Below are 57,671 nucleotides of genomic sequence, written 5' to 3'. Positions count from 1 at the left end.
GGGATCGAGGTCGAAGACGATCCGGCTGGCATGATCGGGGTCGCCGGCGGGCGATCCCCACGGATGGAACTCCAGCACGTTCATCTGCACCAGGTCGAGCAAGCCGGCCGCGTCGTCGACGCTCAGGTAGTCGTCGCTGCCGTCCTTCTCGCGGATCCGGATCGTATGGACGTGCGCGCCCCAGCCGCGACCGGCGTGCTTCTGGAAGAAGCAGGCCTTGGCGATGCCGTCCGGGCAGCGCACCACCGACAAGGGCCGGCCGGCCAGTTCCGGCAGCAGCCACGGCGCGATCGCGGCGTAGTAGTCGGCGACCTCGCGCTTGGTCAGTCCGGCTTCGGGGAACACGATGCGCTCCGGGCTGGTCAGGGTCGCTGCCTCGGCGCCGGCCGGCTTGCGCGACGGGCGCGCGGCGCGGGTGCCGCCGGTCCGCCGTGCCGGCGACCGCGCCTGGTCGATCAGATCGTTCACTGTCTTGTCCTCCCGGAATGTCTTGAAGGCCGCCTGGCGCAGCAGGCCGTGGCCGCCGTAACCCTGGAACTCGACTTCCGCGATCAGGCGCGGCGCGACCCAGTGCGCCAGCGCGCGATCTGCGTGTGCCAGCCGCTCGATGCCGGCCGGCGGCCGATCGACCTGCCAGTGCGCCAGGCGCCGGCGCAGGTCGCGCAACTGGCCGGCATCGAAGCCGGTGCCGGCGCGGCCGACGTAGTGAAGCCGGCCTCGCTCATCGGGCGCGGCCAGCAGCAGGGCCCCGATGCCGGGACGGCTGCCTTTCGGCTCGGTATAGCCGACCACGGCGAACTCGTCGGAGGGGCGCGCCTTCACCTTGACCCAGGCGCCGCTGCGCGTGCCGCTGTAGCCGCTGTCGACACGCTTGCTGACGATGCCCTCCAGGCCGGCGGCGAGTGCCTGTGAGAACACGGCCGCGCCGGCGCCGACCTGGTGCTCGGAATAGCGCAGCAACGGGTGCGGGCGGGCGGCGAGGCGTTCGGCCAGGTGCCGCTTGCGCTCGACCAGGGGCACGCCCGCCAGCGAGCGCCCGTCGGCATGGACCAGGTCGAACAGCATGTAGCAGGCCGGCTCGCGCGACGCGGCGGCCAGCCGTCGTTGCAGCGCATTGAAGCTCGCACGCGCGCCCTGCAGGACGATCATCTCGCCGTCGAGGCGTGCGCTGCGGAAGCCCAGGTGGCGAACCGCGTCGGCGAGCTCGGGGATCTTGCCGGTCCACTCCAGGCCGTTGCGCGACCACAGGCGCACCGTGCCGCGGACGACGGTCGCCAGGATGCGGTAGCCGTCCCATTTGGCCTCGTGCAGCCAGCCATCGCCGGTGGGCGCGCTGGTACGGGACCGGCACAGTTCCGGTGCGAACGGGGCGTGGGTGATCGTCTCGGCCGTGCCGAGGCGGTCGAGGGGCACGGTCGCCGCCGACGCCGCGGTGGTCGCCGTCGCGTGTGCGCGCCAGATCACGCGCCGGCGCGCCGGCGGCCATGGCCGGTCGGTGGTCGGATCGACGAAGTCGTCGGCTTCGCGCGGGCCCGCGTAGGCGTCGTCGTGCTTGATCAGCAGCCAGTGCTGCCGCTTGCCCTGCCGGCGCGTGCGCACCAGTACCCAGGAGCCGCGCAGGACGTCGCCGTGCAGGGTGAATTTCAGCTCGCCGCGCGCCAGGCCGGCGCGTGCGCTGCCCGAAGGCATCCAGGTTCCCGTGTCGAAGACCTCGACATGGCCGGCACCGTAGTGGCCCTCGGGAATGTCGCCTGCGAAGCCGGCATAGGCGATCGGGTGGTCTTCCACTTCCACCGCCAGTCGCTTGGACGCCGGGTCCAGGCTCGGCCCTTTCGGCACCGCCCAGCTCTTGAGCACGCCGTCCAGTTCGAGGCGGAAGTCGTAGTGGCGGTGGGACGCGTGATGCAGCTGGACCACGAAGCGGCGTGCCCCGGACCGGGTGCCGCCCGCCCCGGCCGGCTCGGGCGTGGCGGCGAAATCGCGCTTGCGGCGGTAGGCGGCCAGCCCCATGGCTTAGAGCGCGTTATGGACGTTGAGGTGAGCTGCGTTGAGCCGCCGCGTCGTCCCGGCAAGGCGGGCAACGCGGTCGGGGCGGCGCGGCGGCTCAATCCTTCGGGAAGGCCCCTGGCGCGGCGCCCAGCGGCGTTGCAGCCCTTGGCCAGACGGCCAGTCTGACCGGTGGGCTGCGCCTTGCTGGATCACCGCGCCAGGGGCCTTCGCGCTCAACTCAACGTCCATGGCACGCTCTAGCCCACGCGGTGGCGCGGGTCCTCGCCGTAGCTGTGCCGCGTCTCGATCGAGCCGTCCAGCCGGTGCACCACCAGCTGCGCCAGGCCGCCGTCGTGCTGGATCGTGCTGCCGAGCTGGCGGCCCTGCTGCAGGGCCTGTTCGCGGGACGGAAACGCGCCGATCGAGTAGCCCGAGGTCTCCTGCAGGTGCCAGCGGTCGTCGGCGTCGAGGTGGACCAGATGTATCACCCTGCGGGGCATGGCCACGTCCTGGAAATGATCGGAGTGCCTTGGTACCAGTGCGCGCCTGAACCCTGCCGTTCCGGCCGGCCCGCCAGGGTTCGCGCGGTGTCCGGCGCGGCCTCAGCCGGCGCGCTTGGCTCGCTTGCGCGCCGCCGCCGGCTTCGCGGCGGAAGCGGTCTTGCGAGGCGCCGTCCGCCGTCCGGTCTTCCTGGCCGGCGGCGACTTGGCCGGCGTGCGCTTGTTGGTGCCGATGCTCTTCTTCAGCAAGGCCATGAAGTCGACCACGTTGGTGGCGGCATCCTCGGGTGCTTCCGGTTCGTCGTCGATGGCCTTGATCACGCCCTTGCTCTTGATCCGCTTCTGGATGACCTTGCCGAGGCGCTCGCGGAACTCGTCCTTGTAGTGCTCCGGCTTCCACGGGCCGCTCATCGACTCGATCAGCTGTTCGGCCATCGCCATCTCGGCCTTGTTGATGCGGAATGCGGCGAGGCTGCCGCCCGGAAACGCGTACTCGTCGATCGGGACCAGCTCCTGCGGATAGCGCAGCAGATTCATCACGATCGCGTCGCCCTGCGGGATGACGGCGCACAGGTACTCGCGCGTGCGGATGACCACGCGCCCGATACCGATGCGCCCGGTCTTCTTCAACGTCTCGCGCAGCAGCACGTAGCCCTTCTCGGCCTTCTTGCCGGGGACGAGGTAGTAGGGCTTCTCGAAGAACTGCGGTGCCAGCGCGTCGTGCGCGACGAACGACTCGATGTCGATCGATTCGTGGCTCTCCGGGGCGGCCGACCTGATGTCCTCCGGTTCGAGCACGACGTAGCTGCCCTTGTCGTACTCGAAGGCCTTCACGACGTCCTTCCACGGGACCTCGGCGCCGGTCTCCGCATTGACGCGCTCGTAGCGGATCGGCTTCTTGTTGCGCGCATCGAGCATGCGGAAGTGCAGGTCGACGCGGCGTTCGCCGGTCATCAGCGAGACGGGGACGTTCAAGAGGCCGAACGACAGGGTTCCGGTCCAGATCGGGCGTGCCATGGGACTTCCTCGTTCGATGGCCCGGTGCCGAGGGGCCGAAGGCGCCGGCGATCGTCGCTCGCAGGTGCGCGGACCGCGTGTCCTGGACGGGGCGGCGGCGCGACGCGCCCCGTGCCGGAACACGCTGTAGCAGGCGGGGGCTGAATCGGCCGCAACCGCCGCAGGGGTCAGCCCGCGTCGCGGTCCGGCGGCAGCGCCGCCGCATCGGCGCGCCGGCTTCGCGCCATGGCGCGCTCGATCAACGGTGCGAATGGACTGGCCTGGAAGTAGTCGAGCACGTCGCGCCAGGACATGAAGCTCACGGCCATGCGGCTGTGATAGTCGGCCGCCTCGATGTCCTCGTCGGCCTTGCCGGCCGCCGCTGGCGCCAGCGCGCCGGCCCAGACGACGATCCCGAGCGGACCGCGGTTGATCAGCGTGACGGCGCGATAGCTGCCGTCCGGCGATGGTGCCGGCTCGCGTTCGTGCGCGCGGCGGGTGTGCATCATGGTCCGGACCTCCGGCTTCGGCAGGGCGCCGCGCAGCCCCGGGACGGCGCGATGCGGCGCGGCCGGCAGACGTACCGGACGCCGCCGCGGGTGTCAACCTCGGCCGGGCATCGGCCGCCGCCGGCGGGCACGCCGGCCCATGGAACCGCGGTCGCGGCGCCACCGCAGCGGGTGTGCCGCGCAGTGCGTTTCGCTTCGGCGCGGTATGATCGTTCGGGTTCCGGTCGCGGCCGCCGGCGGTCTTCGCCGGGCCGGGCCGCGCCGCCACCTCCGGTGAATCTGGTTCCCTACACGCAATGCCCGGTACCGAAAGCGTCAGCAAGCAAGCCGTCCTCGGCGGTGTCGCCGGCATCGCCCTGCTGGCCTTCGCGCTGACCTATCGCTTCTTCCCCGGCGTCTTCCACCCGGCACCGCAGGTGCAGCAGCAGCCGACCGCCTCGCAACCGGCCAGCCCGGCGATCGCGCCGTGGATCGCCGAGCAGCGCCCGCCGACCGAGGCCGAACCGGCCGCGCCGTCGGCCGACGGGGCCGCGCAGACCCTCCTCGCCGAGGCGGTCGCGATGGGGCCGCCGGCACCGGTCACCGAGGCGGTCGCCGCCTTGCTCAAGCGTGCCCGCAGCGCCGAGGCCCAGGGCCGCCTGATCGAGCCGGCCGACGGCAGTGCCGTCGCGCTGTATCGCGAGGTGCTCGCCCAGGACGCCGGCAATGCCGAAGCCGAGCTGGCGCTCAAACGCATCGGCGGCGCGATCCGCGACTGGGCCATCGCGGCGATGGAACGCGGCGAGAACGCCGAGGCGCGCCGCTTCGTCGCCGCGTTCGCCGATCTCCCGCATGCCGATTCGGAATTGTCCCAGCTCGAGGCGCGGCTGCGCGTGCTCAACCAGGTGATGCCGTTGCTGGCGCGCGCGGCCGACCTGCTCAAGGCCGGCAAGGCGGTCGGCGAGGGCGAGGACACCGCGCTGGCGGTCTACCGCCAGGCGCTGGCGCTCGACCCGGACAATGCGCTGGTCGACCAGGGACTGGCGCAGATCGAGCGCGGCTTCCTCGACCAGGCGCTGGCGGCCGCCGCGCAGGACGACTTCGCCGGCGCCGACCGGATCCTGGCCGACGCGGTCGCGGTGCGGCCCGGCTCGCAGGAGCAGCAGGACACGCGCGCCCGCATCGAGGGCCTGCGCCACCAGCAGGCCGAGAGCGTGCTGGCCCAGGCCGGCTCCGCGCTGGATGCGGGCAATGCGGACCTGGCCGAGGACCTGCTCGAGCGCGCGCTGGCGATCAGTCCCGACCTGCCCGGCGTGGACGACTTCAACCAGCGCCTGCGCAATGCCCGCCTGTATGCCTCGTTCCGCCCGGGCGAGGTGATCCGCGATACGTTCCTGGCCACCGCTGGGCAGGGCCCGCCGCTGGTCGTCATCCCGACCGGCAGCTTCGTGATGGGGTCGGCGGCCGACGAGGAAGGCCATCGCGACAACGAGGAGCCGCAGCGCCGGGTCGAGGTCGGCGCCGGCGTCGCCTTCGGCCAGAGCGAGGTCACCGTCGGCCAGTTCCGCGACTTCGTCAATGCCGCCGGCTACGTGACGGACGCCGAGCGGGCCGGCACCGGCAGCTACTACGACGAGGGTACCGGCCGCCTGGCCGATCGCCGCGGCATGACCTGGAAGAACGACTACAGCGGCGGCCGCGCCGACGACAACCTGCCGGTGATCAACGTGTCGTGGAACGACGCCACCACCTACCTGGCCTGGCTGTCGCAGCAGACCGGCAAGCGCTACCGGCTGCCGAGCGAGGCGGAGTTCGAGTACGCGCTGCGCGCGGGTTCCACCACGCCCTATCCGTGGGGCGAGGGCGATCCGCGCCGGCCGGTCGGCAACTTCACCGGCGACGGCGACCGCTCGCCGAAGAAGCGCAGCTGGGCCCGCGCGTTCGCCGAGTACAGCGACGGCTACTGGGGGCCGGCGCCGGTACGCAGCTATCCGGCCAACGCGTTCGGCCTGCACGACATGGTCGGCAACGTGTCCGAGTGGGTCGAGGACTGCTGGCACGACAACTACACGCGCGCGCCGCGCGACCAGCAGGCCTGGGTCAATCCCGGCTGCAGCAACCGCGTGATCCGCGGCGGCTCCTGGGGCAGCGCGCCCGACCAGGTGCGGTCGGCCTGGCGGGCCGGCCTGGCCGCCGGTTCACGCAGCGCCCAGATCGGCTTTCGCCCGGTCCGCGACCTGTAGCGGCGGCAGCCGCCGGCCGCGGCCGGCTGAAAACAACGGTCAACCGGCCGCCGGACCCCGCTGCGCTGCGCCCGATGCCGCAGTATGCTGCGCGCAACGTCGAGCGGGGAGCATCAGCCATGGGTCCATTCGGTGATCGTGCGGCAGGCGGCGTGCAGCGCCGGCGCGGCCTCAAGTTCTGGCCGATCCTGTTGTTCCTGGGCTACCTCGGCTACTACTACTTCAGCCACCAGCAGAGCGCCTCCTACACCGGCCGCAAGCAGCTGATCGACACCACCGCCGAGCAGGAGGCCGCGCTGGGCCTGCAGTCCTATCGCGAGATCCTGTCGCAGTCGCGCGTGGTCACCAGCGGCGACCTGCCGCAACAAGTGCGCGGGATCGCCCAGCGGCTGATCGAGGCGGCGCCGAAGGTCGAGCAGTACCTGGCGCAGACCGCGAACATCCCGGCCTCGACCGACTGGAGCGCGTTCAACTGGGACGTCAGCCTGATCGAGTCCGACCAGGTCAACGCGTTCTGCCTTCCCGGCGGCAAGATCGCGGTCTATACCGGCATCATCCCGGTGGCCAAGAACAGCGACGGCCTGGCGGCGATCATGGGGCACGAGATCGCCCACGCGCTGCTGCGCCACGGCGGCGAGCGCATGGCGCAGCAGAAGCTGGTGCAGATCGGCACGATGGCGGCGAGCATGTCGGTCGGCGAGATGGACCCGCAGCAGCAGCGCATGGTGATGGCGGCGATCGGCGCCGGCGCGCAGTACGGCGTGCTGCTGCCGTTCTCGCGCGATCACGAGTCGGAGGCCGACAAGGTCGGCCTGCTGCTGGCGGCGGCGGCCTGCTTCAATCCGCAGGAAGCGCCCAAGCTGTGGGAGCGCATGGCCGCGCTCGGAAACCAGAAGCCGCCGGAGTTCATGTCCACGCATCCGGCCGAAGCCACGCGCATCCAGCAGCTCAACGCCTGGATGCCCGAGGCCGAGCAGGTGCGCCAGCACTTCTGCAGTACGCCGGCACGCTGAGGTACCGCGGAGGTGGCGCGCCGGCGCTGCCTCCGTCGACGATGGAGGGCGACACGATGACCACCCTGGCCGATTTCAGCGCCGTCACGATCGACGGCGAGACCGTTTCGCTGGCCGGCTACGCCGGCAAGCTGGTGCTGATCGTCAACGTCGCCTCGCGCTGCGGGTTCACGCCGCAGTACGAGGGGCTCGAGGCGCTCTGGCGGACCTACCGCGAACGGGGCCTGGTCGTGCTCGGGTTTCCCTGCGACCAGTTCGGCCACCAGGAACCCGGCGACGAGGCGCAGATACGCAGCTTCTGCACCTTGAACTACGAGGTGAGCTTTCCGCTGTTCGCGAAGATCGAGGTCAACGGCGCCGGCACGCACCCGCTCTACCGCTGGCTCAAGGCCGAGCAGCCGGGCGTGCTGGGCACCGAGGCGATCAAGTGGAACTTCACCAAGTTCCTGGTCGGCCGCGAAGGCGGCGTGCTCAAGCGCTATGCGCCGACCGACACGCCCCAGGCGATCGGCGAGGACATCGCGACGCTGCTGGCCTGAGGCCGGTCTCCCGCGCCGGGCTCAGGCTGGGTCCGGCCGGCGGCGCACCGGCAGCGGCACGTTGCACAGCTCGATCTTGCCGGCGGGGGCCAGGTACCAGTCGTCGCGGCGGTTGCGGCGCGCCTCGACCAGGGTCGTGAACGTCGCGGTATCCGTGCGCAGCGCTTCCAGCGGCAGGCGCTGGTCCTCCGGCAGGTCGGCCGCGAGCCGCACGCTGCGGATCGCCAGGCGCTGCTCGGGCTTCTCGTAGAAGCCCAGCGGCCCGGTGCCGCGCGGCAGCGCCGCCAGCAGTTCCATGCCCTGCACCACGCGGCCGACCAGCGCGATATTGCGGTCCAGCTGGCGCGGCGCATGGCCGATGACGACGTACAGTTCCGCGCCGCTTCCCGAGTCGGGCGCGTTGTCGCGGCCGGCGCCGACCATGCCGTAGCAATGCGCCAGCCAGGCCTGGCCCGAGGCCGGATCGCGGCCCGCCGGGAAGCCGGCGGAGAAGCCTGCTTCCGGTGCGTAGACGTCGCCGTCCGGCAGGCGCGTGAACGGCAGGCCCGCGGCGGCGCGCGTGAACTCGGGGGCCACGCGGCGCAGCGCCTTGCCGTGGCTGCGCGCCTTGGCGGCGTCTTCCGCATCGGGATCGCCCCACTGGGTGACGAAGTTGTCCTGGACGCGCAGGATCGCCAGCCCGTCGAAGTAGCGCTGCCGTACCAGGGTGCGGATGTTGCCGGCATGCAGCGGCGCGAACGCCGGTGCCAGCTCGATCACCACGCGCCCGCCGGGCAGGTCCAGGTAGAGCGTGTCCTCCGGCGCCAGCGCGCGCCAGTCGCCCGGCTTGGCGTCGGCGATCACCTGCTGCATCGTGCGCGGCGGCGGGGTCTCGGCGGCCGTTGCCGGCGCAGCCAGCAGGAGGGCGGTCAGCAGCGGAAGCATGCGCATGGCGGGGGCTCGGCAGGAGGTCCGCGCGATTGTGCGGCAGCGGGAGCCGCGCCTCCAGCCTCAGGCTGCAGCGCGGCCGGCCTTCGGCTCCGGTACCAGCAGCACGTCGGTCACCGCGCTTTCCAGCACGCGCCGGGCCACGCTGCCGATCAGGATGTCGTACAGGGCGCTGCGGCCGTGCGAACCGAGCACCGCCAGCGGGCTGTCGCTGTCGAGCGCGTAGTCGTTGAGCAGGTCCTCCGGCGCGCCGAACTCGACGAAGCTCGCCAGCCGCGCCTGTAGCGCGGGATCGAGGCTGGCGACGAAGCGCTCGCAGTCCTCGACCGCGTCGGCGCGGAAATCCTCGCGCATCGCGGCGCGGTCCATGAGGTGGGCGAACGGCGGCTGGTGGGCGTGCAGCAGGGCCAGCAGGGACTGATCGAACCAGGCGGCCGTCGTGCGCAATGCGTGGCGCGCGCTGCCGGAGAAGTCGGTGGCGGCAACGATCCGGTGGTAGGCGCCGTGCACGCGCCTGCGCACGACCAGCAGCGGCACCGGCGCGCGGCGCGCGAGCCGCTCCACGGTCGTGCCGATCGCGTTGCGTCCGAGCGTCTCGTCGCGGGCCAGGCCGGTGACGATCAGCCCGCTGCCGGTCTCGGCGGCGACCCGCAGGATCGCCGCGGCGGGCTCGCCCTGCTCGACGCGGGCGCTGGCGCGCACGCCCGCGCCGGCAACGTCCGCCCGCAGCTGGCGCTGCGCCAGTTCCAGCGGCGTCGCGCGCCGGCGCCAAGACGGCACCGCCGCGCCGCCGGGGTCGGGTGCCGCCGGCGGCGGCTCGACGACGGTCAGCGCGACGAGGTCGGCATCCCAGTGCCGCGCCAGTTGGACCGCGCGGTCGAACGCACGGTCGCAGCGGCTGCCGAGATCGGTGGCGAGCAGGATCGCGCGCGGCGGCGCAATACGGTCGTTGGCGTCCATCGGTCGCTCCGGGTCGGGAAGTGCAGGACCGCATCTTCCCAACACGGCGGCTCGCCGCCGTTGATCCTGGTCAATGGCGCGGCAGCGCGCGCCCGGCGGCGGTCAGGCGCTGGCCTGGTCGAGGCGGGCGATGTCCTCGGCGCAGAGCACCAGGCGCACTGCGCCGGCCAGTTCGTCGAGCTGGGCGACGCTGGTGGCGCTGGCGATCGGCGCGCGGACGCCCGGGCGCGCGATCAGCCAGGCCAGCGCGACCTGGGCCGGCGTCGCCCGCTGCGCGGCGGCGACGGTGTCGAGCGCCGCGAGGATGCGCAGCCCGCGTGCGTCGAGGTAGCGGCGCACCCGCTCGCCGCGGGCCCGGCTCAGGCCGAGATCGGCTTCGCTGCGGTACTTGCCGCTCAGGAATCCGCTGGCCAGCGCGTAGTAGCCGATCACGCCGAGGCCGTGGTCGCGCGCGAGCGGTTCGAGCCCGGCCTCGTAGCCGGCGCGGTCGTAGAGGTTGTACTCCGGCTGCACGGTCTCGTAGCGCGGCAGGCCGTAGCGGGCGCTGGTCGCCAGCGCCTCGGCCAGCCGCGGCGCACTGTAGTTGGACGCGCCGATCGCGCGCACCTTGCCTTGCTCGATCAGCCGCGAGAACGCGCCGAGGGTCTCCTCCAGCGGCACGTTCGGATCGTCCTCGTGGGCCTGGTAGAGGTCGATGTGGTCGGTCCGCAGGCGCTGCAGCGATTCGTCGGCGGCGGCGCGGATCGTGGCCGGCGCCAGGCCGCGATGGCGGCTCCACTTGGCGACCTTGGTCGCGATGACGACGCGGTCGCGCACGCGGCGCCGGGCGAGCCACTCGCCGATGATCGTCTCGGACTCGCCGCCGCGGTTGCCCGGAACCCAGGCCGGGTAGGCGTCGGCGGTGTCGATCAGGTTGAAGCCGTGGGCGACGAACGCATCGAGGATCGGCAGGGCCCGTGCCGCGTCCACGCTCCAGCCGAACACGTTGGCGCCGAACGCCAGCGGCGCGACCGTGATTCCGGAGCGGCCGAGCGGCCGCACGGGCAACGGATCCGCGGACACGGACGGCGCGCGCTCAGCCTTCGGATCGGTCGTAGGTGCGGATGAAGTCGCGCACCTCGGGGTAGACCTTCTCGCGCCAGCGCCGCCCGCTGAAGATGCCGTAGTGGCCGGCGCCCTTGATCTCCATGTGGCGGTGGGCCGCCTTCGGGATACCGGTGCACAGCGCGTGCGCGGCGGCGGTCTGGCCCAGGCCGGAAATGTCGTCGAGCTCGCCTTCGATCGTCATCAGCGCGGTCGTGCGGATCGCCGCCGGGCGCACCGGCTCGCCGGCGACCTTCCAGGTGCCGAGCGGCAGCGCGTGCTCCTTGAACACGACGCGGATCGTGTCGAGGTAGTACTCGGCCGGCATGTCGAGCACGGCGTTGTACTCGTCGTAGAAGCGCCGGTGCGATTCGGCGTCGTCGAGGTCGCCGCGCAGCAGGTTCTTGTAGAAGTCCCAGTGCGACATCAGGTGCCGGCTCGGGTTCATCGCGACGAAGCCGGCGTGCTGCAGGAAGCCCGGGTAGACGCGGCGCCCGGCGCCCGGGTAGTTGTCCGGCACGGCGTGGATCACGTTGTTCTCGAACCACGACAGCGGTTGCGTGGTGGCCAGGTCGTTGACCTTGGTCGGGCTTTCGCGCGTGTCGATCGGGCCGCCCATCATCGTCATCGTCAGCGGCGTCTGCTCGCCGGCGGCCGCCATCAGCGCGATCGCCGCCAGGACCGGCACGGTCGGCTGGCAGACCGAGATCACGTGCAGCTTCTCGGCACCGATGTGGCGGATGAAGTCCTGGATGTAGGCCACGTAGTCGTCGAGCCGGAATTCGCCCTGCTCCAGCGGCACCATGCGCGCGTCGATCCAGTCGGTGATGTACACCTTGTGGTCCTGCAGCAAGGTGCGTACGGTGTCGCGCAGCAAGGTCGCATGGTGGCCCGACAGCGGCGCGACGACCAGGACGCTGGGGTCCTTCTTCATCGCCGCCAGGTGTTCCGGGTCGTCGCTGAAGCGCTTGAACCGGACCAGGTTGCAGAACGGCTTGGCCAGCGCGACCTGTTCGGAGATCGGCGTCTCGTGCCCGTGCGTGGTCACCGCCGGGATCCGGAACTGGGGTTTCTCGTACTCCTTGCCCAGCCGGTACAGCAGCTCCCAGCCGGCGGCGAGGCGTTGCGCGCCGGGCAGGCTCGACAGCCAGCTGTCCTGGCCCGAGAGCATCCGCGCGTTGGCGTCGGACATCGCGACCAGGGGGCGCAGGAGCGAGCGCTGCAGCTCGTGGATCTGGTACAGCATGGGTAGCGGTCTCCGCGAAGGATGGGCGATGTTATCGCATTGCAGCACGATCGCCCGGCCGGGCGGCCGCGACCATGGTCGGGGCCGGATTTAACGATTCGATGACGAGGAACGAATGACCGGCAAACACTACGACCGGACCTACTTCGACCGCTGGTACCGCGACCCGGCCCGCCGCGTGCGTTCGCCGGCGGCCACCGCGCGCACGGTCGCGCTGGCGGTGGCGATGGCCGAGTACTACCTCGGCCGGCCGTTGCGCTCGGTGCTGGACGTCGGCTGCGGCGAGGGCGCGTGGCGGGCGCTGCTGCGCCGGCTGCGGCCGGGTATCGACTACCTGGGCCTGGACGCGAGCGAGTACGCGGTCGCCCGCTACGGCCGCGCGCGCAACCTGCGCCTGGCCCGCTTCGGCCAGCTCGGCGAGCTGCGCTTCGAGACGCGTTTCGACCTGATCGTGTGCTCGGACGTGCTGCACTACGTGCCGTCGGCGGAGCTGCAGCGCGGCCTGTCCGGCTTCGCCGAGCTGCTCGAGGGCCTGGCCTTCATCGAGGTGTTCACGGCGGCGGACGACCCGGAGGGCGACATCGAGGGCTTCATCCGGCGCAGTCCGGACTGGTATCGCCGCGCGTTCGCCGGTGCCGGGCTGATGGCCTGCGGCTCGCACGGCTACCTCAGTCCGCGCCTGCTGCGGACCGCCGCGGCGCTGGAGCTGGCGCCGCGTTGAACGGTCACGGGCGTCGCCAGCACCAGTGCCAGGGCTCGTAGGCGATGCCGTGCCGGTTGCCGCGCGGATAGGACATCGTGAATCCGTACCGGCCGGCATGGCCGCGCAGCCAGGCGAAGGCCGGTGAGGCCTCGAAGGCCTCCTCCAGCGCCGGATAGCCGGGCGTCGTCAGGTCCAGCACGCGGCCGGAGTGGTGTTCGCTGTAGCCGGGCGCCGCGCTGACGCGCAGGATCTCCTCGATGCCCAGGCCGCGTTCGAGCTTGCGCCGCAGGATCCCGAGCTGGTAATCGGCCGAGCGGAACGCCGAGACCACCTGCAACACGACGCCGTCGGCGACCGCCGCGGCCGCCATGCGCCGCCAGGCGCGCGCGGCGGCCGGCGCCAGCCACTGCGGGCGGCCGTGGACGTCGATGCCGATGAAGCTCAGGTGGCGTGGCTCGCGGACGATCGACAGCCCGCGCCGGCGCCCGTAGTCGGCCGGCACGCCGAGCCGCCGGGCCTCCTGCACGACGGCGCGCCGCGCCTGCGTGTCGCAGCGGACAGGAGGATCGGGTGCGGCGACGGACATCGGGCCGGTCGTCTCGGCGGCAGGGACGAAGGCGCCAAGCTTACGGCATCAGCCGGCGTCGCCCGCCGCCAGCCGCGCAGCGACCGTCGTGTCGCCGCCGAGCGACTGGTAGATCAGCACCTGGTTGTTGAGGCGCGCCAGCCGGTTCTCGGCCAGCGCGATCTCGGCGGCGCGCCGCCGCTCCTGCGCGTCCAGCCACGACCGCAGCGCGATCGCGCCGGCCTTGTAGCGGACCTCGTAGAGGCGCTCGGACGTGAGTGCGGCGACCAGGGACGCCTCCAGCAGCCGGCCGCGCTCGGCCTGCGCCAGGCGTGCCGCCAGCGCGTTGTCGACATCGGCGTAGGCCTGGTAGAGCGTCTGGCGGAAGCCGATGACGGCCTCCTCGTACTGCGCCTCGGACACCTGCGTGTCGAGGCGCATCTGGTTGAACTGCAGGAACGGCAGCGCCAGCCCGGCGCCGAGCGTTCCGACCGGGTTCTTCAGCACGTCGACCAGGGACGTGCTGGAGCTGCCGGCGCTGCCGGTGAGGCTCAGCCGCGGGTAGTAGCTCGCGCGGACGGCGTCGGTGCCGGCCAGGCTCGCGCGCAGGCGCAGCTCCGCGGCGCGCAGGTCGGGCCGGCGCGCCAGCAGTTCCGACGGCAGGCCGGCGTCGATCGCGGGCAGCTCGCCGTCCGGCAGCTCCCTCGGATCGACCTCGATGTCGCCGGGCGGCCGGTCGAACAGGATCGCGAACGCGTTGCGCGTCTCCACGCGCTGCTGCAGCAGGCTGGCGTGGCTGGCCTCCTGGCTGGCCAGGTTCTGCTCGGCGTCGCTGACCTCGAGCGCGGACACCGCGCCGGCGCGGTACTGCACGCGCACGAAGTCCAGCGTCTGCCGCGCCACCGCGATGCTCATCTCGCTGGTGGCCAGACGCTGGCTGAGATACGCCAGCTGCCAGTAGAGCCCGGCGGTGGTGCCGACCAGCGCGATCGCGGTGGCCTCGCGGTCCTGTGCCGTCGCTTCCGCTTCCCAGGCCGCGGCGTCGCGCTGGCTGCCCAGGCGGCCCCACAGGTCCACCTCGTAGCTGGCCGACAGCGACGCGGAGTTCGAGCGCGAGGACGGTCCGCCGTGTCGCAGGTCCTGGCTGAGGTTGGAGCCGACGCTGGCGCTGACCGACGGGACCAGGGCGTTGCGCGCCAGGTCCGCCTGCAGCCGCGCGCGCCGCAGGCGGACCGTCGCCGTGGCCAGGTCGTTGTTGCGCGCGAGCACCGCGTCGATCACGCGGTCGAGCTCGGCGTCGCCGAAGCCGCGCCACCAGGCGTCGACAGCGGATGCCGTCGCATCCGGCACGCTCGTCCACGCGGCGGGCGTCGCGACCTCGGGGCGCACGTACGGCGTGCGCACGATCGCGCCGCAGGCGGTCAGGGCCAGGGCGGCCAGTACCGGGACGGCGATCCGGCCGGTACGGCGATGGAGGGGCAGGTGCATGCAGGCGTCTCCGTTAGAGCGTGTCATGGACGGTGAGGTGAGCTGCGTCGTGTCGCCGCGTCGTTCCGGCAAGGCGCCCGTCGCCGCCTCGGGTGGCGCCCAGGGCAAGGCGGGTAACGCGGCCGGGGCTGCGCGGCGGCGCAACCCGTCGGGAAGGCCCCTGGCGCGGCGTCCGGTGGCGTTGCAGCCCTGGGTCAGACGGCCAGTCTGCCCGGCGGGCCGCGCCTTGCCGGATCACCGCACCAGGGGCCTTCGCACTCCGCTCAACGTCCATGACACGCTCTAATCACGCGCCAGCGCGTCGACCGGGTCCAGGCGGGCGGCGTTGCGCGCCGGTAGGAAGCCGAATACCACGCCGATCAGGGTCGAGCAGGCGAACGCGACGATCATCGAGCCGGCCGAGTAGACCATCGTGAAGCTGCCGCCGAGCCGTGCGAACAGCAGGCCGACCGCGATCGCCAGCAGCACGCCGAGCAGGCCGCCGAGCAGGCACACCAGCACCGCCTCGATCAGGAACTGCTGCAGGATGTCGCCCTGGCGCGCGCCGACGGCCATGCGTACGCCGATCTCGCGGGTGCGCTCGGTGACCGAGACCAGCATGATGTTCATCACGCCGATGCCGCCGACGATCAGGGAGATCAGCGCGATCGACGAGACCAGCAGGGTCATCGTCCGCGTGGTCTGCTCGATCGTCTGGCGGACCGAGTCGATGTTGGACACGTAGAAGTCCTGGCTGCCGTGGCGCTGCGTCAGCAGCGCGGTGATGCCGGCCTCGGCCGCATCCATCGCGACGCTGTCCTCGACGCGCACGGTGATGCTGCGCAGGTAGTTCTGGCCGAGCAGGCGGTACATCGCCGTGGTGTACGGCACGAACACGTTGAGGTTCTCGTTGCTGCCGAAGGCCGAGTCCTTCTTCGCGGTGACGCCGATGATCCGGCTCGGCATGTTGTTGAGCAGGATCACCTGGCCGATCGGGTCGGTGCCGGCCGCCTCGGCGCCTTCGCCGAACAGCTTCCGGTAGGTGTTGTCGTCGATGACGACGTCCTGCGACTGGCGGCGCACGCTGTCGCCGTCGAAGGCCACGCCCTGGGCGATCTCGAAGCCGCGGACGCGGAAGTACTGGTCGCCGACGCCGTTGATCGAGGCGTTGACCGAGATGTTGCGGTAGCGCAGCGTCGCGCTGCTCGACACCGTCGGCGTGACGCTGTCCACGTACTCCTGCTGCGCCAGCGCGTCGGCGTCGGCGGGTACCAGGGTGCGCACGCGCGCCGAGCGCATGTCGCCGAAGCCGCTGCCCGGGTAGATGTCGATGACGTTGGTGCCGATCGTGCTGATGTTGTCGAGGATCTGCTTCTGCGAGCCGGCACCGAGCGCGACCACCGACACCACCGAGGCGATGCCGATGATGATGCCGAGCATCGTCAGGAAGGTGCGCAGCCGGTGCGCGTTCATCGCCAGCAGTGCCATCCGGAACGCCTCGCCGAAGCGGTCGTAGACGGCGCGCCACGATTCGCGCGCGCTGCGCGCGCGGACGCCGGCCGCGCTGCGTGCGGCGCCGTCGCGGCGGCGGTCGGCGACGATGCGGCCGTCGCTGATCTCGATGATGCGCGAGGCGTGCTCGGCGACGTGCATGTCGTGCGTGACCAGCACGATGGTGTGGCCTTCGGCGTGCAGCTCCTGCAGCAGGGTGAGCATCTCCTCGCCGCTGCGGCTGTCGAGTGCGCCGGTCGGCTCGTCGGCGAGGATCACCTCGCCGCCGTTCATCAGCGCGCGCGCGATCGACACGCGCTGCTGCTGGCCGCCGGAGAGCTGGCCGGGCTTGTGGTCCAGGCGGTCGGACAGGCCGAGCCGGCCGAGCAGGGCGGTCGCGCGTGTCCGGCGCTCGGCCGCGTCCTTGCCGGCGTAGATCGCCGGTGTCTCGACGTTGCCGAGCGCGGTCAGGTCGGCCAGCAGGTGGTAGCGCTGGAACACGAAGCCGAAATGCTCGCGCCGCAGCTCGGCCAGTTCGTCGGGCGTCAGGCGGCCGGTCTCGCGGCCGGCGACGCGGTAGCTGCCCGCGGTCGGCCGGTCCAGGCAGCCGAGGATGTTCATCAGCGTCGACTTGCCGGAGCCGGACGCGCCGACGATCGCGACGAACTCGCCGGCCTCGATCGCCAGGTCCACGTCCTTCAGGACGACCAGCGTCTGGTCGCCCGCCGGGTACTCGCGCCGGACCTGGCGCAGTTCGAGCAGTGCCGCCGTCATCGTCAGAAGCCCGGCGGCGGGCGGATGCCCATCGCGCGGCGGCCGGTACCGACCGCTGCCGCGCTGCCGGACTGGCCGAGGACGACCTCGTCACCCTCGGCGAGCCCTTCGAGGATCTCGGCCTGGATGTTGTTGTTGAGCCCGACCCGGACCGGCTTCTCGACGACCGCACCCTCGGCATCGAGTACGCGCACGAAACGCGGCGGTGCCGGCTGCTCGCCATCGGCCGCCTCCCGCCGCCGGCGGGGGCGCTCGCCGTCGCCGGCGCCTTGCGCCGACGGCCGCTGCGCCGGCGCCGCTGCCGTCGCCGTCGTCGCCGCGGGTCCGGAAGCCGGCGGCGTGGTCGTCGGCGCTGCAGCCGCTGCGGCGGTGCCGGCCGTCGGCGCCGCGCTGCGCCGCTGCGACCCGCCGGACCGCGAGCCTGCGCCGGTCACGATCGCCGAGGCGGGCACCAGCAGTGCATCGCGCGCCTCGCCCAGCACGATGTTGACGGTCGCGGTCATCGAGATGCGCAGCTTGCCGTCGGGATTGGGCACGTCGAACAGGCCGTTGTAGTAGATCGCCGTCGAGGACGAACTGCTGCTCGAGGAGCTGCTGCCCGATTCGTTCGCGATCGATTCCGGCGCCGGTTCGATCGCGCGCAGCTCGGCGTAGTAGCGCCGGTCCGGCTCGCCGAGGATCGTGAACCAGACCTTCTGGCTCGGCTTGACCTTGACGACGTCGGCCTCGGAGATCTGCGCCTTGATCGTCAGCGTCGAGAGCTCGGCGAGCTTGACGATCGTCGGCGCCGACTGGTTCGCGTTGACGGTCTGGCCTTCCTTGGTCACGACGGCGACGACCGTACCGTCCATCGGCGCGAGGATCTTGGTGTAGCCGAGGTTGAGCCGCGCGGTGTCGACCTGGATCGAGCCCTGTTCGATCTGCGCATCGAGGGCGGTGATGTCCGCGCGGGTCGAGGCCAGCGTCGCCTCGGCCGCCTCGTACTCCGCGCGCGAGGTCGCGTCGGCGCTCATCATCTCCTGCTGGCGCTTGAAGGTGAGTTCGGCCTGCTTGAGCGCGGCCACCCGCGCGGTGCGCTGGGCGCGCAGGGTCGCCAATCCCGCTTCGGTGTTGCGCAGCGCATTCTGCTGCGGCAGCGAGTCGATCTCGGCGATCAGCTGGCCCTGGGTCACGGCATCGCCCAGGTCCACCTTCAGCGAGACCACGCGGCCGGACACCTGCGCACCGACGCTGACCAGGTTGCGCGCCTCCAGCGTGCCGGTGGCGATCACCGTCTGCTCGATGTCACCACGCGTGACCGGCGCGGTCACGTAGCGGGTGGCGACCTGGGTCGGGAACAGCCAGAGCTTGACGGCGAAGCCGATGCCGGCGACGACGAGCAGGCCGATGGCATAGCGGAGCAGGCGGGACACGGTTCGTGGCATGGAGGCAGGCGTGGCGATCGGGGCGCCCAGTGTGCCGGCTCGCGCTGTCAGGCTGCGCAGCGTGATTGCAAGGGAAATGCAAAGACCCCCTGCAATCGCGCAGGGATCATGGAGATCCGGACGGCGCCGCGACGATCCAGCGCGCGATGTCGGCGATGACTTCGTCCTCGACGCGGCCGGGCTTGGCGTAGTCGGCCGGCCCCGGCGGATCGCCGGCCGGCATGAACAGATGGTTGAGCCGCGGATACTCCACCAGCCGTGCGCGCGCATCGCCGTCGAAGGCATTGCGCCACAGTACGAAGTCGTCCACCGGCGTGACCTGATAGTCCGCTGCGCCTTGCAGCACCAGCAGCGGCTGGCGGATGCGGCGCGCCGTGGCGACCGGGTCGTACGCGTTCAAGTCCAGCCAGTAGCTGCGCGGCAGTCCCAGCATCAGCGGCGCGTCGCCGGCCGGGCGATCGGCGAGCTGCTTGACGGTGTCGCGCTGCCGTTCCAGTTCGGCCAGCGCCGCCTGTGCGTCGGCACCGGACGTGCCGGCCAGCCCGGCCAGGTAGCGGCTCTGGCGCACCACGGTGTCTTCCAGGCGCATCGCCGGCGCGGCCAGCAGGACCAGGCCGGCGATGCGCGGATCGCGCTCGCCGATGCGCGGCGCCAGCATCGCGCCGAGGCTGTGGCCGACGACGAAGACGCGGTCCGGGTCGATGCCCGGACGGGCGCGCAGCGCGGCCACCGCGGCCAGCGCATCGTCGACGACTTCCTGATCGACGGTGAAGTCGTTCCCGGCCAGCGTCTGCGGCGCGGCCTGGGTGCGCTTGTCGTAGCGCAGCACCGCGATGCCGTGCTCGGCCAGGCCGTGGGCGAGATCGCGGAACGGCTTGTTCGGCCCGATCGTCTCGTCGCGGTCGTGCGGCCCGGAGCCGTGCACCAGCACGGCGGCCGGCCAGGGGCCGGTGCCGGTCGGCAGCGTCAGCGTCGCCGGCAGGCCGATGCCGGCGCTGTCGATCGTCAGCGCGGTTTCGGCGTAGCGGTCGGTCGCGACCGGCTCGGGCGGGGCGGCGACGGCCTGCTGCGCCGGCACCAGCCGGAAGCCGCTGACCTGCCCGTCCGGCTCCACGACGACGCGCGCATCGAGCGCGACCAGGGCGAACTGCAGGGTCGAAGTCAGCACCGGGCGCCCGCCCACGGTCTCGCCGCGCACCGGGCTGCGCGTGCGCCGCTCGCCGAGCTGCTTGGGCAGCGTCTCCCAGACCTCGCGCAGCTTGCCGCCGGCCAGGGCCTCGCGCAGCGCGGGCTGGCCCATCGCCAGCGCCTCGTCGTAGCGGCCCTGGTCGAGCAGGTCGAGGAAGGCCTCGGCGCGGCGGGCCTGCTGCGGGTCGGCCGTCGCCGGTGACGCGGTGGGCGGCACCAGGCGCATCCAGGCGTAGCCGGCGCCGGCCACGAGCGCGAGGACGAGGGCAATCACGACCCATCGTTTCATGTGGGCGATCCTCGATGCAGTGGGTCAGCGTGGGCGCTTGAGGAACAGCAGCACCGGGTTCATCGCCGCGCACTGGACGGCGTTGACCAGCTCCCAGCCCTGCTGGCCTTCGCGCTTGAGCACTTCGTTGAGGTCGGCAAGCATGTCCTTGCGGAACAGCTTGGGCTTGATTTCCAGGACCTTCTGTTCCCAGGAAACGGCGTGGTTCATCGGGGACGTCCTTCTTCAGTCTTCGGTAGGCGTGGGATCGACCGCCGGCTCGGCCTTCGGGGCGGCCTTGAGCCGGCCGGCCTTGCGCAGGGCGTCGCGCAGCACGTACTCGATCTGTGCGTTGAGGCTGCGCAGGTCGTCGTCCGACCAGCGCTGCATCGCCTCGAGCACGACCGCGCTGATGCGCAGCGGATAGGCCTTCTTTTCGCTCACGGGCGGACCCGGCGGCCGTCGCGGCCTAGTACAGCGTGCCGGTGTTGACGACCGGCTGTGTCGAGCGGTCGCCGCAGAGCACGACCAGCAGATTGCTGACCATGCTGGCCTTGCGCTCGTTGTCGAGCTCGACCACGCCGCGCTGGCTGAGCTGGTCCAGCGCCATCTCGACCATGCTGACCGCGCCTTCGACGATGCGCTCGCGCGCGGCGACGATCGCGCCGGCCTGCTGGCGCTGCAGCATCGCCTGGGCGATCTCCTGCGCATAGGCCAGGTGGCTGATGCGCGCCTCGATCACGTTGACGCCGGCCTGGGCGAGGCGGTCCTGGATTTCCTGACGCAGGTGCGCATTGACCTTGCTGCCGTCGCCGCGCAGCGAGACCACCTTGTCGTCGTGCGAATCGTACGGGTAGTTCGACGCCATCTGGCGCAGCGCGGCCTCGGCCTGGATCTGCACGAAGTTCTCGTAGTCGTCGACCATGAAGACCGCCTCGGCGGTGTCGACCACCTGCCAGACCACGATCGAGCCGATCTCGATCGGGTTGCCGTCGTTGTCGTTGACCTTGAGCTTGCCCGACTCGAAGTTGCGCACGCGCAGCGAGACGCTGTTGCGCGAATAGAACGGGTTGGTCCAGCGCAGGCCCGGCGTGCGCGCGGTGCCGGTGTAGCGGCCGAACAGCTGCATCACGACGCCGAGGTTGGGCTGGACCTGGAAGAAGCCCTTGGTCATGAGCGCCAGCAGCGCGAAGACGACGATCGGCGGCGCCAGCGCGAGCGGCTGCGAGGTGACCTGCGCGGTGTTCTTGAACCACAGGACGGTAGCGACCATGGCCGCCAGCACGGCGAGCAGGATCGGGATGCCGGGGAGGGAAAGGGCATTGCGTTCGTTCATGGCGGCGCTCCGGGTGAGTGAGCAAAAGATATCAAATTGATATCGAATTGCAAGCGCCGTCGCCGCGCCGTATCCGGGGGTGCGCCGGCCGGCCGGCCGGCCGGCCGGACTCCGGACCGACGGATCAGCGGGACGCGACCGGCTCGACCGCTTCCAGCACCAGGTTGCCGAGCGTGTCGAGGCCGGCATAGAAGCGCCACGGGTCGCCGTCGCCAACCGCCAGCGCGATGTGGCCGGCGTCGAAACCGTCCAGCGCCGCGTCGTAGCTGCGCCACCGGTCGCCGGTCCAGGCCTGCACCCAGGCGTGCGGGACGAACGCATCGCGGGTGCCGGCGAAACCGGGCGCATAGGCCAGTCCGGTGACGACGCGGGCGGCGATACCGTCGGCGCGCGCCAGCGCCGCCAGCAGCACGGCGTGCTCGGTGCAGTCGCCCTCGGGCTTGCGGGCGACTTCCAGCGCCGAGGCATAGCCGACGCCGAGACTCTTGGTCGTGATGAAGCCGCGCACGAAGCCTTCCAGGCGCTGCATGCGCACGGCGGCATCGCCGCCCGCGCCGGCGCCGCGGCGGGCCAGCGCGACGATCTCCGGCGCGCCGCTCTGCAGCCAGTCGTTGGCGGCACGGTCGGCTGCCACCGGTGCGGGTCCGCCGCCGGTACCGGCATCGCGGCGGATCTCCACGCGCCACCGTCCGTCCTGCCGCTCGCTGCGCTGCTCGGCGGTCTGCGGCAGCGCCAGACGGGCCGCATCGCCGTTGCGTGCCGCCAGCGTGTAGCGCAGCCCGTCGCCGAGTTCGGCCGGCATCAGCGGCCGCGGCGACTTCATCAGCAGCCGCTCGAACAGGTCGCTGGTCTGGTTGGGCGCTTCGGCGCAGGCGCGCTCGCAGGCGAGCAGGGTCAGGTCCGCGCCGAGGACCGGCATGATGAATTTCCACGCCGTCAGGTCCTCGTCGACCCAGGCCGTGGTCGCGACCGGCGCGCCGGGGAAGTGGAGCGTCTGCGCCAGCCGCACCAGCTCGCGCGCGCCGCCGGGAAGGTCCACGCGCTCGCGCGGCCCGACCACGGTCGTGATCTCGATCGCGTCCAGCGTGAGGTCCTGGAACGCGAGCGCGGTGTAGCGCGTCCCGGGCGTCAGGCCGGCGCGCAGGCTGGCCAGGCGCAGGCCCTCGGGCAGCAGGGCGCCGGCCGGCCACGGCACCTGGCGCACCTGGTCGACGTGGTCGCCGCTGATCCGCACCGTCGCGTTGCCGCCCGCCACGGTGCCGTCGATCCGGGTCGCGCTGCCCGACAGGCGGCTGGCATTGGCGAAACTCAGCGGCGCGCCGGCCGGTGTCTCGACTGCCTCGGACGCGCTTTCCATCGTCACGCGGCTGCCGGCGCGGTCGAGCACCAGCGCCATCCGCTGCGTGGTGTGCACCGTGCCGTCGCGCAGCGTACGGCCGGCTTCGAGCTGGCCGATCTTGCGGCCGTCGAGCAGGGCGGTGAACCATTGCTGTTGCGGCGGTTCGGCGAGGACGGCAGCAGGCAGCAGGAGCAGGACGGCGAGCAGGAAACGGCGCATGGCGATGGGCGGACGGGATCGATCCGCCATTGTGCCGTATCGACGGCGGCCGGCGCCGCCGCGGGCGGGCCGCCAGCGATCTGCTAGAGTCGCGGCCTTCCATCGGCTGGACCGTTTTCGATCGATGATTGACGCGCTCTCTCCGCCCGCCGGTGCGCCGTCGCGCCGCCGGGCGCTGTTCGGCTTCGCCGTGGCGGCCCTTTTCTCGATTGCAGGCGCTGCGCAGGCGCAGCTGCTGATGCCGGCCAAGCCGGTGACGCCACCGATCTACGACGCCCACGTCGTCAAGGTCTACCCGCACGACCGCGGCGCCTTCACGCAGGGGCTGATCTTCCGCGACGGGTACCTGTACGAAAGCACCGGCCTCAACGGCCAGTCCTCGCTGCGCAAGGTCGAGCTGGCGACCGGCAAGGTGCTGGAGCGGCACGACGTCGACCCGCAGCACTTCGCCGAGGGACTGACCGACTGGCGCGATCGCCTGATCCAGCTCACCTGGCGCACGCAGACCGGCTTCGTCTACGGCCTGGCCGATCTCAAGCAGCAGCGCAGCTTCGGCTACGCCGGCGAAGGCTGGGGCCTCACGCACGACGGCAAGCGCCTGATCATGAGCGACGGTACGGCGACGCTGCGGTTCCTCGATCCGGAGACGTTCGCGGAGACCGGCCGGGTCGAGGTCCGCGTCAACGGCCGGCCGCTGAACGGTCTCAACGAGCTCGAATTCGTCAAGGGCCAGGTGTTCGCCAACGTCTGGCCGACCGACCACATCGTGATGATCGATCCGGCCAGCGGCGAGGTCACCGGCCAGATGGAGCTCATCGGCCTGCTGACCGAGGACGACCGCAAGCCGCCGGTCGACGTGCTCAACGGCATCGCCTACGACGCCAAGGGCGACCGCCTGTTCATCACCGGCAAGTGGTGGCCGAAGCTGTTCGAGATCCGCCTGGAACGGCGCAAGTAGCGGCAGGCGCGTCCGGGCGCATCCGCGCGCCGCGCCGCACCCGGTTGCCGGCGGCGCTCCTCAGCGCCAGGCCCCCGCCGCGACGAAGCCGGCCCAGTACAGCGGATGCGTGGACGCGCCGCGCGCGCGCCGTGCCGCGAGCGTCGCCTGCATCGCCGCCTGCACCGCCGCCGGCGTGTCGCGCCGGTCGACCAGGCGGGCCGTGTAGAGCGCGTGCATGAACTCGGCGGTCGCCGTGTCCTCGACCTTCCAGAGACTCATCACCACCGTGCGCGCGCCGGCCAGGCGGAACGCGCGGCGCAGGCCGAAGACGCCCTCGTCGCCCCGGACGCGGCCGAGCGCGGTCTCGCAGGCCGACAGCACGACCCAGTCGGCGGCGGACAGGTCCAGCGTGGCGATCTCCTCGCTGGTCAGCAGGCCGTCGAGGCCGTTGCGGTCGCCGGCCGCAGGCAGGAACGCCAGGGCCGACAGCCCGGACAGGCCGGCCGGGTCGATCGTCCGGTCCTGGTCCGATGGCCGGTCCAGCGCGATCGCACGCAGGCCGGCGCCATCCAGGCAGCGATCGCCGAACGCGAATGCATGGGTCGCCAGGTGCACGATGGCGTGCCCGGGCAGCGCGCCACGCACGGCCGCCTCGGTAGCGGCGGCACCGGCCAGCACGTCGATCGCGCCGACATGTCCGGCGGCCACCTCGCGCAAGGCGGTGATCTCGCTCGACGCGCCCGGCAGGACGGCGAACGCGTCCGCGTCCAGGCCGGGGCAGGCCTTGCGCAGGCGCGGCGCCGGCAGGGGCGCACCGGCACGGGCCTGTGCGGCGCCTGCCAGCAGCAGCCGTCCGCCGGCCCCCGGCGCGGGCAGCAGGGCTTCGCGCTCGTGGTTGAACAGGTGGAAGCGCCAGCCGGCTTCGGCCAGGTAGCGCCCGTCCGCGCCGACCAGCGCCGCGAAGGCGACGCGATGGAGCACGGGCGAGGGCACGATGTAGAAGCGCCGGTCCTGTGCCGCACCGTCGAGCGGTGCCAGCAGGCTTCGGTACAGCGCCTGCCCGGCGGCTTCGGTCTGCCGGTCGTCGGTGCCGCGCCGCGACGCCAGCGCATACCAGTGCCCGACCTGTTCGGCCACCGCGCGCACCGGCCCGAGATCGATCGCGTGCAGCGGCCGGCCGCGCCGGCCGACCAGCGCGTAGAGCTGCGCGCCATCGACCGGATCGCGCAGGTAGCGGTCGGCGCTGGCCGCGGGCGACTCGACGAAGTGCACCAGCACGGCACCGTCCGGCAGCGCATCGAGCGCGGCGGCGAGGTCGCCGTGCCCGGCCGACAGTGCCGCGCTGGCCGGCAGGTCCAGCGCGGCGATGCGGCGTTCGCTGGCGTCGACCCGGTCCTGCGCCTGATCCACCGCGCTGATCGCTGCGGCCGACGGCGAGCGGGTCGCGGCGACGCGGGCCGCCGACAGCGCCTCGTTCGCCGATCGCCAGGCCTGCCACGGCGCGAGGCCGGCCGGCGTGCGGGCCGCGGCCGCGGCCGCGATGCGCAAGGCGGCGGCTTGGGTCACGATGCCGCCGGCCTCGAGCACCCACGTCCAGGCCTGTGCGGTCAGCGCCGGATCGCCGCTGTCGGCGGCGATCGCGACCGCCAGCGCGGCCAGGTCCTGCTCGCTGCCGTCCAGCGCCAGCATCTGCCGTTCGCTGAGCTGGCCGAGCGCGGCCCGGCGCACGCGCATCGACGAGGCGTGCGCGCGGCCGAGGTCTGCCAGCGCCTGGGCGTGGCGCCCCTGGCCCCAGTGCGCGGCGGCCCGGCCGGCCAGGCCGCGGCGTGAATTGATCTCCTCGAAATCGCGGCCGTCGCCGAGGCGTTCCAGAAAGCGTCCGTACAGCGTTTGCGCCTCGCCGTAGCGGCGTTGCCAGAGGCGCAGCGTGGCGAGCTTCTCGTACGGCGTCAGCGGGACCGAGCCGAAGGCCGCGTCCGGTGCCGCCTCGTAGGCGGCGATCAGGTTCTCGTAGATCGCCGCCGCCTGGTCGAGCTGGCCGTTGCCTTGCAGCGCCTCGGCGTGGTTCAGGCGCGTGGCGCGCGCCTGCGGCGAGTCGGCGCCGAACAGCCGCTCGAAGATCGGCAGCACCCGCGCGTGGTAGGTGGCCGCGCGCGCGGCATCGCCGGCGTTGCCGTGCAGCGAGCCGAGGCTCTTGAGCGCCAGTGCCAGCAGGTAGCCGCCGCTGGTCGGCTGCTTCTCCTCGATCGCCACGGCCGCCTCGAACGCCGCCTGCGCGCGGCCGACGTCGCCGACCATGCCCAGGTTCTGGCCGAGCGCGATCAGCGCGTCCACGTGCAGGCGCTGCCGATAGGGCCGCAGGTCCGCGGCGATGCGTACGCCGTGCTCGAGCGCCTCGATACCCTCGGCGTAGCGGCCCGATTCGCGCAGCGCATAGCCGAGCCAGGTCAGCGCATCGCTGCGGCGGGCGCTGTCCGCGCCGAAGTGGCTGCGTGCGTAGGTCTCGTAGGCCTGCAGGGCGGCCACGGCTTCGGCCAGCTTCTGGTCGTCGAGCTTGATGCGCCCGTCGCTGCGCAAGGCCGCCGCCAGCGCCCGCTGGCGCTCGGGCCGGTGTGCGCGCAGCACGCCGAGCGCGTGCCGGGTGCGCGCTTCGCCGTCGCGCGGCTTGCCGAGGAAGTAGTACTCGCCGATGCCGGCCAGCACGTCGATCTCGGCGCGGTCGGCGTCATCGGCGGCCAGCACGCGCTCGCCGATCGCCACGGCGGCGGCGACCGCCGTGCGGAACGCGGCGAAATCGCGGCGCTGCAGCTGCCAGCGCGCCTCGCGCAGCAGCGCGCGTGCCGACTCGCGCGACGCGGCGCCGGCCAGCGCCTGCGCCAGCTCGCGCTCGCGCCGGATCAGGGCGGCCGTCTCCGGCAGGTCCTGGCGATCGCTTTCGAGCAGCAGGTCCACGCGCTGGTCGATGGCCTGCAGTAGCGAGGGCGAGGCCGCGTCGTGCTCGCGCTCGGCGGCGGCGATGCGTTCGCGCGTCAGGCGGTCGGCGAGCGCGTAGTCCTCGGCACGCAGTGCGCGCTCGACCGCATCGACCGGCTCGGCCGCCGGCACGGCGATGCCGCCGGTGCACAGCGCGAGTCCGATGATGCCGTGGCGTATCCACCTGCGCATGCGCCCTCCGGCGGCGTCGTGCCGCAGCCGGCCGCCAGCGGCCGGCGCGCCCATCCTACCGCCGACGCGCGGGCCGGCGCCGCGAAGGCGTCCGGTCCGGGGCCTAGGGCGTGTCATCAATCCCCCGGCAGGTCGCGTTGGCCCTGGAAAGTCGTCAGGGGGTGTAGTGTGGCGCCGCGCCTGACTGGCCGTCAGGTCAAGCCGCGCAACGCGCGCTGGCGGCTTTCCAGGGCCAACCCGTAGGGCCGCTCTTGCGTGCGCCCGGGACTGCGTCATCGCTCGGGCGTGGACCGACGTCCACTTCCTCCCTCTTCCTTGTCCCGGACGCACGCAAGAACGGCGCGGCCTACCGAGGGATTGATGACACGCCCTAGCGTGCCGCCGGAGCAGCGCCGGCGTCGCTGCGGCGCAGCCGCAGCCAGTGGGTCTCGGCGAGCGGGGAGGCCGTGGCACGCAGGTCGCTCGCGAGCGCCTCCAGCCCGGCGCTGCGACGCGCAGCCGCCGAAGGAACGATCGCGTCGACGCCGCGGAAGCGTTCGTCATCGTCACCGCTGCCGTCGGCGATCGCGCGGCCGGCGCCGGCCTGTTCCAGCGCCGGCAGCGCCTGCGGTGCCACCACCAGCAGCAGCCGCTCCTCGCTGCCGTTGGCCGCGCCGATGCGCCACTGGCGATCGGTACCGGCCACGCTGCCGGGCAGGCGCACGGTCGCCGTCGGGTCGAGCGGGTTGGCCCGCGTCTGCGGCAGCGGAAACAGCGTGGCGACCTCGCGCGCGCCGTCCTCGGCCAGCACGTAGGCCCAGCACCGCCGGGCGCAGCGCAGCTCGAGATAGAGCGTATCGCCGCGGCGCACCGGTGCGCCGTCGAACAGCGGCGCTGCGGTGTCGCCGCGCAGCCAGTGCACCTCGACCGCCAGCGGCTCGGGCGGCGGCGGCCGTAGCGCCAGCACGGCGATGACGGTCGCCGCCAGCGCCGCCGCGATCCAGGCCAGCAACGTGGAGAGCGACCGCGGCGGCGCGGCCAGCGCGGCTTCGAACGCGCCGGCACTGGCCGGCCGCTGCGCCGGATCCGGCGCGATCGCCCGTTCAATGGCGCCGACCAGGCGCGCCGGCAGGTCCGGGCGCCGGTCGCGCAGGTGCAGGCGATGGCCGGCGCGATGGGCCGCCAGCAGCGCGTCGAGGTTGGCGCCGACCACCGGCGCGGTGCCCGCCAGCAGGTGGAACAGCGTGGCGCCGAGCGCGTACAGGTCGCTGGCCACGCTCGGCCGCCCGCCCGCGAGCACTTCCGGCGCCAGGTAGAGCGGGCTGCCGGACAGCGGCGGTCCGGGGTGGCCGCCGGGATGCAGCGGGACGGCCGAGCCGAGGTCGCACAGCACGTAGCGGCCCTCGCGCGTGCGCAGCAGGTTGGCCGGCTTGACGTCGCCGTGGGCGAAACCGGCCTGGTGCACGGCGGCGAGTGCGCCGCACATCGCGCTGCCGATCGCACGGACCTCCTCGCCGCCGAAGCGGCCCTCGCGCTGCAGGCGCTCGTCGAGGTTCTCGCCGTCGACGAACTCGCTCCAGATGCCGGTCCGGCCGTGCTCGACCTCGGCGCCGAGCACGCGCAGCACGTTGGGGTGGTCGATGCGCGCCAGCAGGCAGGCTTCGTCGAGCAGGCGCGCCTGCTGCCGGGCCTCCAGGGGCGCCGCCGGGCGCAGCTTGAGCGCCACCGTGCGATCGAGCAGCGGGTCGTGCGCGCGCCAGACCTCGCCGCCGAAGCCGCCGCCGATCCGCTCGCGCAGCACGAGGCGCTGGAAGCGGCCGGCAGCCGGCACCGCCGCGGCGCTGCGGTAGGCGGCAGCGATCGATTCGATGCGCCGGAGCGCGCGCAGCTGCGGCGGCGAGAGTTCGCGTGCGGCTGCATCCCAGTCCAGCGCGGCGCGATCGGCCAGCTGTTCGACGAAGCGCTGGAGGGATTCGTCATTCATCGCCGAGCACGCCCGCCAGGAGTGCCAGCGCACGCGATACCCGCATGCGGGCGGCGTTCGCGCTGGGCGCGCCGATCGCGGTCGCCAGCTCCTGGTGGCTGAGGCCGAACTCGAGGCTGAGCACGACCGCCTCGCGCAGGTCCGGCGGCAAGGTCTCCAGCGCGCCCTGGTAGCTGGCCAGGCTGTCCGCGCCGACCGCCGCGACCACGTCCTGCGGCGCGAGGGCGTCCAGGTCCACGCGATGGAAGCGGCCGCCGCGCGCCTCCGAGCGCCGCAGCTCGTCGCGCATCAGGTTCTGGAAGATCTGGCGCAGCCAGGCCGTGAACGCACCAGGATGCCGCGGGTCGAAGCCGTCCAGGTGCGAGAACGCGCGCAGCAGCGTCAGCTGCACCAGGTCGGCGGTCTCCGACAGGTCGCGCGCGTGGTGCGGGAGGCGCCCGTGTGCCCAGCGCGTCAATGCGACCTGGTAGCGGCGCAGCAAGGCGTCGCGTGCCTGGACATCGCCCTCGCGGGCACGATCGAGCAGGTCCTGGGTATCGGCGCTGTCCATCCGCATACCGGCGTGATCTTCCATGGAAGTATAGAGCGGCCCGGCCGGCGCGCGCGGGACCGGCCCGCCGCCGATGCGGCGCCGGTACCGGCGTGTACCGGCCACGGCCCGTAACCGGCGCCGCCAGCGTCATTCGAAGTCGTCCTGGAAGATCACGTCGCTGTAGAGGTAGGACACGCACGGGGAGAATTCGGACGTGTCGCCGGCCTCGTTGCGGGCGACGGCGGTGATCGTGCGGTCGGCCAGGCCGGTCGAGGACACCGCCACGCTGAAGCTCGCCGTGGAGTAGAAGCCGGGAATCGGCGACGGCGGCGTCGTCACCGCCGTCGCCCCGATCGAGCGCTGGCCCTCGCCGCGGCCGCTGGGGTCGCAGGCATCGGACTGGTAGACCTCGATCACGTAGGTCTGGCCGGGCGGCGCGGTCAGGCCGCCGCTGACGGTGCCGTCGTAGAAGCCGCCGCCGGCCAGGCCGATCACCGGATGGTTCTGCACGCCGTCGCCGGTCTGGGCGCTGGTGTTGTTCGGTGTGACGCCGTCGCCGCCGATGTCGATGCCGAGCGCACCGTTGCGGTAGATGCGGTTCAGGCCGAGCAGGTTGGACAGGCCGTCGATGTCGACGATACCGGCACCGACATTGCCGGCGATCGCGTTGGCGATCACGAGATTGTCGTGTGCGCCGAGGCGGATGTGGACGCCGTTGCCGCCATTGGGCAGCAGCGGCTCCGATCCGAACGGCGGGGTCAGGCAGGCCGGGCAGCGGCCGATCTGGTTGCCGGCGATGATGTTGCCGGTGGTGCCGGCGTTGGACAGCAGTACGCCGTCCCCGCGGTTGCCGCTGATCCAGTTGCCGTTGACGAAGTTGCCGTCGGTACTGCGCAGCACGACGCCGGTGGTATTGCCGTCGGTTCCCAGGCCCAGCGGCTTCGGGCCGATGTAGTTGTTGAGCACCTGGACGTTGGCCGGATGGACGGTGCTGGAGCCGATGTCGATGGCGGCGGCATTGGCGCTGTTGAAGTAGTTGCGCTGGGCCGGGTCGCTGCCGCCGATGAACACGTTGCTGGCGGCGAAACCGGCGACGATGCCGTTCTGCAACACGTTCAACGCGACCGGGTTGGCGGGCGGCCCGATGAAGCCGCCGAACTGGTTGCCGCTGACCTGGTGGCCGTTGCCGGCCAGCAGGGTGAGCGCCGCGGCACCGGAGGCGAACGTGGTGCCGCCGAAGCCGATGCCGGACACGTCGAGGCTGACATTGTCGCCGCCGATGAAGACGCGCATCAGCGTGGACAGTTCCTGGTTGCCCCACAGGCCCACGCAGATCGTCGGCGGGCCGTTGACCCCCGGTACGCTGCCGGGCTGGCTGTAGCCTTCGATGCGCACGCTGTCGGTGATGTCCGGCAGGCCCTGTCCCGCGAACTGGAAGATGACCTGCGGGCAGCTGCCGGGAATCGCGAAGCGGATGACCTGGGTGCCGGGCGTGGTATTGGACTGCTCGATCGCGCTGGCCAGCGAGCCGGCGCCCGCGCCGGCGGTCGTCGTCACGACCAGGACCGTCGCGTTCGACACGTCGGTCTCCCACGGGCCACGGTCGACGATGCCACCGACCACGCGTGGGTTGCCGACGATGTCGGTCGCCGTCTGCCCGCCGCTCGGCGGCATCACGCCGCTGTTGATCGCCGGCGAGGTGCCGGCCAGCCGGTAGTCGCCGGCGGCCGGGTCCAGGAACTGCGGATCGAAGCTGTTGTTGCCGACGTCGATCGACGGCAGGGCGGTGAACGCGGTGCCGTCGAGCGTGTTGTGGCGCAGGTGGAAGTTCGCCGAGCTGACGTTATGCACCGCCAGTCCGAGCGCGTTGTTCCAGAAGATGGTGTTGTCGACGTCCAGCGGCGCGTCCGGGGCGCCGTTGATGCACAGCGCCGTGCCGGCATTGCGCGCGAACGTGCTCTGCTGGACGACGACGTCTTCTTCGGTGAAGACCTGCGCCGAGCAGCCGGAGGCCGAGCTGGCGTTGTCGGCGAGGACGACCTGATGCAGGCGCAACGAGGCGTCGTTGCCCGGCGCCAGCAGCAAGGCGCGCTGCGCCGCGCCCTCGAAGAGGGCACCACCGGAACGCTCGATGCGCACGCGGTCCAGTGTCCAGCGCGTGTCGCTGCCGAACAGGCTGGTCGTGCTGGCGACGTCCACGCCGCGGCCGTAGCCGCGCAGCGTCAGCGACTTGAGCAGCAGGTCGCCGTCGACGTAGAGATCGAAGCTGTAGGCGCCGCCGATCGTCACCGGACGGAAGACCGTCAGCGCCGGGTCCAGCGAACGGCCGGCCTCCGAGCAGGCGGCGTCCGAATAGCCGCCCAGCACCGTGAGATTGTGGTCGAGGTCGTCCTGGAAGGTGCCGCCCCGGATGTCCAGCGTGACGTACTCGCCGCGCCAGACCTTGATGATCGTGTCGTCGTCACGTGCCGCGTTCAGCGCCTGCTGGAAGCTCGTGGCGTTGTTGACGCACCAGGTGGTATCGGCCCGGGCGACCGGGGTGGCGGCAGCCACGAGCAGGATGACGCAACAGAGGAAGGACGGACGCATGGCGGCCTCGCGAGCGGTGTGGGGTCTCCGGTACAACGCCATCGGAGGTGCCGATCGCACGCCACGACGGCGTGGAAGGCGCATGCGTCATTCGAAGTCGTCTTCGAACAGCACGCCGAAGGCCGGCGAGAACTCGCTCGAATAGCCGCGGGCGTCGGTCGCCACGGCCACCAGCGGCACCGCCCGCGCGCCGGGCGGCAGCGCCAGCACGATCGTGCGCGGCTGCTGCGCCGCGCCGGCCGGGTAGCTGTCCCGGCCCAGCAGCGCGCCGTTGCCGCCCTGCACGTTCTCGTAGAAGTCCACCCGCAGCGGATAGGCCGATGCCTGCGGAGACGAGTCGACGCGGTAGGTCACCTGCAGCTGGCCGCCGGCCACCACGGCGGCGTCGATCTGCGGCCAGTTCTGGCCGCCGTTGGCGCCGGCGTCGGCATCCGCGGGGTCGTTCGGCGTGGGCCCGGCCGGCGCCAGGTCGACATTCGTGCGGCCGATGCCGCGGTTGTGCTGGATCCGGTTGCCGCGATTGTCGAAGCTCTCGCCGATGCGCCCTTCGCGGCTGAGGATGCCGGCGCCGTGGTTGTAGGCGATCAGGTTGGCCTGGCCCGGGCCGTCGCCGCCGATCGGCGCCGGCGAGTCGTCCTGTGCCACGCGCCAGAGCACGATGCCGCCGCTGAACCGCGGCGTGTCCGGATAGCCGTTGGGGATCGCGCGCGTGCCGGTCCAGTCGGTGCCGATGTAGTTGCCGAGGATCTCGAACTGCGCGTAGGCGGCGAAGCCGAGCGTGCCGAACAGCGCGATGCCGCCGCTGCCGTGGTTGCCCGAGATCAGGTTGCGCGCGGCGACGGACGCCCCGCCGATGCGCAGGCGCGGGTTGCCCGAGCCGGCGTTGACGATGATGCCGGCGCCGTTGCCGGCGATGCTGCCGGGCAGGGCCCTGCCGGCACCGGCATCGGTGCCGATCAGGTTGCCCTCGATGACGGTCTCGCCGTTGCCGGCGACGACCGCACCGTTGCCGCAGTTGGCCAGCAGGTTGCGCTGGGCCGGCAGTGTGCCACCCAGCTGCAGCGTCCCGGCGGTCGTGATGCAGGCCATCGAGGCGCTCGGGACGGCGGCGGTCCCGTCCGCGGTGGTGCCGATGTAGCAGCCGTGGAGCGTCAGTCGCGCGCCCGCCGCGCCACCCCCGATGTGCGGCGCGAAGCCGTTGATGACCAGGCCGCGCAGCGTGACGCTGGCGGGTGCGCTGCCGCCTTCCAGCACGAAGCCGAAGCCGTTGCCCGGACCGGTGACCTGGATCATCGGCACCGCGTCGAGGCCGCCCTGGTCCGGCGCCAGCGTATTGGCGTGACTGCCGGGCTGGGTGAAGCCGTCGATCGTCAGCACGCCGCGCAGGTTCGGCAGCCGCGTCGCCGGGGTGATCGTGAACGGGCCGGCGCCGGGGATCGCGAAGGCGATCGTGTCGGCGTCGGATGTCGCATTGGCATCGGTGATCGCCTGGCGCAGCGAGCCGGCGCCGCTGTCGCCGGTATGGACCACGGTCAGTGTCGCCGCCGGCACGGCAGCGCCGGCCAGCAGGCCGGACAGGGCGAAGGCGAGGCGCAGCGCGCGGGGCCGGAGCGGTGGCGGGAGGAGCGACATGGCGAGCCTTCGCGGAGGAGGATGGGCCGTACAACGCAGGCCGGGGACGCGATTGCACGCGGGTGCTGCCGTCCGCGGCCGCCGTGACGCTAGGGGTCCGGCGTGGCCTCGAACGGTACGCGCAGCAGCACGTCGGTCTCGAACGCGCCGATGTCCACGCTGCGGCCCTGCAGGCGCGGCGCCTGCGCCGCGTCGAGCGCGCCGAGGCCGCCCGCGGCCTGCGGGTCGCCGCGGTTGACCAGCGGCGAGTCCGGCGCCAGCCGCGTGCTGAGCAGCCCCGGCTCGAAGCCGGGCGGGACCGACAGGTTGCCGCCACTGCCGGGCGCGGGCGGCTGGCCGGTCAGCGATCCGATGTCGTTGCTGCTCAGGCGCGCGCTGCCGATGTTGCCCAGGTGCAGGTCCCCGCCGGCATTGCCCCAGAGGATGTTGTTGCTGATGCTGAAGTCGGCCACGCCGCCGACGCACAGGCCGCCGCAGAGCGCGCCGGGCAGCGTGGCGGTATTGGCGAGGATCGTATTGCCGGTGACGAACGCCGACGGACCGGTGCTGACGTTCAGCACGATGCCGCCGCCTTCCGGCGCGCGATTGCCGAGCACGAGGTTGTTGCGCAGTACCAGCACGAAGTCCGAGGTGCTGATCGCGATGCGCGCGGCGCCGGCGCTGCCGGTGTCCTGGTTGCCGTGGAACAGGTTCCGCTCGACCTGCACGCGGCGGCTGCTGGTCTCGATCGACAAGCCGCCGCCGGCGATCGCGCCGGTGTTGCGGCCGTTGCTGAAGACCAGGTCGGTGATCGCCAGGTCGCCGGTCGCATCCGAGAACGCATACAGGATGCGGTGCTGGCCCTGTCCGTCGAGGATCGAGCTCGGGCCGGCCTGGGCGGTGCAGCCGGCGTTCCAGCGCCCCGACAGCGTCAAGGCGAAGGCCTGGTGGGTCGAATAGACCAGCGGCGCGGCCAGCGCGTAGGTGCCGGCCACCACGCGCACGTCATCGGCCTCGCCGTTGGCGCGCGCGACGGTCAAGGCTGCGTCGAGCTCTGCCGGGCTGCCGACGCAGAAGACGGCGGCCTGCGCCGCGGGCGAAATCAAGGCGGCCAGGATCGGCTTGAGGTGGGCGGGCAGTGGCATGGGGTGCTCCGGGCCGGGGGTGTGCCGGGTACAACGCGGTACCGCGCTCGGAGTGCACGGCCCCGCGCGCCGCTTCGCATCGGCCTATCGCTTCGGGGCCGGCCGGGAGATCTCTCGCCCGGCGCCGGCGCGTCGCAAACGCGTGCGCGGCGGCGTTCGGCACAGGGTTCAGTACGGCGGTTGCAAGCTCGCCCGATCCCGTCGCGCGGAGACCGGTCCATGACGTCGCATGTCTCGTTCTGGCGAGCCAACGGCCTTTCCCTGGTACTGGGGGCGTTCTTCGTGGTGTTCCTGCTGGGGCAGTTCGCCAGCGGCTTCCTGGCCTGGAACGCACAGCTGCAGCAGGCCGGCCAGGCGCCGGTCGGGCTGGCGGCCTACGCACACAGCGGCCATTTCATCGCGGCGACGTTCGAGAACTGGGAGAGCGAGTTCCTGCAGATGGGCGCCTACGTGCTGTTGACGGTCTGGCTGCGCCAGCGCGGATCGGCCGAGTCGCGTCCGCTGGACGAGGCCGAGGACGCGCGGAGGGTGGACGCCGGCCCGCGCCCGTGGCCGGTACGGCGCGGCGGACTGTGGCGGCGGCTCTATGCCACCTCGCTGTCGCTGGCGCTGTTCGTATTGTTCGCCGCCTCGTTCGCGGGCCACCTCTACGGCAGCTGGCGCCACGCCGTGGACGAGCGTGCATTGCAGGGACAGCCGCCGATCACGCTGCCGGCGCACCTGGGCAGCGCCGAGTTCTGGTTCGAGTCGTTCCAGAACTGGCAGAGCGAGTTCCTGGCGGTACTGGCGCTGGTGCTGCTGTCGATCGTGCTGCGCCAGGACACGTCGCCCGAATCCAAGCCGCTGGAAGCGCCGCACGCCCAGACCGGGGACTGAGGCGGCCGGCCGATCGGGCGCCCGCCGGCCACGGCCCGGCCTGGGGCAGTACCACGCGCACGGCCATGCCTTCGGCGCCTGGCGCAGAGGCGATGGGGCGGTGCCGTTGCGCGAAATCCCGCGGCCGGGCGGCCGTCGCCCGTACAAGCGCCGCCATCACGGGCTTCCGGACTGCAATCACGGGGTTTCATTCTGAAAATGAAATCGCCCGCACGGACGCGGGCGATTCGGCCATCCCCTTGATACAAAAGAACAAAACGGGATTGGCACGGTTGCTGCTCTAGATGCAGGCGAGCCGCGGCGAAGACAGACACATTGCGCCGCAGCAAAACATATTGCACTGCACAATGGGGGAAGTCAATCGTGACTGCGCGCATCAAGATCATCATCCCGATTCCGATGGGGCCCGAGGGTGTCGCCGGCCGCGCCGCCCAGTTGCCGGCGAGCCTGGTGCTGCCGGGTTTCGAGCCGCAGTTCGTGGCGGTCGCCAAGGGCGCCGCGCTGGGCGACAGCGCCTACGACACGCTGCTGATGGATTTCTCGGTGGCGCAGGCCGGGCTCGACGCCGAGCAGGCAGGCTACGCCGCGGTCTGCATCGACACGGTCAGCGATTCGGGCCTGGCGGCGCTGCGCTCCCGGCTGTCGATCCCGGTGGTGGCGCCGGGGCAGGCCGCGTTCCACATGGCCTGCATGCTCGGCAAGAAGTTCAGCGTGCTGACCATGTGGGACGAGTGGTTCCCGCTGTACGAGAAGACGCTGACCGAATACGCCCTGTGGCCGCGGGTCGCCTCGCTGCGCTCGATCAAGACGCGGCCGGACCTGGAAGAGCTGCTGGCCGGCAAGGAAGAGGTCGTGTTCAAGAAGCTCGAACACGAGGCGATGCGGGCGATCGAGGAGGACGGTGCCGACGTCATCGTGCTCGGTTCCACCACGATGCACCAGTCGCACGCCTACCTCGCCGAGCGCCTGCCGGTGCCGGTCATCAACCCGGGCCAGGTCGCCTACAAGCTGTGCGAGATGCTGCTGACCCTGGGCCTGACGCACAGCAAGAAGGCCTATCCCCCGCCGCAAGTCCCCAACGACGCCGTGTACCACGGCTTCGCGCGCTGACGATCCGGCGCATTTCCCCATCCCCAGAGGAGAACACCCGATGTCCAAGCTGAGCCGCCAGCAACTGATCGACCTGGCCGTCAACGACTACTTCGGCAACGTCGACAAGAAGAACATGGACGCGGTGCTGGCCACCTGCCATGCCGACTGCGCCGTCACGATCCAGACCGACCACCTGACCCACAGCGGCATCGACGGCATCCGCCGGATGTTCGAGAACCTGTTCGCCGGCTTCGAGGAGATCTGGCACGGCGACTTCGAGGTCACCGCCGATCCCGAGAACCAGACCGTCTCGGCCCGCTTCAACGTGCGCCTGAAGGACGCGCAGGGCCGCGAGACGCGCCTGAGCAACTGCAACTTCTGGTACGTCGAGGACGGCAAGTTCCGTCGCTACTACGTGTTCATGAGCGGCGAGAACGTCCTGCGCTGACATGCCACGCCACGACTACCAACAGGGAAGAGAACCCACATGAGCGAGGCGCTAGCGGGCATCCGCGTACTGGACCTGACCCACATGCTGTCGGGTCCCTACGCGGGCATGATCCTGGCCGACCTGGGGGCGCAGACCATCAAGGTCGAGCCCCTCCACGGCGAAGGGACGCGCAATCTCCTGGTCTCCGATCCGAAGTATTCCCGCGACGGCATGGGCGCGTACTTCATCACGCTCAACCGCAGCAAGAAGAGCGTCTGCATCGACCTGAAACGGCCCGAGGGCGTGGCGGTGTTCCACGACCTGGTCCGCGTCTCGGACGTGGTCATCGACAATTTCAGTGCCGGCGTGATGAAGAAGCTCGGCCTGGACCACGCGCAGCTGAGCGGCATCAACGAGCGAATCATCACCTGCTCGGTCTCCGGCTTCGGCCAGGACGGCCCCAACTACCTGCGCCCGGCGTTCGACCAGGTGGTGCAGGGCATCGGCGGCGGCATGTCGATCACCGGCGAGGACGCCGGCCGGCCGATGCGCTCGGGCATCCCGATCGGCGACCTCGGCGGCGGCATGTTCGCGGTGATGGGCGTGCTCGCCGCGCTGCAGGCCCGCCATCGCCACGGCCGCGGCCAGCACGTGGACATCAGCATGCTCGACTGCCAGGTCAGCATGCTCAACTACATGGCCACGATGCACCTGATGAGCGGCGAGGACCCCGAGCCGCTCGGCAACGGCCATTTCGTGCACGTGCCGTACAACACCTACCGCACGTCGGACGGCTTCATCATCGTCGCGGTCATCTTCGACAGCTTCTGGACCAGCCTGGTCGAGCTGCTGGACGTGGCCGAGTTCCGCGATCCGCGCTACGCCGGCCAGCCAGGGCGGCTGGCCGACAAGGCGCTGATCGACGCGAAGCTCAACGAGGTCTTCTCGACGCAGACCACTGCGCACTGGGTGGAGCAGCTCACCCGCGTCCGCGTGCCGTGCGCGCCGGTCAACCGGTTCAGCGAGGCGCTGTCGGACCCGCAGATCCGCCACCGCGACATGGTCGTGACGATTCCGTCGGCCACCGGCGGCGTCGAGGCACCGGGCAATCCGATCAAGCTGTCGGTCGACGGCGGCGATCGCTTCGGTCCGCCGCCGCAGCTCGGCGAGCACACCGCCGAGGTACTGGGCGGACTACTCGGCTACGGCGCCGACCAGCTCGAGCGCCTGCGCGCGGACGGGGTGGTGGCATGACCGCACCGGAGCGTGTCCTCGTCAACGAGGTCGGTCCGCGCGACGGCCTGCAGAGCCTGGCACGCGTGATTCCGGTCGAGCAGCGCCTGGCACTGATCGAGGGGCTGGTTGCTGCCGGCATTGCCAGCATCGAGGCCGGCAGCTTCGTCTCGCCCAAGGCGGTGCCGCAGATGGCCGGCAGCGACCGGCTGTTCGCGCTGCTGCCGCACAAGGACGCGATCCGCTACTCGGCCCTCGTACCCAACCTGCGCGGCTACGAACTGGCGCGCGCCGCGGGCGCCGGCGTCGTCTCCGTCGTGCTGTCGGCGACCGAGACGATGAACCGGCGCAACATCAACAGCGGCCTGGACGAGACCACGGCCGTCTGCGCGGACCTGATGCAGCGTGCGGCGGCCGACGGCGTGGAAGGCCAGGCCTATGTCGCCGTCGCGTTCGAATGCCCGTTCGAGGGGCCCACGCCGCCGGCGACGGTCGAGCGGCTGGTCGAGCGGATGATCGGGGCCGGCGCCCGCAAGGTGATCGTCGCCGACACGATCGGCGCCGCCGATCCGGCACGGGTACGCGACCTGATGACGCGACTGGCCGGCCGCCACGGCGCCGGCGTGTTCGCCTGCCATTTCCACGACACGCGCGGCATGGCGCTGGCCAACGTGCTGGCCGCCCTGGAGTGCGGCGTGCGCGAGTTCGACAGCGCGATCGGCGGCCTCGGCGGCTGCCCGTTCTCGCCCGGTGCCAGCGGCAACGTGGCCACCGAGGACGTGGTGCTGATGCTGCAGTCGATGGGCTTCCGGACCGGCATCGACCTGGCCGCGCTGACCGATGCGGTCCGGCAGGCCGGCGCGATCGTGGACGCCGCACTCGGCGGCCACGCGTTCCGCTGGCTCGATCGCACCCATCGCCGCCACGCGGAGGTTCGTCATGATTGAACGGGCAGCCGGCTGGCTGGCACGCATCGCACCCTGGTCGATCATCGGCGGTCTGGCCTACGCCGCGGCGTTCGTCCAGGTCCAGACCGAATCCAAGCCGATGGCGCAGCCCCTGGTCGAGAGTCGCGACCTGTTCTTCGGCGGTACGGCGCTCGGAGAGCGCGCATGGATCGTCGGCCAGCACGGCGCGGTCCTGTCCGGCGATCGCGCCGCGGGCACCTGGCAGCGCCGGCAGCTCGAACCGGCGGTCAACCTGCAGGCGATCGCCGCTGCGCCCGGCGGCCGCGTGGTCGCGGTCGGCAACGGCGGGCGCCTGTGGACCGGTGACGGCGACGGCACCTGGTCGCCGCAGACGCTCCCGGTCTCGGCGGTCGGCGGCAAGCTGCTCGATGCCGCCTTCGTCGGCGGGCACTTCTGGGTCGTCGGCGAGATGGGCGCCTTGTTCCGCGGCGACGCCGACGGCGCGCAGTGGACGCGGATGCGCGAAGAGGACGACGTCGCGTTCAACGCCGTCCGCGAAGGCCCCGGCGCGTCGATCTGGGTGGCCGCCGAGTTCGGCCGCCTGCTGAGCAGCCACGACGGTGGCGAGACCTGGCAGGTCGCCGAGCTGGGCGAGGAGAGCCTGCGCGCACTGGCGTTCCACGGCCAGGACGGCGTGGCCGTCGGCAACCGCGGGCTGGCCTTCGCGACCACCGACGGCGGACTGCACTGGCAGCGCCTGGCGGCGTTCACCACCGAGCACCTCTACGACGTGGCGGTGCGCGAGCGCCGCTGGCTGGCGATCGGCGATCGCGGCGCCGCGTTCACCTCATCGTCCGGCCTTCGCGACTGGCAGCCGCTGGCCGCCGCGGGCCTCGGACGCAGCTACTACAGCCATCTGTTCGAACTGGCGAACGGCGACACCGTGCTGGTCGGACGCTCGATCGGCCTGTTGACGCCGGACGGCCGCTACCGGCCGTGGCCGGAGGAATCCGCTCGATGAATCGCATCTTCGACATCGCCGCCACCGTTTCATCGTGGGCGATCCGCAACCGGGTGGCGGTGTGCATCGCCATCGCCCTCGTCACGGTGTTCTTCGCCGCCTGCCTGACGCGGCTGGACATCCGCACGCGCTTCGGCGACATGGTGCCGCACGACCATCCCTACGTGCAGGTGCACAGCGCCTACCAGGACACGTTCGCCGCCAGCAACCGGGTGACGATCCTGGTCCGCTCGAAGGACGGCGACATCTTCAAGACGCCGATCCTCGCCGAGATCCGCCGGATCACGCTGGAGCTGCAGAAGGTGGACGGCGTCAACCCGATGCAGATCACCTCGCTGGCCTCCAAGAAGCTCAAGCGCGTGGACGCTTCCAGCGAGGGTATCGAGACGCAGCCGATGATGTGGCCGGACCTGCCGACTTCCGACCAGGGGATCGACGAGCTGCGCCAGGCGGTGCTGAACAACCCGATGGTCTACGGGCTCTACGTCGACACCGACCTCGGCTCGGCCCTGATCCAGGTGGACTTCTACGACCACCTGGTGGACTACGCGACGATCTTCCCGCAGATCCAGGGGATCCTGGCGGCGTCGACCGCGACGGCCCAGGTCAGCCTGCACCTGGTGGGCGAGCCGATCCTGTACGGCTGGGTCGCCCATCACCTGGGCGAGACCGTGGTGATCTCGCTGGTGTCGCTGGCGGCGATGCTGGTGCTGCTGTTCGTCATCAGCCGCACCTGGCGCGGCACCCTGCTGCCGCTGATCGCCGGCCTGGTCTCGGCGACCTGGGCGCTCGGCATCGGCAGCCTGCTCGGCTACAACTTCGACCCGCTGGTCATCGTCGTCGCCTTCATCATCACGGCGCGCGCGTTCTCGCACTCGGTGCAGCTGATCACGCGCTTCGACGACCTGGCCGTGGGCGAGGCGATCGAGCCGCGGCGCGCGGCCGAGCAGAGCATGCGCGAGCTGTTCCGGCCCGGCATGCTCGGGCTGTACGCCGACGCCGGCGCGATCCTCTGCGTGATCCTCACGCCGATCCCGCTGCTGCACAAGGTCGCCATCATCGGTGCGATCTGGGTCATGACGATCGCGGTGTCGGCGGTGATCCTGACGCCGGTGCTGCTGTCGTGGGTCCGGGAGCCGGGCCGCTTCGTGCATCCGCTGCGCCTGGACGGGCTGCTCGGCCTGTTCACGCGCTCGGCCACCGCCCTGGCGACCTCCCGCGCGCGCTACCTGGTCGCACCGGTGACGGTGCTGCTGCTGGCCGGCTTCGTGTTCGAGGCCACCCGCATCACGATCGGCGACGCCAGCGACGGCTCGCCGATCCTCTGGCAGGACTCGCAGTTCAACCGGGACAGCGCCCTGGTCAACCGGCTCTACCCGGGGTCCGAGCAGATGTTCGTGGCGGTCGAAGGGCACGCCCCGGATGCGCTGAAGTCGCCGCAGGTGCTCGACTGGATGCAGCGCTTCTCGCGCTACATGGAGCGCCAGCCGGAAATCGGCGGCAGCGTCTCGCTGGCCGACATCGTCGTGGAGATCCGCCGCAACCTCTACGAGGGCAACCCGCGCTACCGCGAGCTCGGCGGCGACGCCACCGAGAACGGCGAGCTGGTGAGCTTCTACATGCAGGGCGCCGATCCGGACGACCTGGCGCAGTTCGCCGATGTCGGCTTCCGCAACGGCGCGGTGACGCTGTTCTTCCGCGACCACAAGGGCGACACGCTGCGCCATGCGATCCACAACGCCGGCGACTTCATCGCGGCCAATCCGCTGGAGGAGGCGCAGGTGCGGCTGGCCGGCGGCGTGCTCGGCATCACCGCGGCCGTCAACGAGATCCTGCTGCGCGACCAGATCGAGGCGATCGCGCTGGCGTTCCTGGTCGTGGTGCTGTGCTGCCTGGTGGTGTACCGGTCCTCGGTCAGCGGCGTGTTCTTCATCATCCCGGTGCTGATCTCCAACGTCGTCACGTTCGCCTTCATGGCCTGGCAGGGCATCGGCATGAGCATCAGCACGCTGCCGGTCGTCGCGCTCGGCATCGGCCTGGGCGTGGACTACGCGTTCTACATCGTCGATGCGATCAAGGAACACCTGGAGAAGCACCCGGACGCCGATCCGATGGACGCCGTCAGGCAGTCGCTCGGTTCGGCCGGCCGGGGCGTGATCCTGACCGCCATCACGCTGGCGGCCGGGGTGCTGTTCTGGTCGCTGTCCTCGCTCCGGTTCCAGGCCGAGATGGGCATCCTCATCGGCCTGTGGCTGATGGTGTCGGCCTTCACCTCGCTCTACGTCATGCCCTCTCTCGCGCTGGTGTTCAAGCCGGAGTTCATCTTCGGTCGCGCTCGCGCGACCACGTCCAGTCACGACGTCTTCGTCGTCAATGCAACAAGGGGAGGATCACCTACATGAAAGCAACGTGCTTCAACGCGTTCCCGCCCAGGCGCCAGCTGACGCGGGCCTGCCTGGCGGCGCTGACCGGCCTGACCGCCGCCGGGGCCGCCCACGGCGCCGACGGCTTCTTCGAGGGCTGGGAGGCCAGTGGCTACCTGCGCGGCCACATCTCGATGAACCTGGACGATGTCTACCTGGCCGATCCGACCCGGGACGGCGCGCCCAAGGGCGACTACCAGTACGACCTGTCCATGGTCCGCGCCACCGGCAAGCTCAACCTGTTCAAGGATTTCGGCACCTCGCAGCTGGGCATCTCGGTGCGTGCCTCGCACGAGTACGAGACGCGCTACCTCAAGGACCTGCAGGAGGTGGCCGACCAGTACGCCGCCACCGACCTCTTCAGCAACCGCCAGCGCTCCAGCGTGAACCTGATGGACGACGTCTACAACGACGTGGACCTGCGCGAGTTCTGGTGGCAGACCGAGGTCCGCCCGGGCACGACGCTCAAGCTCGGCAAGCAGCAGGTGGTCTGGGGCGAGACCGACTTCTTCCAGTCGATGGACGTCATCCACGGCTACGACTTCCGCTGGCGTTCGTTCCTGGAGGCCGAGAACGAGGAGTTGCGCAAGCCGCTGTGGATGGCCAACCTGGTCCAGCGCTTCGATTCGGTCGACGGCAGCCTGCAGCTGATCTACATCCCGGGCCGGATGAACCCGGCCGACCAGCGCGGCAACAGCTACGACGTGGAAGGCGGCCGCTGGGCCAACACGCCCAACCGCGGCATCACCTTCGCCTCCGCGCCGTTCGGGGCCGACGTGCCGTACAACTACGACCACAGCAAGGCCGACATGGACGACGGCGCCTACGGCCTGCGCTGGAAGTCGATGGCCGGCCAGTGGGAATACTCGCTCGGCTGGTTCCACGGCCCGGCGCAGGTGCCGGTCATCAACCCCAATCCCGACAACCCGCTGGGCGTCGGCGACTCGGCCAGCGGCCGCCGCTTCCTCGGCGCGTGGCGTGGCGAATACAACTCGCCGCGCGATTCCACCGTCGGCGAGCTGATCTTCCCGGTCATCGACGTCTTCGGCATCACCGCCAACCGCTACCTGGACAGTCTCGACGCGGTGTTCTCGGTCGAGGCCTCCTACATCCCCGACGCCACCTACAACGTCGGCGTCGATGCCGGGGAGGCGGGCGGCTGCGCGTTCTTCCCGGGCTTCTGCGGCATCGTCGAGCGCGACACCGTCAAGCTGATGCTGCGCCTGGACAAGCAGGTGGACCTCAGCCGCTTCCTCGGTACCAGCCGCCCCTCGTTCCTGTCGCTGCAGCTGTTCGACACCTGGATCCCCGACTACAAGCGCAGCGACGAGATCGTGAACCTGGCCGGCTTCAGCGGGCGCACGAAGCAGCACTCCACGCTGCTGACGGCGATCCTCGGCATGAACTACCACAACGACCGCATCAATCCGACGCTCGCCGTCGGCACCGACCTCAGCTACGGCGGCGGCTTCGTGATCCCCAGCGTGGAGTTCGTCTACGGCGACCACTGGCGCATCAAGGCCGAGGCCGACCTGTTCTTCAACCGCCGCCACCAGGACCGTGCCCTGACCGGCTTCAACGACACCAACCTGTTCGGCTACTTCGCTGGCAACAACCAGCTGGCCGTGCGGGTGACGTACCAGTTCTGACGGAGCGACCACCGATGAAACATCTACTGACCGCCGTTGCCCTCTCCACCGCCCTGGGCCTGCTGCCCGCCGCACGGGCCGCGGAGCTGGCGCCGGGTACCGTCATCGACGCCTCGAACCTGTCCCAGCACCTCAAGGACAGCTTCGAGAACCATGCCGTCGCCGACCTCCTGACCGAACGGATGCAGCAGCTGATCCGCGAGGAGGGGCTGGCGCTGACGCTGAAGGCTTCGGAGAAGATCGCGCTCGGCGAGGACTACCTCAAGGCGACGCGCGACAATGCCGGCAAGGCGCGCTACAACCGCGACACGCGCCAGGTCGAGGGCTGGATCGGCGGCATGCCGTTCCCCGAGGTCGCCGCGGACGATCCGGATGCGGCCGCCAAGCTGATCTGGAACCATCACTACGCCCAGCCGACCAAGAACCTGCAGGACTATCCGAAGTTCGCCTACCTGTTCATCAGCGGCAAGACCGGCCTGGAGCGCAAGCAGGAATGGGCGTTCCAGCGCTACTTCATGAAGGGGCGCCTGGGCGTGGAGCCGGCCGTGGAGGGCGACGGCAGCATCCTCAGCAAGACGCTGCTGTACGCCACCTATCCCAACGACATCCGCGGCCTGGGCCTGTTCACCGTCCGCTTCGACTCGCCCAAGCTCGAGGACTCCTGGGCCTACGTCAAGTCGGTCCGGCGCACGCGACGCCTGTCCGGCGGCACCTGGATGGACCCGATCGGCGGTACCGACCAGCTCAACGACGACATCGAGATCTTCAACGCACATCCGAGCTGGTACTCGGACTTCAAGCTGGTCGGCAAGCGCTGGGTGCTGGCGGTGGCCAACTCGACCACTACCTCGTGGGACCCGAAGGCGTCCGGCCCGGCCGAGTTCCCGATCATCGACCTCGGCAAGGCACCGTACTGGAACCCGAAGGACGGCTGGGAGCCGCGCGAGGTGTGGGTGATCGAGGCGACCACGCCGCCGGAGCATCCCTACAGCAAGAAGGTGCTGTATATGGACACGCAGTTCCCGCGCTTCTACCAGGCCGAGGCCTACGACCGGAAGGGTGACTTCTGGAAGTGGATGAACTACCACCTCAAGACGATCCGCACCGAGGACGGCGATCGCGGGATCATCTCCTCGGCCGGCTTCACGATCGACTACCAGCGCCGGCACGGCACGGTCTTCATCCTGGCCGACAGCGCGCGGCTCAACACCCCGGGCATCAAGCACGAGGACGTGAACCTGGGTCAGCTCGAAAAAGCCGCACGCTGACGGCGCGCGAGGCGATGGCAGCGGGCGGGACCGGTGGTCCCGCCTGATTTCACGGTAACGGAGGGTGTATGAGTTTTCGTTTGGGCGTGGATGTCGGCGGCACATTCACCGACCTGTTGTTGATCGACGAGAAGAGCGGCGAGACCTACACCGCCAAGGTACCTTCCACGCCGCGCGACCCGTCGATCGCGGTGCTCGACGGCATCGAGAAGGTGTGCCGCACCTCCGGCGTGGATCCGGCGCAGATCCATTCGGTGCTGCACGGCACCACGGTGGCGACGAACGCGATCCTGACCCGGCGCGGCGCGCGCGTGGGCCTGGTGACGACGGCCGGCTACAAGCAGGTCCTGCACATCGCGCGCTCGTTCGTGCCCGGCGGCCTCGGCGGCTGGGTGACGTTCAACAAGGGCGAGCTGCTGGCGCCGCTGGAGCTGACCGTCGAGGCCGACGAGCGCATCGACGCGCAGGGCGGCATCGTGCGGCCGCTCGACGTCGCCGCCGTGCGCGAGCGCCTGGCGTTCCTGCGCGACGCCGGCATCGAGGCGCTGACGGTCAGCCTCATCAACGCTTACGTCAACGGCGATCACGAGCGCCGCATCGGCGAGATCGCCGCCGAGGTGATGCCGGGCATCCCGGTGTCGCTGTCCTCGGAAGTGGTGCCGGAAATGCAGGAGTACGAGCGGACCGAGACGACGGTCGTCAACAGCTATGTCCGGCCGGAAGTGGCCACCTACATCCAGCACCTGCAGGACGAGCTGCAGCGGCGGCTGAACCCCGCGGTCCGGCTGGCGATCCTGCGCTCGGACGGCGGCCTGGCCACGAGCCGGTCGGCGGCGATGGCGCCGGTCAACATGCTGCTGTCCGGCCCTGCCGGCGGCGTCGCCGGCGCGATCTGGTTCTGTTCGCGCGCGGGTTTCCCGCGGGTGCTGACCTGCGACGTCGGCGGCACCTCCACCGACGTCGCCCTGATCGACGGCAACCACGCGCGCATCCGCCGCGAGACCCGCGTCGGCGACATCGCCGTACGCGCGCCCTCGGTGGACGTGCGCACGGTCGGCGCCGGCGGCGGCTCGATCGCCTTCGTGCCGGAACTGACGCGCGCGCTGCGCGTCGGCCCCGAGAGCGCCGGCGCGGTGCCGGGCCCGGCGGCCTACGACCGCGGCGGCGACCGCGCGACCGTCACCGACGCCAACGTCGTGCTCGGCTACCTGCCGGTGCAGCAGAGGCTCGGCGGCGATTTCCAGGTCCGCCGCGACCTCGCCGAAGCGGCCGTGCGCGCGGTCGCCGACGCCATGGGCGTCTCGCTGATGGAGGCTGCCGAGGGCATCGTGCGCATCGCCAACGAGCGCATGTACGGCGCGCTGCGCCTGATCAGTGTCGAGCAGGGCTACGATCCGCGCGATTTCGCGCTGTGCGCGTTCGGCGGCGCCGGCCCGCTGCACGGCAATGCGCTGGGCCTGCTGATGAACGCCTGGCCGGTGATCGTGCCGCCCGGTCCGGGCGTGCTGTGCGCCTACGGCGACGCCACCACGCGGATCAAGGACGAGGCTTCGCGCTCGCTGGTCCGGCGCGTGGTCGACATGGACGGCGAGGACGTCGCGCAGATGCTCGAACAGCTGGCGCAGGCGGTCAGCGAGTCGCTGGTGGCGCAGAACATTCCCGCGCGCGACCAGCAGGTCGAATGGCAGGCCGACGTCCGCTACCAGGGCCAGGCGCTGCTGCTGACGCTGGACGTGAACCCGGCATCGATCCGCGCCGACGGCTTGTCGGCGCTGACCGCGGCGTTCGACGCCGAGCACGAGCGCCAGTTCACGTTCGCGCTGAACGAGGCGCACGAGCTGGTCAACCTGCGCGCGATCGCCCGTGCCCCGAGTCCGGCGATCAATGATCGCGCGGCCGCGGCCGGCGCCGCGCACGACGGCGATTCCGTCGTCGGCCGGCAGGCGATCCACTACGGCGGCGCCGACCACGAGGCCGACGTCCACGACCGCGCACGGCTGCGCACCGGACAGGTCGTACCTGGCCCGGCGATCGTCATGGAGATGGATTCCACGACCCTGATCCTGCCGGGCCACGCCGCGACCGTGGACCTGGTCGGAAACCTGCTGATCCGTCCCGTCGACGGCAAGGAGTGAACACCATGGCTGCACGCATCATCCAGCCCAACGCGCTGCCGCTGAAGCGGGTCGCGGTCGACGGCATCACCGTGGACATCATCGAGAACGCGCTGGCCAACGCGCGGACCGAGATGGACGCGGTGCTGTTCCGCACCGCGATGAGCCCCGGCATCCGCGAGCAGGGCGACGCCTTCCCGATCATCGCCGACTGCAACGGCAAGATGCTGGTCGGCCAGTTCGGCTCGTTCATCGCCGGCCTGCTGCAGGCCTACGACGGCACCGTCGAGGACGGCGACGTATTCCTCACCAACGACCCGTACCTGTGCAACGGTGCGGTCAGCCATCTGCCCGACTGGCTGGTGCTGCTGCCGATCTTCAAGGACGGCCGCCTCATCAACTATGCGGCGATGTTCGGGCACATGTCCGACGTCGGCGGCAAGGTGCCGGGCAGCCTGCCGACCGACGCGCGCACGATCTGGGAGGAGGGCGTACGGATTCCGCCGGTCAAGCTGTACCGGCGCGGCGAGCTCAACAGCGACATGCTCGACGTGATCCTGCACAACGTGCGCATGCCGCGCTGGAACCGTTCGGACCTCAACGCGATCGTCGCCGGCTGCCGCAGCGCCGGCCGCCGCTGCGTGGAGCTGTCCGAGCGCTTCGGCGACGACGTCTTCTTCAGCGCCCAGCAGATGATGCTCGACCGCACCTACCGGGCGATGAAGGAAGTGATCCAGCGCGTGGTGCCCGAGACCCGGCAGGTCTTCGAGGACTACATCTGCGACGACGGCGCCGGCCGCGGCCCGTACACGCTGCGCTGCGCGCTCTGGCGCGAGGGCGAGAAGGCGATCTTCGACTTCGCCGGCACCGATCCGCAGGCGCCCTCGTCGGTCAACTTCTACCTCAACGAGGAGATGTTCAAGATCTTCTTCGGCGCGCTGACGATCAGCCTGTTCGATCCGGCGATCCTGCTCAACGACGGCTTCTACGACCTGGTCGAGGTGCGCATCCCGGAAGGGTCGATCCTGAAGCCGAAGTTCCCGGCGCCGCTGTCGTGCCGCACGCACCTGCTCGGCCGCATCTTCGACATCATGGGCGGGCTGCTGGGGCAGGGCGCGCCGCAGGCGATGAACGCCGCCGGCTTCTCCGACTCGCCGCACTTCATGTACTCCGGCTACGACGCGGCCGGCGAGTGGTTCCAACTGTTCCAGATCGGCTTCGGCGGCATCCCGGGCCGGCCCGCCGGCGACGGCCCGGACGGCCATTCGCTGTGGCCGGGCTTCACCAACGTGCCCAACGAGTTCGTCGAGGCCTACTTCCCGTTGCGTATCGAGACCTACGAGACGCTGTGCGATTCCGGCGGCGCCGGCCTGCACCGCGGCGGCAACGGCCTGCGCGTGGCCTACCGGCTGCTGGCCGATGGCGAGATCTCGATCCACGACGATCGCTGGCTGACCCATCCCTGGGGCGTCAACGGCGGCGAGCCCGGCCAGCGCAGCCGCAAGGAGCTGGTCCGCGGCGACGGCAGCCGGCAGGTCCTGCCGTCCAAGTGCGACAGCATCCGGGTGGTCGCCGGCGACCTGCTGCTGTTCGACACCTGGGGGGCCGGCGGCTGGGGCGATCCGTTGCAGCGCGATCCGGCCAAGGTGCTCGCCGACGTCGCCAAGGGGCTGGTCAGTGCCGAAGGTGCGCGCCGCTACGGCGTCGTCGTCCGCGACGGCCAGGCCGACCCCGCGGCCACCGAGGCTCTGCGCGCGTCGATGGCGAAGGCGCGCGGTCCGGTCGCGCTGTTCGACCGGGGCGGCTCGCTGGACGAACTCAAGGCACGCTGTTTCGAGGACACCGGCCTGCCCGCGCCGGCGACGCCGGAGTGGGCATGAGCGGCGCGGCGGACCGGCTCGGCTCGCAGCCGCTGCCGGCGGCGCGCCGGTATGCGCTGGTGCTGGTCGACCTGTCGGTCGCCTTCACCGACCCGGCACGCAGCCGGCTGGGCGCCGCCTGCGATGCCGTCGTCGCCGCCAACCGGCGCCTGCTCGACGCCTTCCGTAGCGCCGGCGCGCCGGTGCTGTTCACCACCGTCGCCTACGACCGGCCGGACCAGGCGCGCGTGTTCCGCGAGAAGCTGCCGGTGTTGAACGACCTGGTGCTCGGCTCGCCGCTGGTGGCGATCGACCCGCGCCTGCAGCCGGCGCCGGGCGAGGCCGTGATCGTCAAGCACGGTGCCAGCGGCTTCTTCGGCACCGACCTGGCTGCCCGCCTGCGCGCCGCGGACGTCGACGGCGTGATGGTCACCGGCCTGACCACCAGCGGCTGCGTCCGCGCGACCGCCGTCGATGCGCTGCAGTACGACCTGCGCGTGGTGATCCCCGCGCAGGCGGTGGGCGACCGCGACGAAGCCGCGCACCGCGCGAACCTGCACGACCTGCAGGTCAAGTATGCCGACGTCCTGGACCTCGATGCGTGCCTGGCGCTGTTGCCTCGTTAGCCTGGCCGTGCTGGCCACCGGCTGCGCGGCGCCCGGCCCGCACCGCGGCGAGCCGGCGCCGGCCGCGCTACCGGCCGCGGCAGCCGCTGGCGATCCCTGCCGGACCTACGTCGATGCCTGGGTGCGGCATTTCCGCAGCCACGTGGCCTTCCTGGACGGCACGGCACTGCGTGCGGCCGGTGACGAGCTGGACGCGGCGCGCGCCGCGCTGCAGGCGGCCGGCCGCGACGAAGCCGACTGCGAGCGTCCCTACTGCGTGGTCCAGCCGCGCGGCGAGGGCCGGCTCGACAGCTACTGCGGCTATCGGCGCGCCACGCCCGGCGGCGAGGCGCTGTACCGCTGGGAACCCTACCGGTAGTGCACGTCATGGACGTTGAAGCGAGGCGTGTCGTGCCGCGGTGGCGTGGTCGCCGGGAGCGTCCCGGCGCGGCGATCGGCGGCATCGCGACCCTCGATCGTCCGCCCGTCGCGCGGGCCGCGCCGTACCGGGGCGCCGCGCCATGCGTCCTTGCACGCCTTTCAACGTCTACAACCCGCGCCAGGACACCGTGACCGCCCGAACCCTCTACGACAAGCTCTGGGACAGCCACCGGGTCGCCGACCTGGCGGACGGGTCCAGCCTGCTGTACATCGACCTGCATCTGCTGCACGAGGTCACCTCGCCGCAGGCCTTCGCCCACCTGCGCCGCGCCGGTCGTGCGCTGTGGCGATCCGATGCCACGATCGCGACACCCGACCACAACGTGCCCACGCTGCATCGCGAGCTGGGGCTGGACGGCTTCGACGATCCGCTGGCGCGGCTGCAGGTCGACACGCTCGAGCGCAACTGCCGCGCGTTCGACGTGCCGCTGTTCCCGCTCGGCGACCTGCGCCAGGGCATCGTCCACGTCGTCGGCCCGGAGCAGGGCCTGACGCTGCCGGGCATGACCGTGGTCTGCGGCGACTCGCATACCGCCACCCACGGCGCCCTGGCCGCGCTCGCGCACGGCATCGGCAGCAGCGAGGTCGAGCACGTGCTGGCGACGCAGACCCTGCGCAGCCGCAAGCTGCGCGCGATGCGCATCGAGATCGACGGCGAACTGCCGGCCGGCGTCTCGGCCAAGGACCTGGCGCTGCACGTGATCGGCCGCATCGGCGCGGCCGGCGGCAGCGGCCACGCGATCGAGTTCTGCGGCCGCGCCGTGCGCGGCCTGTCGATGGAGGCGCGCATGACCCTGTGCAACATGAGCATCGAGGCCGGCGCCCGCGTCGGCCTGATCGCCTACGACGAGGTCACCGAGAACTACGTCAACGGACGCACCTATGCGCCATCGGGCAGCCTCTGGCAGGCCGCGATCCACCAGTGGCGGCAGCTGCATTCGGACGAAGGCGCCGTGTTCGACCGGACCGTGCACCTCCAGGCCGCCGAGGTCGCCCCCGGCGTCACCTGGGGCACCTCGCCGGACATGACGGTCGCGATCGACGGTCGCGTGCCGACGCTGGAGGAGGCCAGGACGCCGCTGCAGCGGCAGGACTGGCAGCGCGCGCTGGACTACATGGGCCTGCAGCCCGGCCAGGCGATCGCCGGCACGCCGGTGGACAAGGTGTTCCTGGGCTCGTGCACCAACTCGCGCATCGAGGACTTGCGGGCCGCGGCCGAGATCCTGCGCGGCCGCCGCGTGCATCCGCGCATCCGCCTGGCGATGGCGGTGCCCGGGTCCGGCCTGGTGGCGCTGCAGGCCGAGCGCGAGGGCCTGGACCAGGTGTTCCTGGAGGCCGGCTTCGAGTGGCGCGCGCCCGGCTGCTCGATGTGCCTGGGCATGAATGCCGATCGCCTGGCGCCCGGCGAACGCTGCGCCTCCACGTCCAACCGCAACTTCGAGGGGCGCCAGGGCCGCGGCGGGCGCACCCACCTGATGTCGCCGGCGATGGCCGCCGCCGCCGCCGTCGCCGGCGCCCTGGTCGACGTCCGGAGCCTGTGACATGCAGCCATTGCGTACGCACCAGGGCATCGTCGTCCCGATCGACCGGGCCAACGTCGATACCGACATGCTCCTGCCCAAGGAGTACCTCAAGAGTCTGGAAGCCGAAGGCTTCGGCGATTTCCTGTTCGACGACGAGCGCTACCTGGACCCGGGCCGGATCGATCTCCCGGCCGCGTCACGTCGCCGCAACGCCGCCTTCATCCTCAACCACCCGCCCTACGACCGCGCGTCGGTCCTGCTGGCACAGGCCAACTTCGGCTGCGGCTCCAGCCGCGAGCACGCGGTCTGGGCACTGCGCGACTTCGGCATCCGCGTGCTGCTGGCGCCGAGCTACGGCGACATCTTCCGCGACAACTGCTTCAACAACGGCCTGTTGCCGGTCGTGCTGCCGCAGGCGGAGATCGACCGGCTGTTCGCGACCGTGCAGGCCGATGCCGGCATCGAGGCCCGCGTGGACGTCGAGGCCGGGACGCTCCAGATCGGCGGCCGCACGCTCGGCTTCGAGCTGGACGAGGGGCACCGCCACGACCTGCTGCACGGCCTGGACGAGATCGCCCGCACCTGGACCTGCCGCCAGGCGATCACCGATTACGAACAGCACTGGCGGCAGCAGGCCCCCTGGTTGTTCGATCGCCGGCGTTGACCGGCTGCGGCTGGGGTAAGGTGGGGCCGGCCGCCCCCGCGAGCCCCCGGACGCTGGGTCCGGCCCTGAGCGAAGGAGCACCTCCGTGGATTTCGCAAACGCGATCAACAGCAAGGCGCGGATCTGCCTGATCGGCAATTCCAAGCTCAGCCAGATCGTGCACAGCCTGATCGGCGAGTTCGAGTCGGTGGCGCAGATCACCATCATCGACAACATCTTCAACGACGCCGTACGCGCCGCCCGCGACCTGATCGACCGCCAGCAGGTGGACATCTTCGTCAGCGCCGGTGCCAATGCGTTCTACCTGCACGACACGCTGCCGGTGCCGGTACTGGGCCTGCGGGTCAGCTCGGCCGACCTGATCCAGGCGACGATGACCGCGCACCGCATCTCCTCGCGCATCCTGCTGCTGACCTACGAGCGCCAGAAGACCAACCTCGACGTCCTCAAGGTGTTCCACGACATCGAGATCCAGCACTGCACCTACGCCACCGCCGAGGAGATCAAGGAGATCTTCCACCGCCGCCGCGACGAGGGCTACGGCGTCGTCGTCGGCTCCAGCTACGCCTGCGACCTGGCCGAGCAGTGGGGCATGGAGTCGGTGCTGATCTACTCGCGCGAGTCGTGCCGGAACCTGCTGCGCAAGGCGGTGCGGCTGAGCGGCGAGCACAAGCGGCGGCGCCAGTTGATGGCGATGTCGCAGTTCCTGCTCGACCAGAACCCGCATCCGGCCGTGCTGGCCAACCTCGACGGAACCGCCATCGCCTGGAACGCGGCGACCGTGCAGCAGCTGCCGCAGCTGGCGCGCCGGCAGCGGCTGGATGCGGTGCTGGACCGCAAGCTGCTGCAGGAGCCGCGCTTCCATTCCGAGCGGGTCTTCCTCGGCGAGCGCCTCGGCGCGCTGAGCAAGCAGCCGTTCGACGTCGACGGCCAGACCGTCGGCTATCTCTACGCCTTCACGCCCAGCCCGGTGGCCAAGCCGCAGGACGACCGGCGCCGGCTGGTATTCCGGTCCGAGCGCATGGCCGAGGTCGAGAACCTGCTCGCCGTCTACGGCGCGACCGCCGGCACCGTGCTGCTGCACGGCGAGACCGGCACCGGCAAGGAGCTGGCCGCGCGCTACATCCACGCCGCCGGCGCCAATGCCGGCGGGCCGTTCGTCGCGCTGAACTGCTCGGCGGTGCCGGCGGAGCTGTTCGAGTCGGAGCTGTTCGGCTACGCCGACGGCGCCTTCACCAGCGCGCGCAGCGGCGGGCGCTCGGGCCTGCTGGAAAGCGCCAACCGCGGCTCGTTCTTCATGGACGAGATCAACTCGCTGCCGCTCGCCCAGCAGGCCAAGCTGCTGCGCGTCCTGCAGGAGCGCGAGGTCACGCCGGTCGGGTCGCGCCAGCCGATCGCACTGGACCTGCGCTTCATCACCGCCTGCAACGTGGACCTGATCGAGGAGGTGCGGGCCGGGCGCTTCCGCGAGGACCTGTACTACCGCATCAGCACCTTCGCGATCCGCATGCCGCCGCTGCGCGAGCGCCCGGAGGACATCGCCGAGCTGACCAGCTACATGGTCCATCGCGAGGTGGCGCGGTATGTGGCCGACGTCGATGCGCAGGCGCTGGTCGCCGGCATCGTGCCGGTGTTCCGGCGCTACCACTGGCCCGGCAACGTCCGCCAGCTCGAGAACATCGTCGAGCGCCTGGTGGTGTCCCATCGGCTGTACCGCAGCTGCGAGGCGATCCTGGCCGCCTTGCCGCGGATCGCGCCGGAGCTGTACGCGCTCGACGCCGACGCCGCGGTCGGCGACGGCCACCTGCAGCAGGTCGAGCAGGAAGCGATCACGCGGGCGCTGGACCTGTTCGGCGGCAACCGCACGCGCGCGGCCGAGTACCTGGGCATCAGCCAGACGACCTTGTGGCGCCGGCTGAAGCTGCGCGGCAAGCACTGACCGGAATCCGTCGCCGCCCCGGTCCGGCGTGCTCGACGCGAGGCCGCACGCTGCGTCGGATCCCGGCGCCCGGGGCGCCGGGATCCGCATCGCACCGATGCCGTGCGATCGCACGGCGCCCGCACGCATCAAGCCCGGCAGGGCTGGCCGGAGGGAGGCCGAGTCCGCCGTGCGTGGTACGTCCGGCCGATCAGCTGCCCTTCTTGATCAGCTTCTCGATCTTCTGCGCACGCTGCTCCGATCCGGGATGCGACGAGGTCAGCCCGCCCTTGCCGGGCAGCTTGCGGAACATCGTCACCATCGCCTGCGGGTCGTACTTGTGCTTGACCATGAAGCGATAGCCGTACTCGTCGGCCGCGCTTTCTTCCTTCTGCGAGAACTGCGAATTGACCACCGTCTCGGCGAGACCGCCGAGATTGGACTGGGCGACCGACGCGGCCTTGTTGTCGCCGCTGGCCGCGACGCCTTCGCGCGCACCGGCAGCGAGCAGGGCGGTCTTCATCTTCGACTTGGTGTGACCGAGCTTGACGTGGCCGATCTCGTGGCCGATCACGCCGCGCACTTCGTCATCGGTGGCCTTGTCGAGCAGGCCGGAATAGACGCGCACGCAGCCATTGGCCATCGCCCAGGCGTTGATATCGGGATTCTGGTAGACCTTGAAGTTCAATCGCAGGCCATCCTCGCCTTCCAGGCCCTTGACGATCTTGGCCAGCCGGGCGCCGTACGCCGAGCCCGGCGGGGCGATCTTGTTCTGCTTGTCCATGTAGGCGCACGCCTCGTTGGCCGATGCGATCACGTCCTTGTCGGACAAGGTGGCCGCCTTGCCGAGCTTGGCACCGGCGCCGAGCGCGCCTTCGAGATCGATGGCTTCGGCGCGCTGCGCCGCCGCGAACGTGCCTAGGGCGAGTGCACTCGCGAGCGAGTGCGATAGGGTCTTGTTCATTGAAGATCCTGCTGCAGGGGATGTGGAGACGGCTCCGCCGTGTTTTCTGCGGAGCGTTTCAACGGTAGCCGGTCCAACCGTACGGAAATGTGTCTTTCTGTTTCTCGGCGGCAGCCGCAGGCCTTCGCTGGACACACACGCGTTTCGCCGTGTTCGCGCGGCATCGCCTGTCGCCGCACGCCGTGCGTGCTCGTCTGCCGACACGTCTTGCCGCTATCGGTAGGACCGGCCATCGGCGACCTGGTCGTCGGCACCCTCGTGCTTCGGCCGGCACGGCGCCTTCGCCGCGCGGCGTGGAGCCGATGTGCGCCGTGCTACCCTCCCGGCGATTCGTGCGCGGGGACTCGACCGTGGATTGGAATCGAAACGACCTGCTCCGTTTCGCCGTCGTAGTGGCCGCGGCCGTGGCGATCTGGCGCCTGGCCCAGGCCGCCGGTCTGCATGGGGGCGCCGACCCCTCGCAGGCGCACCTCCTGTTCGCGGGGCTGGTATGCCCGGCCTCGCTCGCGCTGATCGCGCTCGCGTTGCGCTGGCACGGCCGTGGGCCGCGCTGGCTGGGATTGCACGGGCAGGGTGCCGGCCGCGCCGTGGCCACCGGCCTGCTGGCGTACCTGTTGCCGGCGGCTCTCACGCTGGCGCTGTGCCTGGCGACGGGCCTGCTGTCGATGACGCCGCAGGTGCCGATGGCGGAGCTGCTGCCGGGGATCGCGCTGGTCGTCGTGCTGGTGTTCGCCGGCGAAGCCCTGCCGGAAGAGCTGCTGTTTCGCGGCTATGCCTGGGCCTGCCTGTCCCGTGTGCTGTCGACCTGGCAGGTCATCCTGGCGCAGGCCGTGCTGTTCGTGCTGGCCGCCGCGGCGATGGGCGCGGTCGACGACGCGCTCGACGCCTCGTTCCTGTTCACCTTCGGCGTCGTGCTGGGCGTGCTGCGCGCCGCGACCGGAAGCCTGTGGGCGCCGATGGCTTTCCATCTGGCCTTCATGGTCGCGCAGCAGGCGACCGGACGCGGGCGGCTGTTCTTCGCCGTGGACAAGCCCGAGCTGCTGACCGTAGTGATGGCGATGGTGCCGTTCAGTATCGCGATCATCTGGCTGCATCGCCGTGTCGCCTGGACCGCGCCGGCGCGCGTGGCAGCCGGCGAGCGGGCCTGAGCCGCTGCATCTAGGGGGCGGTGAGGAACGCCAGGATCTCGCGCATCAGCCGCTCCCCCTGGTCGGTTTCGAAAAGAGCCTGGGCGTGAGCGGAGCCTTCCAGCACCACCAGTGCTTTCGGTCCGGGGGCCCTGTCGTATTGATCGCGAATCGCGGGTAGTCGCGGAATCTTGGCGTCTCCGCTGAAATCGTCCCGGCTCACGATGAACAGCTTCCGGCCCTTCATCCGCTCGGGCTTCTCGATGGCCGCGTGCGCCAGCAGCACGAGGCGGTCTATCTCGCCCGGCTCGGCTTCAACCGAGGCTTCGGCGGCGGCGCCACCGCCGAAGCTCGCTCCGACCACCGAGACCGTGCTTGCGCCGGTCGCGCGCAGGTACCGGATCGCGGCCAGTACGTCGAAGCGCGTGTCCTCGTCGTCGGGATCGGTCCGCTTGCCGCCGCGCGACTGGCCGTGTCCACGGAAATCGATGGCCAGGACGCGAAAGCCGGCCTGCGCCAGTATCTGCGCCTGCTTCTGCCAGCTTTCCTTGTCGAAACGGCCGCCGTGGGCGAGCACTACGCCCCGATCACCGTGTCCGTATCGATCCGCAACGACCCGCCCGCCGTCCTGCGTCGGAAACGTGACACGCTCGGGCCATCCGGGAGCGTCACGAACAGGCCCGTCGCGACCGATGGCACACGCGCAGGCTGCAAGGGCCAGCGCGATCGTGAGGAAGACGGCTTTCATTCGACGACCACCCCCGACGCAGCGACTCGGACGTACCTGGCGCATCTTAGCCGTTGTCCGTTTCGGCACGCCCATCCCGGCGTATCCGGCGCTGGCGCCGGCACG

At 71.3% G+C, this 57,671-nt stretch carries 47 protein-coding genes (2 of these 47 cut by a window edge); 22 read left to right on the top strand and 25 right to left on the bottom strand.

Annotated features, from left to right (window positions below):
• From ligD to I596_RS10465, 4 genes are all read right to left on the bottom strand, one after another.
• Window positions 1-2,010, bottom strand: the 5' portion of a protein-coding gene (ligD, locus tag I596_RS10480; protein WP_067647435.1) for a DNA ligase D. 480 nt of this gene lie to the left of the window's left edge; the window shows 2,010 of its 2,490 coding nt (coding positions 1-2,010); its start codon is at window positions 2,008-2,010; the stop codon falls past the left edge of the window.
• Window positions 2,011-2,246: 236 nt separating this feature from the next.
• On the bottom strand, window positions 2,247-2,489 hold the full coding sequence (locus I596_RS10475; protein ID WP_083965510.1) for a DUF2188 domain-containing protein: 243 nt from the start codon (window positions 2,487-2,489) through the stop codon (window positions 2,247-2,249).
• A 102-nt stretch (window positions 2,490-2,591) separates the two neighbouring features.
• Window positions 2,592-3,506, bottom strand: a complete 915-nt coding sequence (gene ku, locus I596_RS10470; protein WP_067647429.1) for a non-homologous end joining protein Ku — start codon at window positions 3,504-3,506, stop codon at window positions 2,592-2,594.
• A gap of 167 nt (window positions 3,507-3,673) precedes the next feature.
• Window positions 3,674-3,994, bottom strand: coding sequence for a hypothetical protein (locus I596_RS10465; protein ID WP_067647426.1), 321 nt, complete (start codon window positions 3,992-3,994; stop codon window positions 3,674-3,676).
• Between the two features lie 296 nt (window positions 3,995-4,290).
• Here I596_RS10465 and I596_RS10460 point away from each other — a divergent pair, with 296 nt between their 5' ends.
• The 3 genes from I596_RS10460 (at window position 4,291) to I596_RS10450 (ending at window position 7,768) form a co-directional block, all read left to right on the top strand.
• Window positions 4,291-6,216, top strand: a complete 1,926-nt coding sequence (locus I596_RS10460) for a formylglycine-generating enzyme family protein (RefSeq protein ID WP_067647422.1) — start codon at window positions 4,291-4,293, stop codon at window positions 6,214-6,216.
• 119 nt (window positions 6,217-6,335) lie between these two features.
• Window positions 6,336-7,229, top strand: coding sequence for a M48 family metallopeptidase (locus tag I596_RS10455; protein ID WP_067647420.1), 894 nt, complete (start codon window positions 6,336-6,338; stop codon window positions 7,227-7,229).
• A gap of 56 nt (window positions 7,230-7,285) precedes the next feature.
• Window positions 7,286-7,768: a glutathione peroxidase gene (locus I596_RS10450; RefSeq protein ID WP_067651763.1), complete on the top strand. Its 483-nt coding sequence runs from the start codon at window positions 7,286-7,288 to the stop codon at window positions 7,766-7,768.
• A 21-nt stretch (window positions 7,769-7,789) separates the two neighbouring features.
• Here the strand turns inward: I596_RS10450 and I596_RS10445 are convergent, their stop codons facing one another.
• The 4 genes from I596_RS10445 to I596_RS10430 all read right to left on the bottom strand — a co-directional run bounded on the left by I596_RS10445 (window position 7,790) and on the right by I596_RS10430 (window position 11,984).
• Complete coding sequence (locus I596_RS10445) at window positions 7,790-8,698, bottom strand: peptidylprolyl isomerase (RefSeq protein WP_067647417.1); 909 nt, start codon at window positions 8,696-8,698, stop codon at window positions 7,790-7,792.
• Window positions 8,699-8,758: 60 nt separating this feature from the next.
• Window positions 8,759-9,655 (bottom strand): universal stress protein, encoded by an 897-nt coding sequence (locus I596_RS10440; protein WP_067647414.1) that lies wholly within the window; start codon window positions 9,653-9,655, stop codon window positions 8,759-8,761.
• A gap of 102 nt (window positions 9,656-9,757) precedes the next feature.
• Window positions 9,758-10,702: an aldo/keto reductase gene (locus tag I596_RS10435; protein ID WP_067651759.1), complete on the bottom strand. Its 945-nt coding sequence runs from the start codon at window positions 10,700-10,702 to the stop codon at window positions 9,758-9,760.
• A 28-nt stretch (window positions 10,703-10,730) separates the two neighbouring features.
• The gene (locus I596_RS10430) at window positions 10,731-11,984 is read right to left on the bottom strand and encodes a polyhydroxyalkanoate depolymerase (protein ID WP_067647411.1); all 1,254 of its coding nucleotides are present in this window, start codon (window positions 11,982-11,984) and stop codon (window positions 10,731-10,733) included.
• 115 nt (window positions 11,985-12,099) lie between these two features.
• Between I596_RS10430 and I596_RS10425 the strand changes: the two genes are divergently transcribed.
• On the top strand, window positions 12,100-12,705 hold the full coding sequence (locus tag I596_RS10425) for a class I SAM-dependent DNA methyltransferase (protein WP_067647409.1): 606 nt from the start codon (window positions 12,100-12,102) through the stop codon (window positions 12,703-12,705).
• A gap of 4 nt (window positions 12,706-12,709) precedes the next feature.
• Here I596_RS10425 and I596_RS10420 read toward each other — a convergent pair whose 3' ends face one another.
• From I596_RS10420 to I596_RS10380, 9 genes are all read right to left on the bottom strand, one after another.
• The gene (locus I596_RS10420; RefSeq protein ID WP_067647407.1) at window positions 12,710-13,273 is read right to left on the bottom strand and encodes a M15 family metallopeptidase; all 564 of its coding nucleotides are present in this window, start codon (window positions 13,271-13,273) and stop codon (window positions 12,710-12,712) included.
• A 48-nt stretch (window positions 13,274-13,321) separates the two neighbouring features.
• A complete protein-coding gene (locus tag I596_RS10415; protein ID WP_067647404.1) occupies window positions 13,322-14,740 on the bottom strand; it encodes an efflux transporter outer membrane subunit in 1,419 nt (472 codons plus the stop codon).
• A 282-nt stretch (window positions 14,741-15,022) separates the two neighbouring features.
• Complete coding sequence (locus I596_RS10410; protein WP_067647401.1) at window positions 15,023-16,984, bottom strand: MacB family efflux pump subunit; 1,962 nt, start codon at window positions 16,982-16,984, stop codon at window positions 15,023-15,025.
• 2 nt (window positions 16,985-16,986) lie between these two features.
• A complete protein-coding gene (locus I596_RS10405; RefSeq protein WP_425478765.1) occupies window positions 16,987-18,396 on the bottom strand; it encodes an efflux RND transporter periplasmic adaptor subunit in 1,410 nt (469 codons plus the stop codon).
• A 118-nt stretch (window positions 18,397-18,514) separates the two neighbouring features.
• On the bottom strand, window positions 18,515-19,885 hold the full coding sequence (locus I596_RS10400) for an alpha/beta hydrolase (protein ID WP_083965509.1): 1,371 nt from the start codon (window positions 19,883-19,885) through the stop codon (window positions 18,515-18,517).
• A gap of 24 nt (window positions 19,886-19,909) precedes the next feature.
• Window positions 19,910-20,095: a DUF4177 domain-containing protein gene (locus tag I596_RS10395; RefSeq protein ID WP_067647395.1), complete on the bottom strand. Its 186-nt coding sequence runs from the start codon at window positions 20,093-20,095 to the stop codon at window positions 19,910-19,912.
• A 15-nt stretch (window positions 20,096-20,110) separates the two neighbouring features.
• Complete coding sequence (locus tag I596_RS10390) at window positions 20,111-20,308, bottom strand: type II toxin-antitoxin system antitoxin (protein WP_067647392.1); 198 nt, start codon at window positions 20,306-20,308, stop codon at window positions 20,111-20,113.
• 25 nt (window positions 20,309-20,333) lie between these two features.
• On the bottom strand, window positions 20,334-21,200 hold the full coding sequence (locus tag I596_RS10385; protein WP_067647389.1) for an SPFH domain-containing protein: 867 nt from the start codon (window positions 21,198-21,200) through the stop codon (window positions 20,334-20,336).
• 124 nt (window positions 21,201-21,324) lie between these two features.
• A complete protein-coding gene (locus I596_RS10380) occupies window positions 21,325-22,758 on the bottom strand; it encodes a transglutaminase-like domain-containing protein (RefSeq protein ID WP_067647386.1) in 1,434 nt (477 codons plus the stop codon).
• Window positions 22,759-22,882: 124 nt separating this feature from the next.
• Here I596_RS10380 and I596_RS10375 point away from each other — a divergent pair, with 124 nt between their 5' ends.
• The gene (locus tag I596_RS10375) at window positions 22,883-23,716 is read left to right on the top strand and encodes a glutaminyl-peptide cyclotransferase (RefSeq protein ID WP_083965507.1); all 834 of its coding nucleotides are present in this window, start codon (window positions 22,883-22,885) and stop codon (window positions 23,714-23,716) included.
• Window positions 23,717-23,776: 60 nt separating this feature from the next.
• Here I596_RS10375 and I596_RS10370 read toward each other — a convergent pair whose 3' ends face one another.
• The 6 genes from I596_RS10370 to I596_RS10345 form a co-directional block, all read right to left on the bottom strand.
• Window positions 23,777-26,863, bottom strand: coding sequence for a CHAT domain-containing tetratricopeptide repeat protein (locus tag I596_RS10370; protein WP_150132105.1), 3,087 nt, complete (start codon window positions 26,861-26,863; stop codon window positions 23,777-23,779).
• A 370-nt stretch (window positions 26,864-27,233) separates the two neighbouring features.
• On the bottom strand, window positions 27,234-28,826 hold the full coding sequence (locus I596_RS10365) for a serine/threonine protein kinase (protein ID WP_067647380.1): 1,593 nt from the start codon (window positions 28,824-28,826) through the stop codon (window positions 27,234-27,236).
• The gene (locus I596_RS10360) at window positions 28,819-29,376 is read right to left on the bottom strand and encodes an RNA polymerase sigma factor (RefSeq protein WP_067647377.1); all 558 of its coding nucleotides are present in this window, start codon (window positions 29,374-29,376) and stop codon (window positions 28,819-28,821) included. Before I596_RS10360 ends, I596_RS10365 begins: the two co-directional genes overlap by 8 nt.
• 129 nt (window positions 29,377-29,505) lie before the next feature.
• Entirely contained in the window at window positions 29,506-31,947 is a 2,442-nt protein-coding gene (locus I596_RS10355; RefSeq protein WP_067647374.1) for a right-handed parallel beta-helix repeat-containing protein, read from the bottom strand.
• An 87-nt stretch (window positions 31,948-32,034) separates the two neighbouring features.
• Complete coding sequence (locus tag I596_RS10350) at window positions 32,035-33,579, bottom strand: hypothetical protein (protein ID WP_067647372.1); 1,545 nt, start codon at window positions 33,577-33,579, stop codon at window positions 32,035-32,037.
• Between the two features lie 89 nt (window positions 33,580-33,668).
• Window positions 33,669-34,703: a choice-of-anchor Q domain-containing protein gene (locus I596_RS10345; protein WP_067647369.1), complete on the bottom strand. Its 1,035-nt coding sequence runs from the start codon at window positions 34,701-34,703 to the stop codon at window positions 33,669-33,671.
• Window positions 34,704-34,922: 219 nt separating this feature from the next.
• On the opposite strand from I596_RS10345, the gene I596_RS10340 reads away from it, so the two are divergent.
• From I596_RS10340 to I596_RS10265, 16 genes are all read left to right on the top strand, one after another.
• Window positions 34,923-35,579 carry a DUF6766 family protein gene (locus I596_RS10340; protein ID WP_067647366.1) on the top strand — a complete coding sequence of 219 codons (657 nt, stop codon included), beginning with the start codon at window positions 34,923-34,925 and terminating at the stop codon, window positions 35,577-35,579.
• 363 nt (window positions 35,580-35,942) lie between these two features.
• Window positions 35,943-36,689: an aspartate/glutamate racemase family protein gene (locus tag I596_RS10335; protein ID WP_223303812.1), complete on the top strand. Its 747-nt coding sequence runs from the start codon at window positions 35,943-35,945 to the stop codon at window positions 36,687-36,689.
• 40 nt (window positions 36,690-36,729) lie between these two features.
• Entirely contained in the window at window positions 36,730-37,119 is a 390-nt protein-coding gene (locus I596_RS10330) for a nuclear transport factor 2 family protein (RefSeq protein ID WP_067647363.1), read from the top strand.
• A 39-nt stretch (window positions 37,120-37,158) separates the two neighbouring features.
• Complete coding sequence (locus I596_RS10325; protein WP_067647360.1) at window positions 37,159-38,355, top strand: CaiB/BaiF CoA transferase family protein; 1,197 nt, start codon at window positions 37,159-37,161, stop codon at window positions 38,353-38,355.
• Window positions 38,352-39,281 (top strand): hydroxymethylglutaryl-CoA lyase, encoded by a 930-nt coding sequence (locus I596_RS10320; protein WP_067647357.1) that lies wholly within the window; start codon window positions 38,352-38,354, stop codon window positions 39,279-39,281. Before I596_RS10325 ends, I596_RS10320 begins: the two co-directional genes overlap by 4 nt.
• A complete protein-coding gene (locus I596_RS10315; RefSeq protein WP_067647354.1) occupies window positions 39,274-40,263 on the top strand; it encodes a WD40/YVTN/BNR-like repeat-containing protein in 990 nt (329 codons plus the stop codon). Before I596_RS10320 ends, I596_RS10315 begins: the two co-directional genes overlap by 8 nt.
• Window positions 40,260-42,665 (top strand): efflux RND transporter permease subunit, encoded by a 2,406-nt coding sequence (locus I596_RS10310; RefSeq protein WP_190278895.1) that lies wholly within the window; start codon window positions 40,260-40,262, stop codon window positions 42,663-42,665. Before I596_RS10315 ends, I596_RS10310 begins: the two co-directional genes overlap by 4 nt.
• Window positions 42,662-44,335, top strand: a complete 1,674-nt coding sequence (locus tag I596_RS10305; protein ID WP_083965504.1) for a DUF1302 family protein — start codon at window positions 42,662-42,664, stop codon at window positions 44,333-44,335. The genes I596_RS10310 and I596_RS10305 overlap by 4 nt, the downstream gene beginning before the upstream one ends.
• A gap of 14 nt (window positions 44,336-44,349) precedes the next feature.
• Window positions 44,350-45,603 carry a DUF1329 domain-containing protein gene (locus tag I596_RS10300; RefSeq protein ID WP_067647347.1) on the top strand — a complete coding sequence of 418 codons (1,254 nt, stop codon included), beginning with the start codon at window positions 44,350-44,352 and terminating at the stop codon, window positions 45,601-45,603.
• A 68-nt stretch (window positions 45,604-45,671) separates the two neighbouring features.
• On the top strand, window positions 45,672-47,738 hold the full coding sequence (locus I596_RS10295; protein ID WP_067647344.1) for a hydantoinase/oxoprolinase family protein: 2,067 nt from the start codon (window positions 45,672-45,674) through the stop codon (window positions 47,736-47,738).
• Between the two features lie 5 nt (window positions 47,739-47,743).
• Complete coding sequence (locus I596_RS10290; RefSeq protein WP_067651741.1) at window positions 47,744-49,597, top strand: hydantoinase B/oxoprolinase family protein; 1,854 nt, start codon at window positions 47,744-47,746, stop codon at window positions 49,595-49,597.
• Window positions 49,594-50,202 carry an isochorismatase family protein gene (locus I596_RS10285; protein WP_067651744.1) on the top strand — a complete coding sequence of 203 codons (609 nt, stop codon included), beginning with the start codon at window positions 49,594-49,596 and terminating at the stop codon, window positions 50,200-50,202. Before I596_RS10290 ends, I596_RS10285 begins: the two co-directional genes overlap by 4 nt.
• Entirely contained in the window at window positions 50,153-50,560 is a 408-nt protein-coding gene (locus I596_RS10280; protein ID WP_150132103.1) for an isopropylmalate isomerase, read from the top strand. Before I596_RS10285 ends, I596_RS10280 begins: the two co-directional genes overlap by 50 nt.
• Before the next feature lie 190 nt (window positions 50,561-50,750).
• Entirely contained in the window at window positions 50,751-52,163 is a 1,413-nt protein-coding gene (gene leuC / locus I596_RS10275; RefSeq protein ID WP_223303811.1) for a 3-isopropylmalate dehydratase large subunit, read from the top strand.
• Window position 52,164: 1 nt separating this feature from the next.
• Window positions 52,165-52,809 carry a 3-isopropylmalate dehydratase small subunit gene (gene leuD, locus I596_RS10270; protein WP_067647335.1) on the top strand — a complete coding sequence of 215 codons (645 nt, stop codon included), beginning with the start codon at window positions 52,165-52,167 and terminating at the stop codon, window positions 52,807-52,809.
• 85 nt (window positions 52,810-52,894) lie between these two features.
• Entirely contained in the window at window positions 52,895-54,748 is a 1,854-nt protein-coding gene (locus I596_RS10265; RefSeq protein WP_067647333.1) for a sigma 54-interacting transcriptional regulator, read from the top strand.
• Between the two features lie 190 nt (window positions 54,749-54,938).
• On the opposite strand, the gene I596_RS10260 is transcribed toward I596_RS10265, so the two are convergent.
• Window positions 54,939-55,691, bottom strand: coding sequence for a M48 family metallopeptidase (locus tag I596_RS10260; RefSeq protein ID WP_083965503.1), 753 nt, complete (start codon window positions 55,689-55,691; stop codon window positions 54,939-54,941).
• 350 nt (window positions 55,692-56,041) lie between these two features.
• On the opposite strand from I596_RS10260, the gene I596_RS10255 reads away from it, so the two are divergent.
• The gene (locus I596_RS10255; protein WP_067647330.1) at window positions 56,042-56,839 is read left to right on the top strand and encodes a CPBP family intramembrane glutamic endopeptidase; all 798 of its coding nucleotides are present in this window, start codon (window positions 56,042-56,044) and stop codon (window positions 56,837-56,839) included.
• Window positions 56,840-56,849: 10 nt separating this feature from the next.
• Here the strand turns inward: I596_RS10255 and I596_RS18085 are convergent, their stop codons facing one another.
• On the bottom strand, window positions 56,850-57,671 hold the 3' portion of the coding sequence (locus I596_RS18085; RefSeq protein WP_190278893.1) for an alpha/beta hydrolase. It continues 327 nt past the right edge of the window; 822 of the gene's 1,149 nt are visible here — the last part of the coding sequence; the start codon falls outside the window, past its right edge; the stop codon is at window positions 56,850-56,852.

Source organism: Dokdonella koreensis DS-123, from assembly GCF_001632775.1.
Taxonomy (GTDB): Bacteria; Pseudomonadota; Gammaproteobacteria; order Xanthomonadales; family Rhodanobacteraceae; genus Dokdonella; species Dokdonella koreensis.
Note: the sequence above shows the minus strand (reverse complement) of the source record. Positions and strands in the feature narration are given on the sequence as shown.

Bases quoted from the DNA above. Each gene is read 5' to 3' on its own strand.
- I596_RS10475 (WP_083965510.1), bottom strand. From the start codon at position 2,489: ATGCCCCGCAGGGTGATACATCTGGTCCACCTCGACGCCGACGACCGC.
- ku (WP_067647429.1), bottom strand. From the start codon at position 3,506: ATGGCACGCCCGATCTGGACCGGAACCCTGTCGTTCGGCCTCTTGAAC.
- I596_RS10465 (WP_067647426.1), bottom strand. From the start codon at position 3,994: ATGATGCACACCCGCCGCGCGCACGAACGCGAGCCGGCACCATCGCCG.
- I596_RS10460 (WP_067647422.1), top strand. From the start codon at position 4,291: ATGCCCGGTACCGAAAGCGTCAGCAAGCAAGCCGTCCTCGGCGGTGTC.
- I596_RS10455 (WP_067647420.1), top strand. From the start codon at position 6,336: ATGGGTCCATTCGGTGATCGTGCGGCAGGCGGCGTGCAGCGCCGGCGC.
- I596_RS10450 (WP_067651763.1), top strand. From the start codon at position 7,286: ATGACCACCCTGGCCGATTTCAGCGCCGTCACGATCGACGGCGAGACC.
- I596_RS10445 (WP_067647417.1), bottom strand. From the start codon at position 8,698: ATGCGCATGCTTCCGCTGCTGACCGCCCTCCTGCTGGCTGCGCCGGCA.
- I596_RS10440 (WP_067647414.1), bottom strand. From the start codon at position 9,655: ATGGACGCCAACGACCGTATTGCGCCGCCGCGCGCGATCCTGCTCGCC.
- I596_RS10430 (WP_067647411.1), bottom strand. From the start codon at position 11,984: ATGCTGTACCAGATCCACGAGCTGCAGCGCTCGCTCCTGCGCCCCCTG.
- I596_RS10425 (WP_067647409.1), top strand. From the start codon at position 12,100: ATGACCGGCAAACACTACGACCGGACCTACTTCGACCGCTGGTACCGC.
- I596_RS10420 (WP_067647407.1), bottom strand. From the start codon at position 13,273: ATGTCCGTCGCCGCACCCGATCCTCCTGTCCGCTGCGACACGCAGGCG.
- I596_RS10415 (WP_067647404.1), bottom strand. From the start codon at position 14,740: ATGCACCTGCCCCTCCATCGCCGTACCGGCCGGATCGCCGTCCCGGTA.
- I596_RS10410 (WP_067647401.1), bottom strand. From the start codon at position 16,984: ATGACGGCGGCACTGCTCGAACTGCGCCAGGTCCGGCGCGAGTACCCG.
- I596_RS10400 (WP_083965509.1), bottom strand. From the start codon at position 19,885: ATGAAACGATGGGTCGTGATTGCCCTCGTCCTCGCGCTCGTGGCCGGC.
- I596_RS10395 (WP_067647395.1), bottom strand. From the start codon at position 20,095: ATGAACCACGCCGTTTCCTGGGAACAGAAGGTCCTGGAAATCAAGCCC.
- I596_RS10385 (WP_067647389.1), bottom strand. From the start codon at position 21,200: ATGAACGAACGCAATGCCCTTTCCCTCCCCGGCATCCCGATCCTGCTC.
- I596_RS10380 (WP_067647386.1), bottom strand. From the start codon at position 22,758: ATGCGCCGTTTCCTGCTCGCCGTCCTGCTCCTGCTGCCTGCTGCCGTC.
- I596_RS10375 (WP_083965507.1), top strand. From the start codon at position 22,883: ATGATTGACGCGCTCTCTCCGCCCGCCGGTGCGCCGTCGCGCCGCCGG.
- I596_RS10370 (WP_150132105.1), bottom strand. From the start codon at position 26,863: ATGCGCAGGTGGATACGCCACGGCATCATCGGACTCGCGCTGTGCACC.
- I596_RS10365 (WP_067647380.1), bottom strand. From the start codon at position 28,826: ATGAATGACGAATCCCTCCAGCGCTTCGTCGAACAGCTGGCCGATCGC.
- I596_RS10360 (WP_067647377.1), bottom strand. From the start codon at position 29,376: ATGGACAGCGCCGATACCCAGGACCTGCTCGATCGTGCCCGCGAGGGC.
- I596_RS10355 (WP_067647374.1), bottom strand. From the start codon at position 31,947: ATGCGTCCGTCCTTCCTCTGTTGCGTCATCCTGCTCGTGGCTGCCGCC.
- I596_RS10350 (WP_067647372.1), bottom strand. From the start codon at position 33,579: ATGTCGCTCCTCCCGCCACCGCTCCGGCCCCGCGCGCTGCGCCTCGCC.
- I596_RS10345 (WP_067647369.1), bottom strand. From the start codon at position 34,703: ATGCCACTGCCCGCCCACCTCAAGCCGATCCTGGCCGCCTTGATTTCG.
- I596_RS10340 (WP_067647366.1), top strand. From the start codon at position 34,923: ATGACGTCGCATGTCTCGTTCTGGCGAGCCAACGGCCTTTCCCTGGTA.
- I596_RS10330 (WP_067647363.1), top strand. From the start codon at position 36,730: ATGTCCAAGCTGAGCCGCCAGCAACTGATCGACCTGGCCGTCAACGAC.
- I596_RS10325 (WP_067647360.1), top strand. From the start codon at position 37,159: ATGAGCGAGGCGCTAGCGGGCATCCGCGTACTGGACCTGACCCACATG.
- I596_RS10320 (WP_067647357.1), top strand. From the start codon at position 38,352: ATGACCGCACCGGAGCGTGTCCTCGTCAACGAGGTCGGTCCGCGCGAC.
- I596_RS10315 (WP_067647354.1), top strand. From the start codon at position 39,274: ATGATTGAACGGGCAGCCGGCTGGCTGGCACGCATCGCACCCTGGTCG.
- I596_RS10310 (WP_190278895.1), top strand. From the start codon at position 40,260: ATGAATCGCATCTTCGACATCGCCGCCACCGTTTCATCGTGGGCGATC.
- I596_RS10305 (WP_083965504.1), top strand. From the start codon at position 42,662: ATGAAAGCAACGTGCTTCAACGCGTTCCCGCCCAGGCGCCAGCTGACG.
- I596_RS10300 (WP_067647347.1), top strand. From the start codon at position 44,350: ATGAAACATCTACTGACCGCCGTTGCCCTCTCCACCGCCCTGGGCCTG.
- I596_RS10295 (WP_067647344.1), top strand. From the start codon at position 45,672: ATGAGTTTTCGTTTGGGCGTGGATGTCGGCGGCACATTCACCGACCTG.
- I596_RS10290 (WP_067651741.1), top strand. From the start codon at position 47,744: ATGGCTGCACGCATCATCCAGCCCAACGCGCTGCCGCTGAAGCGGGTC.
- I596_RS10285 (WP_067651744.1), top strand. From the start codon at position 49,594: ATGAGCGGCGCGGCGGACCGGCTCGGCTCGCAGCCGCTGCCGGCGGCG.
- I596_RS10280 (WP_150132103.1), top strand. From the start codon at position 50,153: ATGCCGACGTCCTGGACCTCGATGCGTGCCTGGCGCTGTTGCCTCGTT.
- leuD (WP_067647335.1), top strand. From the start codon at position 52,165: ATGCAGCCATTGCGTACGCACCAGGGCATCGTCGTCCCGATCGACCGG.
- I596_RS10260 (WP_083965503.1), bottom strand. From the start codon at position 55,691: ATGAACAAGACCCTATCGCACTCGCTCGCGAGTGCACTCGCCCTAGGC.